This window comes from Kitasatospora sp. NPDC005856 (assembly GCF_040629945.1).
Taxonomy (GTDB): Bacteria; Actinomycetota; Actinomycetes; order Streptomycetales; family Streptomycetaceae; genus Kitasatospora.
Window position 1 is genome coordinate 111644 of sequence record NZ_JBEXWT010000002.1, and the last position, 57671, is coordinate 169314.

The window sequence follows — 57671 nt, forward strand, 5'->3', positions numbered from 1 at the left end:
GCTGCGGGCGATCGCCACGGCCCTGGTCGGCCGGCTGCTGGACCAGGTGCGCGGGGAAGCGGCGCAGGGCGAAGGGCTGGAGCTGCCCACCGAGCTGGTGGTGCGGGGGAGTTCGGGCCGGCCGGGCTAGCCGCGGAGGCGGCCCGGCTCAGGCCCCGGCCCCGGCTCAGGCCCCGGCCGCGGCTCAGGCCCCGGCGCAGGTTCAGGCCTTGTGGGCCTCCGGACGCTCGGGGGAGGCCTCCGCGAGTGCCCGGGTGACCCCCTCGACCCCGGCGCGCAGCCCGTACACCGGGGTCGCCGGCTGCTGGCGCCAGGACTCGTCGATCCCGCCGGCGTCCACGGTGTCGAAGCCCAGCTCGTCGACCAGCGCCCGCACCACCCGCTTGGCCGCCTCGTCGTCCGACGCGACCGGCACGGCGATCCGCTCCGGGTCGCCGGCCGGGCGCGGGCGCTCCAGCAGGTCCTGGGCGTAGGTGCCGTTGAACACCTTCACCACCCGGTGCCCGAGGTGCTGCTCCGTCCAGCGGCTCTCGGTGAGCCCGCCGTCCTCGATCGCGTCGATCCGGCCGTCGCGCTCCTTCGGGTAGTAGTTGCCGGTGTCGATCACCGCGACGCCCTCCGCGGCGCCGTCCAGCAACCCGGCGGGCAGGTCCGGAACGCTCTTCAGCGGCACCGTCACCACCACGACCCGGGCGCCCCGGGCGGCCTCGGAGACCGTCACCGCCTTCGCCCCGGTCTCCCCGACCAGTGCCTCGAGCGTCTCCGGGCCGCGGGAGTTGGCCACCGACACCTCGTGACCCAGCGTGGTCAGCCGTCGCGTCAGGTTGCCGCCGATGTTGCCCGCGCCGATGATGCCGATCCTCATGGGAAACCCCTCTTCGCGAGTGCCGTACCGGACCGCCGCCTTGGCCCAACCACGCTGCGATCGCCCCGATTCCCGGTCGTGAGGGTGGTTTTCCGGAACCCATGGTCCGAGCGGGCCTGGTACCGGTCCGGGCGGGTCGCGAGGGTGGACGGCATGAGCCACACTTCCCCCGACTTCGACTTCGACTCCGACTCCGACTCCGACTCCGAGTCCCGCTCCGACTCCACCGTCCTCGTCACCGGCGGTACCAGCGGCATGGGCCTCGCCGCTGCCCGCCACCTCCTCGACGCCGGGGCCCGGGTCGTCGTCACCGGCCGTGACGACGCCCGGCTCGCCCGCGCCGCACAGCGGCTCGACGCCGGGGACCGGCTGCTCACCGTCCGCGCCGACGCCTCCATCCCGGCCGACCTCGCCCGGCTGGCCGACACCGTGCGGGAACGGTACGGCCGGCTCGACGGGGTCTTCGCCAACGCCGGCGTGGCCGGGTTCCAGCCGGTCGGGGAGGTGACGGAGGCCGAGTTCGACCGGATCGTCGCCACCAACCTCAAGGGCGTGTTCTTCACCGTCCAGCACGCCCTGCCGCTGCTGGACGCCGCCGGCGGCGGATCGGTCGTCCTCAACGCCTCCTGGACCCCGCACCGCGGCCTGCCCGGCGCCGCCGTCTACGCCGCCACCAAGGCCGCCGTCCTCAGCCTCGCCCGCACCCTCGGCAGCGAACTGGCCGGGCGCGGCATCCGGGTCAACTCGGTCAGCCCCGGCTACATCGTCACCGAGATGTTCCACGCCGCCGTCCCGGACCCGGCCGACCACGAGCCGATCCGCGGCCACGTCCCGCTCGGCCGGCTGGGCACCGCCGAGGACGTCGCCCAGACGGTCGCCTTCCTGCTCTCCGACCGCTCCTCGTACATCACCGGGCAGGACATCGTGATCGACGGGGGCCTCGTCCCGGCCTTCCCGTCGCTGACCGGCTGAGCGCCCCCGCTGTGCCTGGTCCTGGCAGGGCCAGGCACAGCCGCACCCGTCCGGGTGAGAATCCATGACGTGAACCCGAGCAGCGCCCTGAGCGAATTCCTCCGCACCCGCCGTGCCGGCCTGCGGCCCGAGGACGTCGACCTCCCCGACTACGGCGGCCGCCGCCGCGTCGCCGGGCTGCGCCGCGAGGAACTCGCCCACCTCGCCGGGGTCAGCGTCGACTACTACACCCGTCTCGAACAGGGCCGCGTCGGCAACCCGTCCGACGCCGTCCTCGACGCCGTCGCCCGCGCCCTGCGCCTGGCCCCCGACGAGTCCGGCCACCTCCACCGCCTCGCCCGGCCCACGGCCCGCCCCCGCCGCCGTCCCGTCACCCGCCAGGAGGCGCGACCCTCGCTGCTGCACCTGCTGGACCAACTCGCCGACACCCCAGCCGTGGTGATGGGCCACCGGATGGACATCCTGGCCTGGAACCACGCCGCCGTCGCGCTCTTCGGCGACTACGGCGCCCTGCCCGTCGAGGACCGCAACATCGCCCGCATCACCTTCCTCGACCCGGCCTCCCGCGAGCTCTACGCCGACTGGGCCGCCTGCGCGAGGGAGAACGTCGCCTTCCTCCACCTGGAAGCCGGCCGCCGCCCCGACGACCCGCTGCTCGCCGAGCTGATCGGACAACTCTGCCTGGGCAGCGAGGAGTTCCACGGCATGTGGGCCGAACATCCGGTCGCCGACAAGACCTCGGGCCGCAAGTCCTTCCGCCACCCGCTCGCCGGGACGCTGGACCTCGCCTACGACACCCTCCGCCCGGCCGACGACCCCGGCCAGGCGCTGGTCACCTACACGGCCGACCCGGGCTCGGCCTCGGACGACGGGCTGCGGCTGCTGCTGTCCTGGGCGGCGTCCGGCTGACGCATCCGGTCCGCCTCCAGCATGTTCGCCCTGGCCAGGACCGTGTCCGGATGGTCCGGTCCGAGGATCCGCTCGAGGTCCGCGGCCGCCTGGCGGAACATCTCCACCGCGTGATCCCGGCGTCCGGCGTCCCAGTACGTGGCGGCGAGGTTGTTGCGGGACATGAGGGTTTCGGGGTGGTCGCCGCCGAGGAGGCGTAGGCGGTCGGCGACGACCTGTTCCTGGAGGGCGACGGCCTCCTCGATGCGCCCGGCGTCCGCGTAGCTGACGGCGAGGTTGTTGCGGGCCATGAGAGTACCGAGGTCGTCGCCGCCGAGGAGGCGTTGGCGGTCGGCGAGGACCTGTTCCTGGAGGACGATGGCGTCGTCGGTGCGCCCGGCGTCCGCGTACGTGGCGGCGAGGTTGTTGCGGGCGGTGAGGACGGCGGGGTGGTCGCCGTCGAAGATGCGTTGGCGGTCGGCGAGGACCTGTTCCTGGAGGGCGACGGCCTCGTCGGTGCGCCCGGCGCCCCAGTACGAGTGCGCGAGGTTGTTGCGCGCCGTGAGGACGTCGGGATGCCCGGTGCCCAGAAGCCGCTCACCGGTGGCGGTGAGACCGTCCCAGTAGTGGACGGTCGAGGTGGACAGGCCTGCCTCGACGAGGCTGAGTCCGCAACGGAACAGCAGGTCGTGGATTCCCAGCGACGGTCGGATCAGGTCGGCGGTACTGTGCGCGGCGAGCGCGTCGGTGTTGGCGCGAAGGGTCGCGGCCAACTCCATCGCGGTGAAGTCCGCACTCGGCCACAGCTCGACGAGGGCGTCGGCGGCCGCGAGGCCGGCTCGTGGCGTACCGGGCCCGATGTCGAGGGCGGCACGGGCGGTGAGCGCGTGCAGGGTGACCTCCCGATGGGGAGTCTCGGCCAGGGTGACGAGGCTGTAGTTGTGCAGCACGGCGAGTGCGTCCGTCACGTCGTCGGTGTCGACGGGCGTGCCGTGCACGGCACCGAGGTGGTCGAGCACCGACTCCGTGCCCCACAACTCCTGCGGATGCCCGGCCGGGTCGAGCAGCGCCGCCAGCCCGAGAACCGGCCCGGCGAGGCCGACCGGCTCCTCCTGCTGCGCCGCGTCGAGGGCCAGCAGCAGTGCCGCCGTGACCGGTCCCCGGTAGCCGTCGGCGCCGGCGCGGGCGGGCAGGACGGCGTCCAGGCTGCGGGAGCGGTCGCGGAAGAGTTCCAGGTAACGCCCGCAGCTGCGGCGGGTGTTGACCATGTAGGCGGCCGCGTGGGCCAGCGCGAGCGGCAGGTGGCCCAGCTCCTCGGCGAGCTCGGCCGCGTGCTCGTCCAGGAAGCGGGCGCACTTCGCCCGCTCCAGCCGCTCGCGCAGGTAGGCGGCGGACTCGGCGGGGGAGTAGGTGGTGACGTCGACGAGCATCCGGTCGCCGCCCGTACTGGCCGCTCCCCGGTGGCGGGTGGTCGCGATGACCCGCCCCCGGCCGGCCCGGCCGGTGACGGGCCAGAGCTCCTCGGGGGTGTGCTCGGTGGTGTTGTCGAGGACGACCAGCCAGTTCCGCTCGGTCGCGGCCAGCCAGGACAGGAAGCGCTCGGCGTCCTGCTCGGCCGCCTCCCCGTTCGCTCCGGGCACCCGGAGCTCCACGGCGGCCCGGGCGTACAGCTCCGTCACGGCGGAGGGCTCGGCGGCGTCGGCCCACAGCACCAGGTCGGTGCCCGCCTCGACGGCCGCCCGCGCGTAATGCGCCGCGAGCTGCGACTTCCCGACGCCCCCGCCGCCCGCCAGCACCTGGCTCAGCACGACCGTCCCGTACTCCCCACGGGCCTCGTCGATCTCCCGCCGCAGCTCCGCGCGGGGCTGGAAGGCCGTCGCCTTCGGCGGGATCCGCCCGATCACCACCGGCCACCGCACCTCGGCGGCAGCCGGCGCGGCGTACTGGTGGACGGTCATCTCTCCTGCCTGGAACGCATGGCCGTTGACGGTCCCGCCGTCGATCCCGTTCCGGACCTGCCACCCCTGCTGCACGTGCTCGCCCCCACCGCCCCGCGTTGTCGTGGCCTCCATTATGGGAGCCGGGAACGGCGCTGCCGTGCCGCCCGGGGATCGGGCGGCACGGCAGCGTTCGGAACGGTCCGGGACCGCCCGGGGGTCAGGCCGTGAAGTAGCCGTTCAGGTCGGCGACCACGTGGACGTCACCCCAGTTGTTGGAGAACGTCACCCGGCCGTCCACGACCGGGACGACGACCAGGTTGGCCCTGGTCTCCCCGGCCGTGTAGTTGATGTTCGACACGCCCGGGCGGGCGGTGCCGTGCGCGTAGACGGACAGGTTGCTGTCCGCGGTCGGCTCGGTGACCGCGACGTTCAGGACCACGGCGGTGACGCCGGTGGCCGGCACGCCCTCCAGACCGGTCACCGGCAGGCTGACGATGCCGCCGTGGCCGCTCAGCGCTCCGGCCCGGGCGCCGAGGCCACTGCGGGTGTCCAGCAGGCGGACCGGGGTGGCCGGGGAGTAGGTCGAACCGGAGTCGCCGTAGTAGCCGGTGACGTCGGCGACCAGGTCGACCTCGCCCGCGCTGTTGCGCAGGTCGACCTTGCCGTTGACGACGGGGACCGTCACCAGGTTGGCGACGACCTGGCCGGCTTCGTAGTTGAGGTTGGAGACGAACGGCAGCGGCCGGCCGTCGGGGTAGACGGTGACGTGGCCCGAGCCGGTCGGGCTGACGGCGATGACGTTCATGACGACGGCCGTGACGCCGGTCGCCGGGACGCCGTTGACGCCGGCCACCTGGAGGTTGACCACGCCGCCGGCGCCGACCCGCTGGGCGGGGGTGCCGGTGCCGGTGCCGTCCCGGGTGTCCAGGAAGCGGGCCGGGGTGATCAGGGAGAAGGCCGAGCCGGTGGCAGCGTCGGTGTAGTAGCCGGCGACGTCGGCGACCAGGTCCACCTCGCCCGCGCTGTTGCGCAGGTCGACCTTGCCGTTGACGACCGGGACCGTCACCAGGTTCGGGACGATCTTCCCCGCCTCGTAGTTGAGGTTGGAGACGTACGGCAGCGGTTGGCCGTCGGGGTAGACGGTGACGTGGCCCGAGCCGGTCGGGTTGACGGCGGTGACGTTCATGACGACGGCCGTGACGCCGGTCGCCGGGACGCCGTTGACGCCGGCCACCTGGAGGTTGACCACGCCGCCGGCGCCGACCCGCTGGGCGGGGGTGCCGGTGCCGGTGCCGTCCCGGGTGTCCAGGAAGCGGACCGCGTCGATCGGGACGAACCGGCTCTTGGGCGGGGTGGTGGCGGCGGTGACGGTGAAGGCGTCGGGGAGCGAGACTCCGTAGACGCCGTCGAGCTCGATGCCGTAACGGCCCGGCGCCACGCTCCTGGTGTCGAGCAGGACGTCGAGCGCGGTGCCGTCGGCGTTCACCGAGAGCGTCTCCAGGAACTGCGTTCCGGAGACGCCGCCGCCCACCAGCTTCGCCTTGCTGCCCAGGTGCAGCCCGGTGCCCCGGATCACGGCCTGGACCCGCGTCCCGGCGGCGCCGGCGGACGGGCTGACCGAGGTGAGGGCGGTCCGCGGCCGCGGTATCGGGCAGGAGGAGTCGCAGGTGCCCTGCATGCTGTACTCGACCGGCAGGTCCGAGGTGCCGGGGCCGACGACCAGGACGGCCTGGCCGGCGTCGCCGCTGTTCGTGGTCTGGCACCGGGCGCCGAACCCGCTGCCGCCCGTGCACTGGTGACCGAGGTAGCCGCGGTCCCAGTGGGCGCCGCTCAGCAGGCTGATGGTGGGCTGCTGGCTGTAGGGGGCGCTGCTGTTGCCGACGATGTTGAAGGACTGTGAGGGCTTCATGTCGACCACCGCGCAGTAGCCGGTCGAGTCCTCGGTGAACACCCCGCTGCGCTGCGGGAAGCCGTCGATCGAGACCGGGTGGGCGGTGCACTCCGGTGCCCAGCCGTCGGCGGTGCCGACCTTCCAGGTGTCCACGCTGGTGCGAATGGGCTTGTCCCGGTACCCGGCCGCGATCAGGACCATGGTGTACGAGGCCGAGCCGGTGACCAGGCAGCTGGTCCCCCACTGGGTGCAGACGTTCTTCCCGCCGGCATCGAGCACGGCGGTGAGCACGCCCGGACCGTACGGGTTCCTGCCGGGCCGCGAACCGAGCCAGATCCTGTCCGTGGCAGCGCCGTCGACCCGGACGCACCGGGCGTCCAGCGCCGAGGACAGGTCGAACCGGAGCGACGGGCCGCCGACCGTCGTGGAGGACGGCGTGAGGCACTGGGCGCTCGGCGAGACGTCACGCCGGGCGAGCTTGTAGCTGTCGGCCTCCCAGGTCCGGATCGGGATCAGCAGCGCGGTGTACGGGACGCCGGCGGTCAGGGTGCAGGACTTGGCCGAGTTGCCGTAGACGATGAACGAGCAGGCCTCGCCGCCCGCGCCGTCCACGATCTTCATCTCGGCGTTCAGCTGGTTCTTGAGATTGGTGTAGTCGATCACCTCGGACGTGGAGTGCCCGTCCGCCGGCAGGCTCAGGCACGCGGCCTGGTACGAGCCCTGGGGCATCGGGACCTCGATGCCCCAGCTGCCGTCCAACCCGCTCTGCGGCCAGGCGGTGCAGCCGGCGGTCTCCTCGGTCCGGTGGACCACCAGTCCGTAGGCCTTGGACGGGGAGCCGGTCAGCACCACGCGGAACGGGGCGGTGCCGGTCAGCCGGCAGACGGTGGTCGCGTCGCCGACGTCGCACTGCTTGGCGCCCGAGGCGTCGGCGACCTGGCCGACGGCCGCCGCGCCGTCGGCGGGCGGCCGGTTGAGCAGGTAGACGCCCTTGCCGCTGGCGGTCGGCAGGGTCAGACAGAGCTGCTGGCCGGGTCCGCCGAAGGTGCCCGTGGCCGGACCGGTCGTCAGGCCGGTGTCGTCGGCCGCGACGCAGCCCCGGGTCTCCTTGGCCGAGTGGAAGGCCATGCCGAACGCCCCGACGGAGGTCGCGTACGGGTCGACGGCCCAGGTGTAGTCACCCGGCGTCAGGTCGCAGGAGCCCTGGGGGCAGAGTCCCCCCTGCGGGCTGCCGTCGGCGGTGTTCAGCCCGCCGGCGACGGAGCCGCCGTTCTGGACGACCGGGCCGAAGTCGTACCGCGCGGGCTCCGGGACGCGCAGCGTGCGGCACCGGGTGACGGAGGTCATGTCCGGGGAGGCTCCGAACGCCTGGGGCTCGACCGGCGTGCAGCCCTCCGGGCGCGAGAGCCGCGCCGCGAAGAAGTCGTACGTCAGGGCCGTGCCGTTGTAGCGCTGGGCGGTGATCCGGAACGGGGCGGTGCCGGTGAGGCGGCAGTCGGGCGTGCTCCACTTGTTGCAGACCGGGGTTCCCGTGGCGTCGTAGACGACGGTGTTGGCGCCCCGGAGGGTGGCTCCGGTGCGGAGCATGTCGCCGGCGACGAGGCCGTTCACCTGGTAGCAGTCACCGGCCGAGCCGAGGGCCAGGGAGCCCTGGAACACGGTCGGGGCGCCGAGCGTGAGGTCGGCGGCGTCGATCCTCCGGCAGGCCGTGGTGGACTGCAGCGGCAGGTACGAGAGCGCGAGAGCGGTCGGCGAGCTGGTGACGGTGCCGACCTTCAGGGTGTACGTGCCGGCGAGGCTGGTGGCACACCGCAGGGCCTGGCTGCTGCCCCAGCTCGGGCCGACCGGATCGTCGCAGGTCACGGTGGTGCCGTCAGGGGCGACCACGGTCGGGATGAGGGATCCCTGGGCGGCGACGATCTGCACGAGCAGCAGGTCCTTCTTCTGCGGCAGGTCGATGCTGAAGGTGGCGGTCGCGCTCTGGTCGAGGGTGCAGGCCGCCACGGTGTCGGGCTGCAGGGCCGTCGGGCACGGGCCGCTCGGGTCGGCCTGCCGCAGTTCGCGGGCGAGGGCGTCCTGGTCGGCCTTCCGGTCCGGCTCGGCGGCCGTGGCACCGGCGGTCGGGTTCGGAGCCGGTGCCGGATTCGAGGTCAGGTCCGGGCCGGCGCCCGGGTCCGCCGAGGCGCCCGCCTGTGGCGAGGCAGCAGCCGCCGCCGGCGACGCCGTCGGCGCCGGTGCCGCGGCCCGGGCCGGCACGGCCTGCCCCACCAGCGAGGCCAGCACGGCCAGCAACAGGGCCCCGGAGGCGACAGTGCGCCCGCCGCCGCCTCCCCTTCGTCGTACTCGTCTGCCGATCGGCAGCACGCTCATCTACTTCCCCCACCTTGGACGGGATTCGCTCACGGAAACCACACATGTGATCGAGCTGGCGGAGTCTAGCGGGACGCACACGGACCGGGCCAAGCGAATACCGGGCCGCCGGACGGGCCCCGGCGGTACGCTCGCGCGCCTCGCGGCTGCCGTCGAGGCGGCTATCGGGCGCACCGGAGGCCGAGGAGTGGGGGCGCCGCTCTGGTGGGCCGTCAGGCGGTGGCGTACGGTCGGCCGGTATGGGGTTCGATCAGGCGCGGGTGAACCGGATCTTCCTGCCCGAGGCCTATGCCGAGGGCGTGCCGTACGACCTGTTCCGGGAGCTGCGGAGGGCGGCCCCGGTGTGCTGGGTCGAGGAGCCGGCGGTGGGGGAGTGGCCGGCCGGTCCCGGCTACTGGGCCGTGCTGCGGCACGCGGACGTCAAGTACGTGCTGCGCACGCCGGAGCTGTTCTCCTCCTACCTGGGCGCCACCCAGATCCGGGATCCGGACTCCCCGGTGGACCTGGAGTTCGCCCGGGCGATGATGCTCAACCAGGACCCGCCCGACCATTCGCGGCTTCGGCGCGCGGTCGCGGCGGCGTTCACCCCGTCCGTGTTGCACGGGCTCTCGGCCGCCATCGAGACCCGGGCCGCCGAACTCGTCGCCGCGGTCCGCCCGGTGGGTGAGGCCGACTTCGTGCCGATCGCCGCCGATCTGCCCGTGTGGACGCTGGCGCGGATCCTGGGCGTTCCGGAGCAGGACCGTCAGCTGCTGGTGGACTGGTCGAACCGTGTGATCGGCTACCAGGACCCGGACCACGCGCGGTCCAGCACCGTGGACCCGTCGGGGTTGACCGACCTGGGACGCGCCGCGGTGTCCCGCCGGCCCGCGGTTCTCGTGACCCCGGACGGCCACCCCGTGAACCCCCGCTCGCGGGCCGCCCTCGCAGACATGTTCGCCTACGCGCACGCCCTGGCCGAGCAGCCGCCGCCCGGCAGCATCGTGGCCCGGATGACGGAAGCCGGACTGAGCACCGCCGAGTTCGAGACGATGTTCTTCCTCTTCGGAGTCGCCGGCAACGAGACTCTGCGCAACGGTCTGCCCGGCGGCTTGTACTCCCTCCTCACTCATGCCGACCAGTACCGCCTGCTGAGCCGACGGCCCGACCTGGCGGCTTCGGCGGTGGACGAGCTGCTGCGGTTCTGGCCGCCCGTACTGGACTTCCGGCGCACCGCCACGCGGGACGTCGTGCTCGGCGGGCAGCGGATCCGCCGCGGCGACAAGGTGGTTGTGTACCACGCCTCTGCCAACCGCGATGAATCGGTCTTCTCCGACCCGGACCGCCTGGACATCACTCGCACACCGAACGACCACGTCAGCTTCGGCTTCGGCCCGCATTTCTGCATGGGCGCACAGCTTGCCAAGATCCAGATGTCAGCCCTGATCCGGCGTGTCATCGCCGAGCTGCCCGACCTGGAGCTTGCTCCGGGCGCTGCGCCGATGCGGCTGGTGTCCAACTTCCAGAACGGGCTGAAGAACCTGATCATCCGCTGGCGTTGAGGGGTGCCTTGAGGTAGTTCGATGTCTGCGCGTGCGGTGCGGGATCCGCCCTCGCGGCGGACCCGCCAGTGCCGGCGCCGGCCCCGCCCCCGCCCCCGAGGGCGATCCCCGGCATCCGGCCCGCCCCACGCCCGATCCCGCCTCGTGGTGCGGCAGTTGGGACTCCCTCACTCGCCCTCCCGGCTTGTCGGCGTCTCGTCGGACCACCGGCATCCCGGTCCCGCGCACCGGCCCGTCATCACCCGCGACGGCGAGTCGTGCACCGCATACGAAGCTGAACCCGTCCTGCGGACCGTCCCGTTCCAAGGGGAAAGGGCAGCGCCTGCGCGCTGCCTCCACTGCCGATTCCCTGGAGGACCGCAGTGCCCCACCTCTCCCGCCCTTCCCGTGCTCCCCGCCCGGCGGCCAAGGCACTCGGCGCGGCCGCCTCGTTGAGCCTGGCGCTGACACTCGTCCTGACCGCGTCCCCCGCCCTGGCCGCGCCGCCGGGCCCGACCGCGGATCCCGATCCCGTCCCCGGCCTGGTGGCGGGCGAGGACACCGCCACCCCGCAGCTGGTGACCGGGCTGTCCGAGGCGGCGCCCGGCGGTCCGGTCGAGGCGGCCCGCGCCCACCTCGCGGCCCACGTCGACCGGTACCGGATCGACCCGGGGCAGCTGACCGAACTCGCGGTCGAGAGCACGGCCGAGAGCCGGCACACCGTCAGGTTCCAGCAGTACCACGGCGGTGTACCGGTGCTCGGCGGGCAGTACCTGGTGCGCCTGGTCGGCGAGGGCGCCGATCAGCGGGTGGAGTCCGCCGGCGGCAAGTACTTCACCGGACTGACCGTGCCGACCACCTCCGCCGTACCGGCTGCGGCGCTGCGGGCAGCGGCGCTCGGCTCGCTCAAGGACCCGCGCACCCGGGCCGGGGCCACCGCGGAGGACCGCGGCCTGGTCGTCCTGCCGGGCGGTGCCGGGCGGCTCGCCCAGCACTTCACCGTGCGCACCACCGTCCCGGCGACCGGCGGTCCGCTGATCCGCGAGGTCTACGTGGATGCCGCACTCGGTGTGGTCGCCCTCGCCCACGACGCCCCGGCGCCGTACCAGGTCGGCGCCGGAGCTGCCGGCGTCGCCGGTACCGCGTCCGCTGCCACCGACGCCGCCCCTGGCGCAGCCGCTCCTGCCGCTGCTGATGCCGGGCCCTCGGGATCCGCCGCAGAGCCCGCCACCGGTACCGCCCCCAACCTCCGCGGCGGTACCGTCCCGGTGAACATCGCTCGTCAACCGGACGGGAGTTACCGGCTCGTCGACCTCACCCGGCCCACCACCATCAGCACGTACGACGCGGCCGGGCAGGAGTTCTACCAGTTCATGGGCGGGCTGCCCGAGGGCAGCCTGCCGGTCGCCTCCCCGGGCCCGGACTTCCCGGCCTCGACCGGCGCCGGCGGCGCCACCGACGCCCACGTCAACGCCGCCGCCGTCTACGACTTCTACCGCAACCGGCTCGGCCGGGACAGCCTGGACGGCAAGGGCGGCCCGATCGTTTCCGTGGCGAACGCGAGCCACGACGGCAAGCCCTTCCCGAACGCCGCCTGGGACGGGCAGAAGATGGTCTACGGCAACGGCGACGACAAGCACCTCCCGTTCTCCGCGGCGCTCGACGTGGCCGGTCACGAGATGACGCACGGCGTCATCCAGCACACCGCCAACCTGGTCAACGCCGGGCAGTCCGGCGCGATGAACGAGGGGCTCGCCGACTACTTCGGCAACGCCATCGACGTGACCACCCGCGGCATCGCGATGGACGACCCGCGGGCCCCGCTGATGGGCGAGGCGCTCTGCCGCACCGGCACCCCGGAGGCCTGCGCCAACCGCCGGCTGGACGACCGCCGCACCACCGCGGACGACTACCTCGGCACCGGGCCCGACCTGGACAACGGCGGCGTGCACCTCAACTCCACCATCTTCAGCGGCGCGCTGTGGGACATCCGGCGCACCCTCGACCCGCTCACCGCCGACAAGCTGGTCTACCGCGCGCTCACCGAGTACCTCACCCCGCTGGACGACTTCGTCGCCGGACGCAACGCGGTGCTCGCCGCCGGCCGGGCGCTCAAGCTCGGCAAGGCCGAACTGCGCAAGGTGGCAACGGTGTTCGACGCGCACGGGATCAAGGCCGGCTGGCAGAGCCGGATCGCGACGGACAGCCACCCGCTGCTGCGCGACGCCACCGTCCTGACCGGACCGGCCGCGGCCGGCGGCCACTGGGTGATGGGCAACACCGAGAACAAGAACGGCCAGAGCACGACTGCTCTGTACACCGGCTCCACCACCGCCCCCGGCACCCCGACCCGGCTCAGCCCGGATGACGGGCGGATGCACAGCTGGGCCGCCACCGACGGCAAGTCCGCCGCCTGGCTGGCCATCGGGCCCGACGCCACCGGCACATGGGGGACGGAGGTGCTGAGCAGCCCGCTGTCCGGCGGGCCGGTCCGCAGCGTGTTCCACTCGTCCAGCCAGTCGCCCACGAGCGTGCAGATATCCGGCGGGGACGTCGCCTTCCTGGTGCGCGACAGCAGGACCAACGTGGCCAGGGTCGTCCTCTCCCGCGACGGCGCCCCGCTGGTGGATCTCCCGCTGCCCGAGGGGCACTCCGCCGAGGGGCTCACGTTCAAGGACGGCCGGCTCGGCTGGATCGAGTCCTGGACGACCGGCGAGGCAGCCGTCCAGGCCCCGACGGTCTTCTCCCTCGCCACCGGTAAGGTCAGCGCGCAGTACCCGGTGAGCACCCCGAAGGGCGGCGCCGCGCCGTTCCTCGTGTCCCCGCGGCTCGCGGGCGGCCGGTTGCTCTGGCTGTCGCTCCCGGCCGACGGCACCCAGGCGGCCGGCATCCGCTCCGGCGCAGTGGACGGCTCCGGAGCGACCGACCTCCTGCCCGCGGGCTCGAAGTACACCCCGGCGGACGTGGAACTCACCGCCTCCGACCAGGCGGTCACCTTCCTGAACCGCAGCCCCAAGCCGAGCAGCGGCTGGTCGAACGCCGCGCTCCCCAAGCTGTACCAGCTGCCGGTCACCGGCGGCACTCCCGTACGGGTCTCCTGCAACCGGGGCAGCCAGCAGCAGGCCGCCGCCGACCAGGGCAAGGGCGTGGTCTGGCTGGACGCCACCCCCGGCCGCACCGACCTCGTGGCCCGCGACCGCCCGGCCGGCTCCTGCTGATCCGGCGGAGGCCGACGCCCGCGCCGTCGGCATCCGCCGCGAGTGCGGGCGTCGGCCACGCCCAGCGGTCACCCGCAACGGTGAACCGCGCACCGCGTCGCCGTCGGAACGACCGGAGATCCGCCCGGAGATCGTTTGACACTCCTTCGGATGCCGCCAACGATGGGCGCGGAAGCTCGACCGAAGTCCCCTGGAGGCCCTCGCGTGCCGTCCACGCACGGCCGGCGGCTTCCCGCGCATCCACGCACAGCAGGTCACGCGGATCGGTGTTGCGGACGACCTGGGACTTTCGGAGATGGAGATCGACTTCCTGCACGGCAGAACGGCCCCGCACGTTCGGTGGAACTGAGCCGGGCACGCGCGCCCCGTCGGTCGGGACGGCGTGCCCGGCCCGTCACTCGAAGCGCGCGGGGTCGCCGGCCCCGCGTCGGACGATCTCCGCCTCGCCGCCGGAGAAGTCGACGACCGTCGTCGGCACCGTGCCGCAGTCGCCGGAGTCCAGCACGGTGTCGAGCACGTGGTCGAGCCGTTCCTTGATCTCCCAGCCCTGGGTCATCGGCTCGTCCTCGCCGGGGAGGAGCAGGGTGCTGGAGACCAGCGGCTCACCGAGTTCGGCGAGCAGGGCCCTGGTGACGGCGTGGTCGGGGATCCGCACCCCGACCGTCTTCTTCTTCGGATGCATCAGGCGGCGCGGCACCTCCTTGGTGGCGGGCAGGATGAAGGTGTAGCTGCCCGGCGTCGCGGCCTTGACGGCGCGGAAGACGTTGTTGTCGATGTGGACGAACTGGCCCAGCTGGGCGAAGTCCATGCACATCAGCGTGAAGTGGTGGCGGTCGTCGAGACGCCGGATCGACCGGATCCGCTCGAGGCCGTCGCGGTTCTCCAGCCGGCAGCCCAGGGCGAAACAGGAGTCGGTCGGGTACGCGATCAGCTCCCCTGAACGGAGGCCGGCGGCCACGGTGCCGATGGTGCGCGGCTGGGGGGACTCTGGATGCACGTCGAAGTACTTCGCCATTCGGCCGACCCTACGGGATCACGGCCGTCGATCGGCGCAGCCCCCACGCGTCGATCGGCGCAGCCTCCGCGCATGGTGCAGCCCCGCGTCCCGCCCGCGGCGCGTCCGCCCTCACCGCCGCGCCGTCCACCGGAGGAACAGCAGCGCCACGGCCGCGATCCCCGCTCCGAGCCCGTACACCACGGCCGCCCCGGCCCCCAGGGCCGCGCCGCCGAGCACCGTCCCGAGCGGTGTAATCAGGACATCGGACATCCAGGTTCACCTCGGAAGTCGGCGAAGCGTCGGCCGGGGCACGCGGAGCGAGCCGCGCGGGCGGGAGGGAAGGAGTGGGCCCCACTCGACTCCCTCGCCCATGCGCATAACCAGGACACTGCACGTCCGGGTTTCGCCGCGAAAGGCCCACGGGGCTGACCGCCTGGGAGGTCAGCCCGCGCAGTTCGGGCACAGCCCCCGGTAGGTGACCTCCGCCTGCGACACGGCGAATCCGAACCGCTGCTCGGCCGGGAGGTCGGCCAGCGGATTGCCCTGGGGGTGGACGTCGCGGATGGCGCCGCAGCCCGTGCAGATCAGGTGCTGGTGCGGGCGGTGCGCGTTCGGGTCGTAGCGCTTGGCCCGCCCGTCGGTGGACACCTCGACGATCTCGCCCAGGGTGACCAGTTCGCCGAGCGTGTTGTAGACCGTCGCCCGGGAGATCTCCGGGAGGCGCTCCGCCGCCCGGGCGTGCACCTCGTCGGCGGTCAGGTGCACGTGCTCGCCGTCCAGGACCTCGGCCACGACACGCCGCTGGGAGGTGAGGCGCCAGCCGCGCCCGCGCAGCCGCTCCAGCAGGTCACTCATATCGGTTCACCTATTCAGGTCAAGGGGAGGACCGGAGTTTACCAATTCACCTCCGGTGCCTTCCGGTTCCCGATCGGATATGGCTTTGGTGTCTTTCTTGACTTGGATTCCGTCCATCGTAGGATCGGCTCCGGCGCTAGCCTGGGTAGCAGCAGCACGTGACTCCCGTCACTGCCGTGCGCGACGGCGAGCAGTGCCGGGCAGTGGCAACACGTGGCGCAGCAGGACCAGACAGCAGCAGTAGGTGCCGTAGGTAGCAGAGAAGACACCGTGATCCGCCTTGTGAGGGAAGGATTCCCATGTCTGACATCCACGATGCAGCCGGCGTAGAGGCGAAGGCGGAGGGTTGCCCGGTGAACCACGGGCGGGCGCCGCACCCCACCCAGGGCGGCGGGAACCGCCAGTGGTGGCCGGAACGGCTCAACCTGAAGATCCTCGCGAAGAACCCGCCGGTGGCCAATCCGCTCGGTGGTGAATTCGACTACGCCGCGGCCTTCAGGACCCTCGACCTCCCGGCCGTCAAGCGGGACATCCAGGAGGCCCTGTCGACCTCGAAGGAATGGTGGCCGGCCGACTTCGGCTACTACGGCCCCTTCATCATCCGGATGGCCTGGCACAGCGCCGGCACGTACCGGATCAGCGACGGCCGCGGCGGCGCCGGCGGCGGCCAGCAGCGCTTCGCCCCGCTGAACAGCTGGCCCGACAACGCCAGCCTGGACAAGGCCCGCCGCCTGCTGTGGCCGGTGAAGAAGAAGTACGGGCGCGCCCTGTCCTGGGCCGACCTGATCATCCTGTCCGGCAACGTGGCCCTGGAGGGCATGGGCTTCCGGACCTTCGGCTTCGGCGGCGGCCGCGTCGACGAGTGGGAGCCGGACGAGGACGTCTACTGGGGCCCGGAGACCACCTGGCTCGGCGACGAGCGCTACACCGGCGACCGCGAGCTGGAGAACCCGCTGGCCGCCGTCCAGATGGGCCTGATCTACGTCAACCCCGAGGGCCCCAACGGCAACCCGGACCCGATCGCCGCCGCCCGCGACATCCGCGAGACCTTCTACCGGATGGCGATGGACGACGAGGAGACCGTCGCGCTGATCGCCGGCGGCCACACCTTCGGCAAGACCCACGGCGCCGGCCCGGCCGACAACGTCGGCCCGGCCCCCGAGGACGCCCCGATCGAGCAGCAGGGCCTCGGCTGGAAGAGCGGCTTCGGCACCGGCGTCGGCGCCGACGCGATCACCAGCGGCCTGGAGGGCACCTGGACGCCCACCCCGATCACCTGGGACAACAGCTTCTTCGAGACGCTGTTCGGCTACGAGTGGGAGCTCACCAAGAGCCCGGCCGGCGCCCACCAGTGGAAGCCCAAGGACGGCGGCGGCGAGGGCACCGTCCCGGACGCGCACGACCCGGGCAAGCGGCACGTGCCGATCATGCTCACCACCGACCTGTCGCTGCGCTTCGACCCGGTCTACGAGCCGATCTCCCGGCGCTTCCTGGAGAACCCGGAGGAGTTCGCCGACGCCTTCGCCCGCGCCTGGTACAAGCTGACCCACCGCGACATGGGCCCGGTGGTCCGCTACCTCGGCCCGGAGGTCCCCGGCGAGCACCTGCTCTGGCAGGACCCGCTGCCGGGCGTCACGTACCAGCCGATCGGCGCGGCCGACGTCGCCGACCTCAAGCGGCGGATCGCCGCCACCGGCCTGTCGGTGTCCGAGCTGGTCTCCACCGCCTGGGCGGCGGCCTCCTCCTTCCGCTCCAGCGACAAGCGCGGCGGCGCCAACGGCGGCCGCATCCGGCTCCAGCCGCAGATCGGCTGGCAGGTCAACGAGCCCGACCGGCTCGCCAGGGTGCTGCGCGCCCTCGAAGGCGTGCAGCAGGAGTTCGACGCGCAGGCCGGCGACAAGCGGGTCTCGCTCGCGGACCTGGTGGTGCTGGCCGGCGGCGTCGGCGTCGAGCAGGCCGCCAAGGCGGCCGGGCTGGCCGTCGAGGTGCCGTTCGCGCCCGGCCGGGTGGACGCGCCGCAGGAGCTGACCGACACCGAGTCCTTCGCCGCGCTGGAGCCCAAGGCGGACGGCTTCCGCAACTGGGTCGGCAAGGGCAACCGGCTGCCGGCCGAGTACCTGCTGCTCGACAAGGCCAACCTGCTGGGCGTCAGCGCGCCCGAGCTGACCGTCCTGGTCGGTGGCCTGCGCGTGCTGGGCGCCAACCACGGCGGCTCCACCCACGGTGTGTTCACCGAGACCCCCGGCGTGCTGACGAACGACTACTTCGTCAACCTGCTGGACCTGGACACCAGTTGGAAGGCCACCTCGGAGGACGCCCACACGTTCGAGGGCCGGGACGCATCGGGCCGGGTGCGGTGGAGCGGCACCCGCGCCGACCTGGTGTTCGGCTCGAACGCCGAACTGCGGGCCGTCGCCGAGGTGTACGCGGCCGACGACGCCAAGGAGAAGTTCGTCGAGGACTTCGTCGCGGCCTGGGTCAAGGTCATGAACGCGGACCGCTTCGACCTGGTGTGATCCGGCTGAAGCCGTAGCGGACGGGAGCCCGGGGGTATCGCCGCCCCCGGGCTCCCGTCCGTCCGCTCGGGCCTCCGCGTCCCGGGCTTCCGCGTCCCGGGCTTCCGCGTCCCGGGCTTCCGCTCTCAGGTCTCCCCGTCCTGCGGCTTCCGCTCCTCGGCCTTCCGCTCCGCTGCCCGGACCTGTTCGGTGAAGGTGTGCTCGTCGATCCGCTCGACCGTCGCCCCGTGCCGGGCGGCCAGCTCGTCCGCCGGCGCGGGCGAGGCCTCCCGCACCTCCAGCGCGAGCAGCGCCCCGCCGTCCGGCACCCGGGGCGAGAGCACGATCAGCGCGGCGCCGGCCTCGCTCGCGTAGTGCTCCTCGGCCGCGTTGCCCAGTGCCGCGCCCGCCGCGAAGCCGAGGAACGCGCCGACCGGCCCGCCCAGCAGACCCACCAGGCCGCCCAGCAGCCCCGATCCGACGGTCGCCACCCCGGCGCCCCGCCCGAAGGTGTCCTTCGCCTCCAGCACGCCGTCCGCACCGCGCTCCAGGGTCGCCGCGAACCGCAGGCCCGGCAGGCGCTGCGCCTCCTGGAAGGCCGGGCGCCAGGCACCGGCGTCGGGGAAGGTCAGCAGGACGACGTTGTGCTGGTCGCTCATCGCACTCCGATCGGGCCGGGGCCGCTGGTGGCCGGGCTTCCATCGTGACCCCCGGCGCGGGCCGCTGCCACCGCGGCGCCGCTCAGCGCGGCCCGTCCTCAGGGTGGTTGAAGAGCGGCCCGAGGTCCGGGGGGAGGCGATCGACCAGCAGGGCGACGGCCTCCTCCGGGGTGGTGGCGGTGTCGGGTGCCCCGGGCTCGTGCCACCGGCCGACGAGGTAGCGGCCGTCCTCCCGCGTCCGGGCGTGCGGGAGGCCCTCGTGGACCCGGGGGGACGAGGCGGACAGGCTGAAGTGCGGGTCGTAGTGGCTGGTCCGGGGGAAGAGGCGGCGCAGCCGGGGTTCGGCGCGGGCGGCGGCGACGTCGGGCAGGACGGGCCGGGGCTGAGGGGACCTCTGATCGTCGGACCGCATGGTGAGCGGTCCGCCCCGGCGGCTCCCGGAATCGAGCGTGTCAGACGTCCCGGTGACCGATGGCCGCCAACCCGCCCTCCCCGGCGGGGCGGAGGAGCCCTGATGGGTACGGCCGTCAGGCCCTGGCGCGGGCCGCGGCGCGCAGCCTGCGCCAGGTACGGCTGACGGCGGCCGGCCCGGTGCGTCCGGCGGCGGGGGCGCCGGGTTCCCAGTCCCGGGCCGCGTCGGTGAGGCTTTCGTCGGCGGCTCCGGCGGCTCCGGCGGCCCTGGCTGCTCCGGCGGTCGGGGGCCGCGGCCGGGCGGCCCGGGCGGCGCGCAGCAGGTCCTCCGGCCCGAGCGCGTCGAGCCTCGCCCGGGCGTGGTCGAGCAGGGTGGCGCAGGCCTCGCGGATCGCGGCCTCGCCGAGCGGACGGGCCGGGAGGCCGAGGCCCTCGGTCAACTGCCCTTCCAGGGCGGTGCGCAGGTCCTGCACGGAGAGGTCGCGGACGGTCAGCGACAGGTGGGCGGACAGGCCCCCGGCGCCGACCGCCCGGTGCGCGAAGCCGCGCGGGACGTAGAGCACGTCGCCGGGTTCGAGGACGCCGTGCAGACGCAGCGGGGAGCGCTCGTCGTCCGGGAGTTCGCCGAGCCGCCAGTCCGCCGTCGTCGGAGCGTCGTGGACGTACCAGGTCTTGCGCCCGGCGGCCTGGAGGACGAAGACGTCGGCGTCGTCGCGGTGCACCGCGAGGCCCTGGCCGCCGGCCGGGGTGACGAAGAAGAAGGCCTCCACCCGACGGTCGAGTTCCTCGGACAGCCGGGCCACCAGTTCGCCGGTCGGGCCGTGCCACTGGTCGACGCGGCGCAGCAGCAGCGTCGCCCCGCCGCGCAGCAGGGCCAGGACCTTCGTGCGGTCGGCGAAGCCGGGGTGGCTGACGCCGTTGATCACGCGTGCGGTGGTGAAGGCCTCGGGCGGGACGGTGACCTTGTCGGAGCGGACCATCTCCAGGTAGGGGGTGCGCAGCAGTCCGCTGTCGAAGGCGGCGTCCAGTTCGTCGAGGTCGAACGGCGGGGCGGGGGCTGCCGGGGCCGCCGGGGCCTTTCGGGCGAAGAGCGCGGGCTCGCGCTGCCACTGGCGGCCGGCGAAGCTCCGGACGTCGCCGACCCAGTCGGCCAGTGTGGGCGATTCCATGGTGTGTCCCGTGGTGTCAGGAAGTGTTCCGGGGCGGCCTTGCGGGGCGTTCCCGGGGAGGGGGCGCCATGAGCCCGGGGTGTCGGGGTGTCGGGGCGTCAGGCGCCGAGGACCCGGGCCTCGAACCGCACGGAGAGCAGCGAGCGCAGGGGCACCTGCGCCTCCTGCTGCGGGCTGTGGACGACCAGCCGGTTGTCCAGGGCGACGGTCAGCAGGCGCTCGGCCAGCGGCACCACCAGGTGCTTGGCCCAGCAGCGGGCGCCGTCGAAGCCGAAGGGCATGAACGCGGGTTCCTTCTCCGGATCCGCGACGTCCTCCCACCGTTCGGGGCGGAACTCCAGCGGGTCGGACCAGTAGTCCGGGTGGCGGTGCATCAGCAGCGGGAAGAGCGCGACGTCGTCCTCGGGGCGGATCTCGGGGTGCAGCGCGGTGTACGCGGTGCCGCCGTTGCGGTACAGCATCCAGGCCGGCGGGAGCAGCCGCAGCGTCTCCCAGAGGACGGCGGTGAGGTCGGCGCGGTGCTCCGGGAGACGCTGCGGGCCCATCAGCCACAGGGCGTTGCCGGCCAGTGCGGCCACGCCGTCGCAGAGGGTGGCCGTCGCCCGCCGGTACATCGCGACGGCTTGCTTGCGCTCCAGCGTGTCGTCGGCGCCGCGGATCAGCCCGGCCAGTGCGGTGCCGCCGTCCTGCCGTCCGTCCTGGTCGGGGGAGCCGGGCCAGCGGGTGACGGCGCGGTCGACGAGCCGGGAGAGGGCGTCGGAGCGGGTGACGCCGCGCTTCGACAGCAGCGAGACCGGCAGCGGGTCGGCGGAGAACAGCCAACGGCGCAGGTAGGAGGTGCCGGCGTAGGGCCAGGAGCCGGCCATCCCGCGCACCGGGGGCGGCGGATTGCGGATGCCCGCCATGGCGTCCTGCCCCAGTGCCCGGATCGTCCGGGTCGCGCTGTCATGGGGGATTTCGGCGCCGGCGGCGGGTTTGTAGACCGAGCGTTCGGTGGAAAGCACCGGGCGGGCCGCGACGATTTCGGCCATCAGCCGGGAGTCCGATACGCCCACCTTGCCCGGGTCGATCCGGAACACCTTCTCGTCCCTGGCCAGCAGGTCCCGAATCGTCGGGGCGAACACGACGCTACGGCTGCGCGCGGTGGCCGTCGCCATTTCTTCCATGGAAATCCGGCCTCCAATACGAAATGCCCGAGAAATTCGTTCGGTGCGGCGCGCGGGGAATTCTGGACGCGCCGCGACGCCGGCGGGAGACGTGGCCGACCCTCGCTCCCGCCGACGGCTGACGACGTCAGATGACGTGCAGCACCCACGCGTGGTTCGCGAGGTCCTCGTTCTTCTTGAACTTCTTGACGAGCGTCTTGATCATCTTCATGACTATTCTCCAATCCGGGGATTGCGGGCGCGGCGAGAATGTCGCACCCGGGCCGTCCGAGTTGTTCGACATTCCGTTGCCGGGTGCCGAACGGGTTCTTCTGTTCATGGACACTAACCGAAAGTTCGCCGCTCGGACACCCCTTCGGCAGAGGATTATGCAATCGCTGCGCCTTGTTAGCGGTCTATTCGATGGTCGAATCGTTATAACCCGTGGAAATCAAGGTGGGGGCGCGGAGCGGGAACGCGAAAGGACCCCGCGAAGTCGCGGGGCCCTTCTGCGCGTACGACGGGTACGGCGCGGTCGGTCAGGTGCCGAGCACGGCGGTCAGTTGTAGGTCGTGGTGACGGTGACGCCGCCGAAGCCCTGCTGGGCGTAGAGGCTGAAGAAGACGTAACCGGCCGGCGGGTTGGTGATGGTCAGGGTCTCACCGTTGCCGCTGGTGGTGGACTTGGCCTGGTACGCGCCGGTGGTGGCCCAGGAGCCGCTGTTGTAGTACAGGTCGGCGTTGCCGGTGCCGCCGCTGGTGGTGATGGTCAGCTGCTTCACGCCGGCCGGCAGGTTCAGGTAGCCGTAGTTGTAGTTCCCGGTGGTGGCGGCGACGTTGTCGCGGCGGCAGTTCTTGTCGAACTGCCGGGTGTCGGCGGCGGTGCACAGGGGGGCCTGGGTGGTGGGCAGCGAGCCGCAGTTGTCGGCGCCGCACTGCTTGAGCCAGGCGGCGAAGTCGGCGTCGTACGAGGTGCCGATGGTGGTCTTCAGCAGGGTGCGGGCGCCGTTCCAGTCACCCGCGCGGTACTTGGCGAGCAGCGCGTCGACGTCCTGCGGGTGCGACTGCAGCATGTAACGGACGGCCAGGTAGCCCCAGTTGTAGGTCCGGGTGGAGTCCGAGTTGTCGTAGGTGGTGTCGAACAGGGTGCTCAGGGCGTAGGTGCCCTTGGCGGCCTGGGCTACCGCCGCGTCGTAGTGCTCGCCGCGGTAGCTGTAGGAGACGTACTCGGCGAGGCCCTCGACCCACCAGATGGTCGGGGTGGTCATGCCCGCCTCGAAGTCGCCGTACATGTCGTAGCGGCCGTCGAGGTAGTGGGTGTACTCGTGGTTGAGGTTCCAGATCTGGAACTGGGGGCGCAGCCAGGAGGCCTCGTGGGCGATGAAGCGGGCCTGGTTGCCGGCCACGGCCGGGTTGCCCTCCTCGTACATGCCGCCGTTGTCGACGTCGATCTTGTACATCTCCCAGGCGTACAGGCTGTAGTTGTAGTAGTCGTCGAAGGCGACGACCTCGAGGTTGGTGTTGTTGTCGTTGGCGACCGGGCCGTTGTCCTTCACGATCTTGTGGAAGAACGCGTCCTGGTTGATCAGGCTGGTGCAGGTGTCGGCGAGCTGCTGCGCGGTCATGTCCTGGGCACGGATGCGCAGGTTGGCGTTGCAGGTGTGGTCGACGGTGAGCACCAGCGGGACGAGCTTGGCCGGGACGTCACAGGTGCCGTAGAGGGAACAGTTGCCCTCGTCCTTCTTCTCCGTGAACCAGAGCAGGTTCATGGTGAGCGGACCGGTGTTGCCGACCAGCGGGTAGCGGTTGATCAGGTCCTTGAGGATCGGTCGGCCCTGGGGGCGCAGCTCCTCGTGGGCGACCAGGTTGCCCAGCTGGATGCCGATCTTGGTGACCACGTCGCCGCCGTTGATCAGGCTGCTGTTGCGGGTGACGAAGGAGGCCGTGGTGGTGGCGAACGTGGGGTCGGCCTGGAGGGCGGAGATGAACTCCGGCAGGTCGAAGCCGTTCACGATGACGGTCTCGGTGTTGGCCACGGCGGCGGTCATCGCGGCGGGCCAGCTGCCGGTGTAGTCGTTCAGCAGCCGCTTGACGACGCCGGTGTAGCGGGCGTTCTCCTGGGCGCTGTCGATCAGGGTGACGGCCTCGGCGAGGGTGTCGCCGTTGGCGTCGCTGATGTCCCTGGTGCGCGGGGCCGCGAAGAAGGAGTCCAGCGCGCCGCGGATGGCGGTCTTGAGGCTGTCGCCGTACGGGCCGACGGCGTCCTTGTTGTACCACTGGACGTAGTAGCCGGCCCGCAGGAAGAGCACCAGCTGCCCGGCCGAGGTGGAGTTGTCGCCGGGGTAGGTGGCGGCGGTGTCGCGCAGGGCGTTGGCGACGGTGACCATCTGGGCCTCGTTGAAGGCGCCCTTGGCGTCGTTGCCCTTGAGCTGGAACAGCGTGTTGACGCAGTCGAGCCCGGCCGACTTGACCTGCTGGACCAGCGCGGCACCGGACTTGCCGGTGAAGGCCGAGACGTCGCAGGCGGCCGCGGCGGAGAACTGCCGGGCCGCCTTGGCGGCGCCGACGGAGCTGCCCGCCGTCGGGGCGGTCGCCTTGGCCTGCTGGTCGGAGGCGAGCGGGCGGGCGTCCTTGGGGGTGTCCGGGGACTTGGGCACCGGGATGGTGCGCGGAGCGGCCTTCCCGGCCGAGGCGGAGGGGGCGGCCGAGGTGGCCGGGTTCCCGGCCGGTGCGGCGCCCGGGGTTCCGGCGGCCTGTGCGGCCGGCGCGAACAGGCCGAGCGAGAGGAGGAGCGCGGTGCCGAGCGCGGGGAGTCTGCGCGCGGCGTCCTTCGCCATCGAGGAGGGACGCATCTGTGGGGGCCTCCGGGGCCGTCGAGGGTGGGGGCTGCCGTGCTGCGTGGGGCGCACGGGCCTTGCGGTGTGACATGTAAAATGGCACAACGGGGAACGCGGAGGGAAGGCCCGGGAACGGATTGGCGGTCGGCGAGACCGAAACGTTGTCAGGTTCGCGTGGGCGTCGGGTCCGTGAGGGCGTCGAATGCTCGCGGATGCCCTGTCTGTCCCGATCTGCCTGGCCTACCTGGCCTACCTGGTCTGCCCGGTCTGCCCGGTCTGTCTGGTCTGCCGATCTGCCCGGGCGTCAGGTCCGCACGAGCGGCCGGGGGGTGAGCGCCGCGAACTCCAGCGGCGCCGACGGGTCCACCGACAGGTCCGCCGGGGCCGGCTCCGCACCCGCGCGGACCAGCAGGTCCCCGGCCGCCGCCACCATCGCGCCGTTGTCGGTGCACAGCCGCAGCGGCGGCACCCGCAGCGCGATCCCGGCCGCCGCGCACCGCTGCTCGGCCAGCGCCCGCACCCGGGAGTTGGCCGCCACCCCGCCGACCACCACCAGGGTGTCGATCCCGTGGTCCACGCAGGCCCGCACCGCCTTGCGGGTCAGCACGTCGGCGATCGCCTCCTGCAGCGCGGCCGCCGCGTCCGGCACTCGCGGCTCGTGCCGGGCCTCCACCCAGCGGGCGGCGGCGGTCTTCAGCCCGGAGAAGGAGAACGCGTACGGGTCGTCCCGCGGCCCGGTCAGCGGGCGCGGCAGCCGGACGGCCGTCGGGTCGCCCCCGCGTGCGGCGCGGTCGATCGCCGGGCCGCCCGGGTAGGGGAGCCCCAGGATCCGGGCGACCTTGTCGAAGCACTCGCCGGCCGCGTCGTCCAGGGTGTCGCCGAGGTGGACGATCGGGTCGCGGGCGAGGTCGCGCACCAGCAGGAGCGAGGTGTGGCCGCCGGAGACGATGAGCACCACGCAGGGGTCGGGCAGCGGCCCGCCGTCCAGGGTGGCCACGGCGACGTGCCCGGCGAGGTGGTGCACCCCGTACAGCGGAACGCCCAGCGAGAAGGCGTACCCCTTGGCGGCGGCCACGCCCACCTGCAGCGCCCCCGCCAGCCCCGGGCCGGTGGTCACCGCGACCGCTCCGACGTCCGCCAGGGTGAGCCCGGCCCGGTCCAGCGCCTCCCGGACCACCGGCGCCATCGCGTGGACGTGCGCCCGGGCGGCGATCTCGGGCACCACCCCGCCGTACCGGGCGTGCTCGTCCATCGAGGAGGCCACCGCCTGCCCGAGCAGCACGCCGTCGCGCACCAGGCCCGCGCCGGTCTCGTCGCAGGAGGACTCGATGCCCAGCACCACCGGCGACCCTGTCATAGCCACTCACCCTTGTCGGTCATTACATGGAACGGTGACCATTGTGCCCGACGGGGAGTGAGGAATAAGCAGGAGCCCATGCTTCGTTCTTGCAACTGATACGCAATAGTGTTGTCCCGGCACGATCACCACCGTTCAACCCGCCGAAAGGGGCCGTGTCCTGATGGGCACCTACACGCTTCCCGACCTGCCGTACGACTACTCCGCGCTGGAGCGGGCGATGTCGGCCGAGATCCTGGAGCTGCACCACTCCAAGCACCACGCCGCCTACGTCAAGGGCGCCAACGACACCCTCGACCAGCTGGCCGAGGCCCGCGACAAGGAGCAGTTCGGCGGCCTGGTCGGACTGCAGAAGACCTTCGCCTTCCACCTGTCGGGCCACGTGCTGCACTCGCTGTTCTGGCAGAACCTCTCGCCCGAGGGCGGCGACCGCCCCGAGGGCGAGCTGGCCGACGCCATCACCGAGCACTTCGGCAGCTTCGAGGCCTTCAAGAAGCAGCTCACCAACGCCACCACCGGCGTGCAGGGCTCCGGTTGGGGCATCCTGTCCTGGGAGCCGCTCGGGCAGCGCCTGATCGTCGAGCAGGTCTACGACCACCACGGCAACGTCGGCCAGAACACCACCCCGCTGCTGGCCTTCGACGCGTGGGAGCACGCCTACTACCTGCAGTACCGCAACGTCCGCCCGGACTACGTCACCCGCCTGTGGGACGTCGTCAACTGGCAGGACGTGTCGGACCGCTTCGCGGCCGTCAAGAGCGCCTGACCCGCATCGGGTGACCTCGGACGACCCGCGCCGGATGCCCCACATCGGGTGATCCGCATCGGGTGGCGGAAGGTTCCGGGCCGGTCGGGCGGTCCGGGGCCTTTCCCCTTCCTCCCACGGGAGTTGTCCGCGAAGGGAGCCGCATCCGGACACGGCCGGTGCACCCCGCCGCAGGCTGGACGCCACCCGTCGTTCGCCCGCCGGTCGCATGCGCTCCCTACGCTCGCTCGGACCACCGCCGGTGACCGGCCGGCAACGGCCTCCCGGCCCGTCCGCTGCCGTCGCCGCAGCTGTTGCTGCCGCCGCTGCTGAGCGAAAGGGCGCCCGATGGCCCCGCGTCTCTCCCTCGTCGTCCCGATCTACAACGTCGAGCGCTACCTCCGGGAGTGCCTGGACTCGATCGCGGCGCAGACCTTCGGGGACTTCGAGTGCGTCATGGTCGACGACGGCTCGACCGACGGCGGCCCGGTCATCGCCGAGCAGTACGCCGAACGGGACCCGCGCTTCCGACTGGTCCGCCAGGACAACCAGGGCCTGGGCGCCGCCCGCAACACCGGCTGGCGCCACCTCACCCCCGGCACCGAGTACCTGGCCTTCGTCGACAGCGACGACACCCTGCCACCGCACGCCTACCAGCTGATGACCGGCACCCTGGACGAGACCGGCTCCGACTTCGCCGCCGGCAACGCGCTGCGCCTGCGCACCACCGGCCTCAGCCCCTCGCACGGCCACCGCCGCCCGTTCCGCGAGACCCGGCTGCGCACCCACATCAGCGAACTGCCCGCCCTGGTCACCGACCGCACCGCCTGGAACAAGGTCTACCGGCGCTCCTTCTTCGACGGCGCCGGCCTGCTCTACCCCGAGGGCATCCTGTACGAGGACGCCCCGGTCAGCGTGCCCCACCACTTCCTCGCCGCACGCGTCGACGTGCTCGCCGACCCGGTCTACCACTGGCGGGTGCGCGAGGACGGCGACCTCTCCATCACCCAGAAGAAGACCGACCCGCGCGGCCTGGTCGACCGGGTCCGCTCGATGGAACTCGTCCGCGAGTGGCTGCTCGCCCGCCCCGAACCCGCCTTCGCCGACCACCTGGGCGCCTACGACCGCAACTGCCTGGTCGAGGAGATCCCGATGTTCTTCTGGACCGTCCCGGACGGCGACCGCGCCTACCGCGCCGCCTACCAGCAGCACGTCACCCGCCTCCTGCGGGCCATCGGCCCCGAGGCCCAGGCCGGCCTCAGCCCCCAGCTGCGCCTCAAGTACCGCCTCACCCAAGCCGACTCGATGCCCGCCTTCGTCGCCGTCCAGCGCGCCCACCGCCTCGCCCGCCGCACCCGCCAGGCCCTCCGCAAGGGCTGAGGTCGGCCACAGCGGTCTCCGCCCCGGCCGTGCTCGCGTTCCCGCGCGCCGGTCGCCGACACGCGTCACCCTCCACGGCTGCCGGCCGCGGCGGAGGTTCCCGCCGCGGCCGGGGAGCCCGACACGGTGGTCAGTGCGACCACGGCGAGGCCCAGGACTCCCGCCGTCTTCGCCGCCTTCAGGCGATCACTTCGCCCTCACCTTCTCCGGCCCCGACCGGCAGGCCGGAGCGTTGCCGGCAGGGGTGGCCCCCGCGGCTGCGAGACACCCGGGGGCGGTCATGGCCCTACTGGAAGTGAACGGTGCCGGGCGGCGGGGCCGGCAGGCAGTCCGGGCCCGATCCGTCCAGCAGACCTGCCGTGATCACGCCGTAGGCGTGGGAGGGGTCGGTCTTGGCGAGGGGGAAGCCCACCATGAGCAGCTTGCCGGCGGGGATCTTGCCGGGGCGGATGTGGAGAACGGTCTTGCCGTCCTCCCCACTGATGTCCCAGCCGTCGGCCGGCAGGCTGATGTCGCCGGGGGAGGGGTGCGCCGAGCCGGGCGGGGCCGAGCGCGGCGTTTCGCCGCGGGGCGGCTCCGGGTTCGGGGAGGTGGACGGGGACGAGGACGGGCTGGGGGACGCGGTCGGGTCGGGACTGCCCCACGGGGTGGCGCAGTCGGGGTCACCGGCCAGCACGCGGCTGTGCACGCCGATGCGGTCCAGGTCCTTCTGCAGCTTGCCCAGGTCGATCTTCCCGGCCGGGTTGACGATGGTGAGTTTGACGAGGTCGTTCCCGTCGTTCTGCAGGGTGTAGGCGGCCGCGGGCTGGCTCGGCAGCACGGTCAGGGCGACGCCTGCCACGGCGGCGGCCAGACCCGAGGCCAAACCGACCGGGATCCAGCGCACGCGGGCGCCACGGCGGGGTCGGGCCGTGGCCGAGTGGTCGGGGTGCGGGCTTTCCGCCCGCTGCTGGACATGGTTCTTGAGCTCGTGCATCAACCGCTCCTCGAAGCGTTCGGCGTTCATTCAGGCCTCCACAAGGGACGAGGGGGACGGAGCGGATCCGGGATTGGCGCCGGGCTGCTGGAGGGCCTTGCGAGCCCGGTGCAGCCGGACCCGGGCAGCCACGGTGCTGATACCGAGTGCCTTGGCGGCCTCGGAGACGCTCAGACCGTCGACCGCCACCAGTTCCAGCACCTCCCGCAGTCGGCGCGGCAGCAGAGCGATGCGTTCCAGCAAGTGCCGCGAGGCGCGCTCGGCGTCGATGCGCTCCTCCAGCCGTGCGATGTCATCGCCGTCCAGCAGCCGGTGGCCGGCTATGCGGCCCTCGGCCGCCCAGATCCGCGCCGCGCGCCGCTCCTGGGACGCGGCCACGTTGCGGGCGATGCCGTGCAGCCAGGCGATCGGAGTGCCCAGCTGCGGCCGGTACCCGCCGGCGGCGGAGATCGCCGCGAGGAAGACCTCGGTGACCAGGTCGGCCGCGGCGTGCGGGTCCCGGGTCCGCCGGGTCGCGTACCGCAGCACCGCTTGCACGTGCTCACGGTAGAAAGCCTCGAACGCTTCCGGATCCTCACCGATCCGCGCGACCATGCCGTGGTCCGGCGGTTTCCTCACATCGACTCCCTTGTCTGTCCGTCCCCCATCTCCTCTTGGTGGTGCACGGCAGGAGCGTTACATCCGAACCCGGATCGACTTCGAGGCCCGGTACGCAGAGGGCTGCGGTGGAGTTCGAGTACCCCGAGAACCGACGAAGCGCCGTGCCCCACGCAGGGTGGGGCACGGCGCTCGACGTGTGCGTTCCGGGTCAGCCGAAGAAGGCGTCCAGGATCTGTTGGGCGGCCGATCCGGCCGGGAGGGTGCCGGCGCGGACCTGGGTCTCCAACTCGGGGGTCAGGCGCCGTACTTCCGGGTTCTCGTGGAGGCGGGCGTAGAGCTGGTCGTGGACCATGGACCAGGTCCACTCCACCTGTTGGTCGCGGCGCTTCGCGGCCAGGGCGCCGGTGGCGTCGAGGACCTTGCGGTGCTGCTGGAGGCGGTCCCACAGCACGTCCAGCCCGGCGCCGTCGCGGCCGCTGCACGTCAGCACGGGGGGCGTCCACGCCGCGTCCGGGGGCTGCAACAGCCGCAGGGCGCCCGCGAGTTCGCGGGCCGCCGCCTTGGCGTCGGTCTCGTGCGGGCCGTCCGCCTTGTTGACGGCGATGACGTCCGCGAGCTCCAGGACGCCCTTCTTGATGCCCTGCAGCTGGTCGCCGGTCCGCGCCAGGCTGAGCAGCAGGAAGGTGTCGACCATCCCCGCCACCGCCGTCTCGGACTGGCCGACGCCCACCGTCTCGATCAGCACGACGTCGTACCCCGCCGCCTCCATCACCACCATGGACTCGCGGGTGGCCTTGGCGACCCCGCCCAGCGTCCCCGAGGTCGGGGACGGCCGGACGAATGCCGCGGGGTCGACGGCGAGGCGCTCCATCCGGGTCTTGTCGCCCAGGATCGAGCCGCCCGTCCGGCTGGACGTCGGGTCGACGGCGAGCACCGCGACCCGGTGCCCCTGGCCGGTCAGCATCGTCCCGAAGGAGTCGATGAAGGTCGACTTGCCGACGCCGGGCACCCCCGTGATGCCCACCCGGACCGCCCCGCCGGCGTGCGGCAGCAGCCGCTGGAGCAGCTGCTGCGCGAGCACGCGGTGGTCGGGCCGGGTGGATTCGACGAGGGTGACGGCGCGCGCGATCCAGGCGCGCGAGCCGTCCAGTACGCCCGTCACGTAGCTGTCGAGGTCGATCGTCCGCGGAGGCATGGGATCAGGCGATCACAGCTCGTGGCCGAGGTCGGCCGCCAGGGACTTCAGCAGGTCGTACGCCGCGTCCGGGATGACCGTCCCCGGCGGGAAGACCGCCGCCGCGCCCGCCTCGTACAGGGCGTCGAAGTCCTGCGGCGGGATCACGCCGCCGACCACGATGGTGATGTCCTCCCGGCCCGCCGCGGCGAGTTCGGCGCGCAGCGCGGGCACCAGCGTCAGGTGCCCGGCGGCCAGCGAGGACACGCCGACGATGTGGACGTCCGCCTCGACGGCCTGGCGGGCGACCTCGGCCGGGGTCTGGAACAGCGGGCCGACGTCCACCGTGAAGCCGAGGTCGGCGAAGGCGGTGGCGATCACCTTCTGGCCGCGGTCGTGGCCGTCCTGGCCCATCTTGGCGACCAGGATGCGCGGACGGCGGCCCTCGGCCTCCTCGAACCGCTCGACCAGGTCACGGGTGCGCTGGAGGGAGGCCGACGGGCCCGCTTCGTCTCGGTACACACCCGAGATGGTACGGATCTGGCCGGAGTGGCGGCCGTACACCTTCTCCAGGGCGTCGGAGATCTCGCCGACGGTGGCCTTGGCCCGGGCCGCGTTGACGGCCAGGTGCAGCAGGTTGCCGTCCAGCGAGCCGCCGCGCTGCGGACCGGCCTCGGCGGCCGCCGTCAGGGCGCGCAGGGCGTCCTGGCAGGCGGTCTCGTCGCGCTCCTCGCGCAGCCGGCGCAGCTTCTCGATCTGCCGTGCCCGCACCGAGGAGTTGTCGACCTTGAGCACGTCGATCTGCTCGTCGTTCTCCACCCGGTACTTGTTGACGCCGATCACCGGCTGGCGGCCGGAGTCGATCCGCGCCTGGGTGCGGGCGGCGGCCTCCTCGACGCGCAGCTTGGGGATGCCCGCGTCGATGGCCTTGGCCATGCCGCCGGCCGCCTCGACCTCCTGGATGTGCTCCCAGGCCCGCGCGGCGAGGTCGTGGGTGAGCTTCTCGACGTACGCGGAGCCGCCCCACGGGTCGATCACCCGGCAGGTGCCCGACTCCTGCTGGAGCAGCAGCTGGGTGTTGCGGGCGATGCGGGCGGAGAAGTCGGTGGGCAGGGCGAGCGCCTCGTCCAGGGCGTTGGTGTGCAGCGACTGGGTGTGGCCCTGGGTCGCGGCCATCGCCTCCACACACGTACGCGTCACGTTGTTGAACACGTCCTGGGCGGTGAGCGACCAGCCCGAGGTCTGCGAATGGGTGCGCAGCGACAGGGACTTGGGGTTCTTCGGGTCGAACTGCTTGACCAGCTTGGCCCAGAGCAGCCGAGCCGCGCGCAGCTTGGCGACCTCCATGAAGAAGTTCATGCCGATCGCCCAGAAGAACGACAGCCGCGGCGCGAAGGCGTCCACGTCCAGGCCCACGTCCAGGCCCGCGCGCAGGTACTCCACCCCGTCGGCCAGGGTGTAGGCCAGCTCCAGGTCGGCGGTCGCACCGGCCTCCTGGATGTGGTAGCCGGAGATGGAGATCGAGTTGTACCGGGGCATCTTCTGCGAGGTGTACGCGAAGATGTCCGAGATGATCCGCATCGACGGCTGCGGCGGGTAGATGTAGGTGTTGCGGACCATGAACTCCTTGAGGATGTCGTTCTGGATGGTCCCCGCCAGCTTCTCCGGCGGTACGCCCTGCTCCTCGGCCGCGACGATGTACAGCGCGAGCACCGGGAGCACGGCGCCGTTCATGGTCATCGACACCGACATCTTGTCCAGCGGGATGCCGTCGAACAGCTGGCGCATGTCGTAGATCGAGTCGATCGCCACACCCGCCATGCCGACGTCGCCGGTGACGCGCGGGTGGTCGCTGTCGTAGCCGCGGTGGGTCGGCAGGTCGAAGGCGACCGACAGGCCCTTCTGGCCGGCCGCGAGGTTGCGGCGGTAGAAGGCGTTGGACTCCTCGGCGGTGGAGAAGCCCGCGTACTGGCGGACGGTCCAGGGCTGGTTGACGTACATGGTCGGGTAGGGCCCGCGCAGGTACGGGGCGATGCCCGGGTAGGTCTCCAGGAAGTCCAGGCCGGCCAGGTCGGCCCCGGTGTACAGCGGCTTGACGCCGATGCCCTCGGGGGTGTCCCAGAGCAGCTCGTCGACGTCCTTGCCGGTGGACTGGCGCCAGGCCGCCTGCCACTGCTCGCCGGTGACGCCCGCGCCGTCCGGGACGACGGCGTCACCGTCCAGTCCGATTCCGGTGAAGTCGGGGATCATCGAGTGGCTCCGATCTGGTCCAGCAGGGAGGTCAGGACGGCAACCGCGTCGCCCCCCGCGAAGATGAACTCGTCCACTCCGGCCGGGAGTTCCCCGAGCCGTCCGGCCAGCAGCACCTTCGCGGCGCCGGCCGCCTTCAGGGCCTGGGCGACGGACGAGGCGTGCTCGGCGTACAGGGCGTCGCTGGAGCAGAGGCAGGCGGCGGTGGCGCCGGAGGCCCGGAAGGCCGCGGCGAAGGCCGCCGGGTCGACGGACTCGGCCGAGACCGTCGCGATGCCGCCCGCCTGGAACAGGTTGGCGGCGAAGGTGGTGCGCGCGGTGTGCGCGGAGGCGCTGCCGATCGAGGCGAGGAAGAGGGCCGGGCGGGCGCCGTCCGCGGCGAGCCGGGCGTCCGAGCGGTCCCGCAGCGCCTCGTAGGCCCCGGCGCGGCGCACCCGCGGCAGCCCGCCGCCGAGCGCGGCCGGGGCCGGCTCGCGGACCAGCGGCTGCTCGTCCAGGTGCGGGAACTCGCTGACGCCGGTGATCGGTTCGCGCCGCTTGGCGATCCGTACGGACCGCTCCGCCCAGGTCGCGGCGATCCGCTCGCCGACGAGGCCGGACTCCAGGGAGGCGCGCAGGCCGCCGGCCCGATCGATCTCCTGGAACCAGGCCCAGGCGGCCCGCGCCAGTTCGTCGGTCAGCTGCTCGACGTACCAGGAGCCGCCGGCCGGGTCGATCACCCGGGCCAGGTGGGACTCCTCCAGCAGGATCGCCTGGGTGTTGCGGGCGATCCGGCGGGCGAAGGCGTCCGGCAGGCCGAGCGCGCTGTCGAAGGGCAGCACGGTGACGGAGTCGGCGCCGCCGACCCCGGCGGCCAGGCAGGCGACCGTGGTGCGCAGCATGTTCACCCACGGGTCGCGGGCGGTCATCATCACCCGGGAGGTGACGGCGTGCTGGCGCTGCGCCGAGGCTGCCGCGCCGGCCCCCGAGACCTCGGCGACCCGGGCCCAGAGGCGGCGCGCGGCACGGAACTTGGCGATGCCGAGGAACTGGTCGCCGTCCGCGGCGTAGCGGAACTCCAGCTGGCCGAGCGCCTCGTCCACCGAGAGTCCGGCGGCGGTCAGCGCGCGCAGGTAGGCGACACCGGTGGCCAGCGAGCAGCCCAGCTCCTGGGCGGGGGAGGCGCCGGCCTCGTGGTACGGGAGGGCGTCCACGGTGAGCGCCCGCAGGCCGGGGTACCCGGCGGCGCAGCGGGCGGCCAGCGCGGTGGCCGCGGCGAGCAGCGCGTCGGTGCGGGCGCTCTGGCCGGTGCGGGCCTGGAGACCGAGCGGGTCGGCGCCGAGGTTGCCGGCGGCGGCGCCGGGGGAGACCTCGCGCTCCTCGTAGAGACGGAACAACTGCTCGGCGGCGTCGGCGAATTCGGGTCCGGCGTCGAGCGCCACGGCGGCCAGGTCCAGGTACACCCCGGACAGCGCCTCGGGCAGGGCGTCCACCGGGAGGCCCGCGCCGCCCAGTTCCAGCCAGAGCGAGCTCACCCCGTGCTCCAGGTCGGCCAGCACGGCCTCGTTGGTGCGCCGGCGGTCCGGGTCGGCGTGCCGCTGGCGGACGTCCCAGCCCGCCACGGCGGAGCCCTGCGGCCGGCTGCCGCGCACGAAGGGCGGGAAGCCCGGGTAGCCGGGGTCGGCGGCGGTGTCCTCGCCGGTGTACAGCGGGCGGGCGCTCAGCCCGTCCTGGAGCCGGGTGGTGAGCGCCTGCTCGGCGGCGGGGCCGTCCTCGGGCTCGGCACCGGACTTGCGCAGCACGCCCTGGACGAGCTGCTGCCACTGCTCACGGTGCGCGGCCGGGAACTCGGCTGCGAGGGGGAGCCCTTCGGGCGGGACCTTCATGTGCGCAGGTTAGCGCCCGTTCGCGGGGCCGCAGGAGGGGGATTCCGTGTGACCTTTCCCTCGATCCGGCTGATTTCGAGCACTCGCCGGGACGGGGCGTGCCACGGGGCGTCCGTGCAGGTGGCACCGGGGGTGGGAAGGGGTGTCGTGGGGTGGGAGTGGAGGGGTAGGAGGGGTGGGGGTGGCGGTCGTCGGTGGTCGGTGGTGGCGGTCGGTGGAGCGGCCGGTGGCCGAAGTCGGCGGGGCGGTCCGGAGCCGGCCGGTGGCGGCCGGTGGCGGCCGGCGGTGTCCGAGGTCAACGCCGATGGCACGGAACGCGATCGATGTCCCGTCGTGCGGTCAAAACGTCATGATCAGGGGGATTGCGGAACCGGCCCCCTCATCTATTAAGTTACTTCGAAGAAGGTGGGCGGGGCAGCACCCCCCCGTTGCTCGCCCTGCCCGCCTTCGTCCTCCCCGGCCCTGGCCGGGCCGTCTCCCGGCCCCGTCCGGTCCGTCCCCAGATTCCCCCGAAGGAGAACGACCGCCATGGGTAAGCGTCGCAAGCCCAGCCCCCCGAGCCGGGCCCGCATGGCGGTCCTCACCACGGCCATGGCGGCCGGCGGCGCGGTCCTCGCCTCCGGCACCGCCCACGCCGAGCCGGCCCCGAGCCTCGCCACCGTCAAGGAGCAGGTCGACCAGCTCAACGAAGAGGCCGAGCAGGCGATCGAGAAGCACAACGGCTTCCAGGCGAAGCAGCAGAAGCTCCAGGGCGAGGCCAACCTCATCCAGGAGAAGGTCGCCCGCGGCCAGGAGGCGATGAACGAGCTGCGGACCCGGCTCGGCGCCGTCGCCGCCGACCAGTACCGCACCAACGGCATAGACCCGTCGGTCCAGCTGATGCTCGACTCCGACCCGTCCGCCTACCTGGAGCGCGCCTCGGTGCAGAACCAGGTCTCCGACTCCCAGGCGAACCTGCTCAAGCAGGCCCAGGACGAGCAGCGCAAGCTCGACCAGGACCGCGCCGAGGCCACCGCCACCCTGGCCGCGCTCGACTCGGTGGGCACGCAGCTGGCGGAGCAGAAGAAGGACATCCAGACCAAGCTGGCCCAGGCGCAGGAGATGCTGAACAAGCTCAGCGCCGAGGACCGCGCCAAGATCAACGCCCAGCAGAGCGCCGAGAAGGCCAAGGCCGAGGCCCAGCAGGCGGCCGCCGCCGCGGCCAAGGACCGCGCCTCCCGCTCCGCCGAGCGCCCGGACATGAACGCCCCGGTGCCGTCGGCCAGCGGCCGGGCCGGCACCATCATCGCGTTCGCCCAGGCCCAGCTGGGCAAGCCGTACGGCTGGGGCAAGAGCGGCCCCGCCAGCTTCGACTGCTCCGGCCTCACCAGCCAGGCCTACCGCGCCGCGGGCGTCACGATCTCCCGGACCTCCGAGGAGCAGTGGAAGGACGGCCCGCACATCGACCGCGCCAACCTCCAGCCCGGTGACCTGGTGTTCTTCTATGACGACCTGCACCACGTCGGCCTGTACATCGGCGACGGCAAGATGATCCACGCCCCGCGCACGGGCAAGAACATCGAGGTCCTGCCGATCTCCGTGATGCCCTACAAGGGCGCCGTCCGCCCGGCCTGACCGCGCGCCTCACCAACCGGGCTGAGGCCTGACGGGCCGCCGCGGACCGGGGTCACCGGCCCACGGCGGCCCCTGTCCGCGGCGGCCCCGGTCCGCCGCGGGGTCAGCGCAGCGGGCGGCAGAGCAGGACGTCCGGGACGCCGTAGTGGAGCCACTTCCAGGTGTCGGCGACACCCGCGACGTACTCGTCGTCGGCGCACTGGCCCTTGTAGTAGCCCGGCGCCCAGTCGCTGGCGGTGGAGCCGCCGGTGGCCGGGCGGTTGTCGCCGTGGTCGAACCACACCGTCCGGCCCGTGGTGGGCAGCGGGGTGGCGGACGGGGCGCAGAGCAGCGCGGACATGGCGTTGCGGTTGACGCTGTAGCCGACGGCGAAGGTGTTGTCGGGGCACTGGAGCTTGTCGTAGCCGGTGGCCCAGTCGCCCCCGGTGACGTAGCGCTGGTCGGTGACGGTCACCCAGGCCCCGCCGCCGGTGACGGGCCGGCCGGCGTCGGTGCACAGGCCGCGGCTGTCGCTGCGGCCGAGGCCGACCAGCCGCTGGCCGTCGGGGCAGTTGCCCTTGCGGTTGCCGGGGCTCCAGTCGGGCAGCGCCAGCATCCGGGTGGAGACGTTCTGGTCGGCGTGGTCGAGGTCGAGCATGTTCCAGTGGCTCACCGGGGCGACCTGACCGGTGTACGAGGGCGCGTCGACCAGCTTGTGCCAGTCGGCGGCGCGCCAGTCGCCCGGGTCGTCGAGGCCGAGCTGACGGCCGTCGGCGTCGTAGGAGAGCAGGGCCCAGTTGTCGTTCGGGACGCCGCCGCTCTGCCAGCCGACCAGCGGCCAGACGGCGAAGTCGGTGTCGTTGGCGGCCAGGATGTCGGTGAAGCGGTCGAACCAGGCCTGTTCCTTGGTGTTCGTGGAACCGCGTCCGGCCGCGCCGAACTCGCTGATCCAGACGGGCGCGGTGAAGTGCTGGCCGGAGCGCGTGACGAACAGCGCCTCCTGGTCGACCACCTGGGCCAGCTGTTCGGGGGTGAAGTCCTGGTAGCGCGGGTCGCTGGTGGCGCCCAGGCCGCCGGCCGCGCCGGTGTTGGCCGGGCCGGTGTAGGCGTAGAAGTGCGCGGCGTAGACCAGCTTGTCGGACCGGACGAGGGTGTTCGACAGGGTGGCGACCGGGGTGAGCATCGGCCGGCCGTGGGAGAACCCGGCGGCGGGGATCCCGTACCAGTTGATGCCCTCCATGACGACCAGCATGTCCGGGTCGGCCTGGAGGATGCGGTTGCCGGCCTCCTCGAAGGCGGCGTACTCGTCGTGGGCGTCGCCCATGCCCCAGTTGGGGTCGTCCCAGGTGTCCCGGCGCACCTCGTTGCGCAGGTCGGCGCCGACGACGCGCTTGTCCGCCTTGTAGCGGTTCACCATGAACAGCCAGTCGTCCTCCCACTGCGCGGTCGACTGGCCGCTGTTCCACCGCTCGTTGCCGTCCAGTCCGCAGCAGAACCGGTAGCTGGTGGTGTGGTTGTTGAGGATCACCGCGAAGCCGTCGGCGGTCAGCGCGGCGACGACGGCGTCGTACACCTGGAGCGGGGTCTTGCCCCTGAGCTGCGGGTTGGCGGTGACGGCGGCGTCCGGCACCGGAGTGGTGTCGTGGATCATCGCGTTGGCGAACGGGAGCCGGACGCTGTTCAGGCCGAGGCCGTGCAGGCCGGTGAGGATCCGGCTGATCGGCGCCCGGTCCAGGCCCAGCGGGATGTTGTACGACACCTGGCCGGCCTGGTTGTTCGCCGGGTCCGTGGTCGAGCCGCTGCCCTCCCAAGTGCCCTGGGCACCGGCCCAGTTGCCGGCCTTCAGTTTGAACCGGTCGCCGTTCGCGTCGACGATGTAGCGGCCTCGGGTGCTCAGCGGGCCGGTCCAGGAGGCGGCGAGCGCCGGGCCGTTCGGGGTCGCCTGCGCCGCCGGGGCGGGGGTCGGGGAAGCGGGGGCCGGGGCCGCGACGGCGGCCGGCCCGGCGAGCAGGGACGCCGTCGCGACGGTGGCCACGAGGAACCGGCGGCGTATTCGTGGTGAGCGGGCTGGACTGCTGGGGTTCACATGGTCTCCACGGTGCGGGGGAGCGGGGGCAGGAGTGCTGACGGTATGTCGGAGTGCCGTCCGCGGAACAGGGCCTGGATGAACCGTTGGGAAAGGCCCTGTTCCGCGATCGTGAAGTCTCGGCGATCGCGATCCGAGAGTGCGCGACCCATTCAGAAACACCGTCTGCGAATGCTAAGTTACCCGGCGGTCAGGACCAGTGCGATGGCTCCGGGCCGCGTATCCCACCACAAGTCACCTCCGCTTCAGCACCGTTGACCCGAAGGGACCCTCCACGTGACCGTGCGCAAGCTGACGTCGTCAGCCGCCGCGACAACGACCGTGCTCCTCCTCTGCGGCGCCATCCTGAACGGAGCGGCGGCCTCGCCGGCCGCTGCGACCACGACCGGCACGACCACCGCGACCAGCACGACCTTCGCGACGGCCGATCCGGCCGCCGCGCCCGCCGGCTCCGGCACGCCGGCGACGCTGGCGCCCCCGGCGTCCGGTACGGCCGAGGCCGTCGTGGCGACACCGGCGCAGGGCAGCGCGCCGGCCACCGCCACCGCCGCCCCCGGCCTCGCGCTCTCCTCCTACGACGCGGCCACCGGCTCCGCCGTGCTCGCGCCGACCACCACCGGGGCGCAGTCGCCCTCCGCCAGGGCCGATGCCCCGGCCGCGGCCGACGACGCCGCGGCCGCCGTCCAGCCCGGCCAACTGATCGACAGCCCGCCCACCCCGGCGGCCCCGCAGGGCGCGCTGGTCGCCGTCACCGGCGTGCAGCCGGGCGCGGACGGGAAGGTCGTCGTCACCACCCGCCCGGCCACCCTCCCCGAGCTGCTCGGCGCGACCAGCACCAGCCTGCACAGCGCCGTCAGCCCGAGCGCGTTCCAGGTCCAGCCCCGGATCGGCGGCATCCAGGTCACCACCGACCTCGGAACGACCGAGGGCCACGGTTCCGTCTCCGGGAGCCTGGGGCTCACCGCCGACGCGACCGTCCCGCTGCCGAACGGGTCCTCGGCGAAGCTCTCCGGCTCGGTCTCGATCACCCCGGCCGTGGACTTCTCCTACCAGGGCGGCCTCGGTCTGATCGACCCCCAGCAGGCCCGGATCGGCTTCAGCCTGGGTGCGCACGCCGACTGGCACGTCAGTGCGGACCTCAGCGCGAGCACCGGGGCGGTCCGGATACCGCTGGCCACGTACAGCGCCAGCCCGGTGGTGATGGTCGGCCCGCTGCCCGTCGTCATCAACCTGAACTTCACCCTCTCCGCCGACATCGCCGCCGACGGCACCGTCACCCTCGACGCCGAGCAGGCGTACGACGGCCAGTGGGGCGTCCACTCCGACTACGTCAAGGGCCCGGGCTGGACCACCACCACCGACCCCGGGACCTCCACCGTCACCCCGCTGCGCCTCAACCTCAGGGGCTCGGCCTCGGCGAAGGCCGGCCTGCTCGCCGAAGGATCGATCGCCCTGTACGACACCGTCGGCGTCAAGGCGTCGATCGAGCCGTACCTGCGGGCCGCCGTCAACGGCTCGATCGTCCTCGACGGCGCCGGCGGCACCCCGGACATCAACGGCACGGCCGCGCTCTACGGCGGACTCGACATCAACGGGGCGCTGATGGCACGGCTCGCCATCCTCGGCACCCCGATCCTCTCGGCCGACCTGCCCTTCCTCGCGTTCCACCGCGAGTGGCTGCTGGCCTCGGTGAGCACCGGCCCGAACCCGCCGCGTCTGGTGGACTGGACCTCGCTCAGCTCCGGCCTGTCCGACGACGCCCACTCCGCCTACCTGAAGACCCGGGCGGACTGGGACCCGTACGCCCTCAAGGCGTCCTGCCCGGACGGCAGCCGGCTGATCGGTCTCAGCCACGGCGGTGACGACGGCCTGTGCACGGACGTCACGAAGGCGGACCTGTGGGACGCCGGCCACGCGTACCTCGTCGACCACGGCGGCACCTACGTGAACACCGACTGGGCGCCGGGCTACAGCAAGGCCCAGTGCCCCGCCGGCTCCTACGTGTCCGGCTACAGCCGCAACGGCCGGACGATGGGTGTGCTCTGCGCCAAGTCGACTGCTCCGCTGGGTACTTCGACCCGCACGCTCTGGTTCGACAAGGGCGACAACCGGCCCGCGGTGGCCTCGGGCGGCGACTTCGCGTACGGCTTCGCCAAGGGCCAGTGCGCGAACGACGAGTTCGTCGCCGGCGTGGCCTACAGCCAGCCCTGGTGGCAGCTGTGGGCGGCGCGGCCGTACGCCCTGCTCTGCCAGAAGCTCGCCTGACGCTCTCCTGGTCCTCGCTCGACCTCTCCTGACCCTCTCCTGACCCGCGCGCGGGCAGACCCGGCCGGGCGTCACTCCTCATCGGGTGGTGACGTCCGGCCGGGGCGCGGCCCGCGTCGCACGCCGCGTGTCAACGAGCCGCGTGGCTCGCGGCGTTCTGCGACGAAGCGGTCAGAAGGCGGCGAGCCGCCGCAGCAGGTGCGCCGGGTCGGTGAGGCCGCAGGCCCGGCGGACGGCGGCGTCGTGGGCGGCGGCGAGGGCGTCGAGGCGGGTGAGCCGGGTGCGGCCCTGGCGGGAGAGGTGGGCGGTGATCCGGCGGCGGTCCTGGTCGCCCTGGCGCCGGTAGGCCCAGCCGGAGTCGCACAGCGAGTCCACCAGCCGGCTCAGGCTCGCCTGCGGGATCAGCAGGGCCTGGGCCAGCTCGCCCATCGCGTGCCCATGGCCGTCCGCGAGGGCGCGCAGCAGCCGCCACTGGTCGACGGTGCAGTCCTCCTCGGCCAGGGCGGCGGCGAGGCCGCCGGAGAGCCGGCGGTGCGCCAGTGTGACCAGCTCGACCAGCAGCGGCTCCGGGACGGCGGGTCGGTCCGTCGAGCGGCCGGCGGCCTGATCCGTCGCCGCGCCCGTCGACTCGCCGGCGGCCGGGCCCGTCGACTCGCCCGTGGCCGGGCCCGCGGGATCGCCGGGGCGGTCGTCGACCCCCGGCGCGGCACCAGCTGCGGTCATCGGACGCTCCCTTCCGGCCTTCCCCGATATCGGCGGTACGACGATACTCGCACTGTGAGCGTCGAGGTGAGCTTGATCGATCCGCTCGATGCGCTGCACTCGGTCCGCGAGGGGGCGGCGTTCCGGGTGGGCCTCGTCGTGCCGCAGTCCGGCCCGCTCGGGCTCACCGGACCGTCCGCGCTGGACGGTGCGCTGCTCGCCGCGCACGAGGTCAACGCGGCCGGCGGTGTCCTCGGCCGCCCGCTGGAGCTGGTGCTGGTGGACGGCGGCGGCGCGCCGGACCGGGTCGCCGGCGAGGTGCGGCGACTACTGGACGCCGGGGCGCTGGACGCGCTCGCCGGGTGCCACACCAGCGATGTGCACCGGGCGGTGGAGGCCGTCGCCGCGCGCCGGATCGCGTACGTCTTCACCCCGCCGCACGAGGGCGGTTCCCGGCTGCCCGGCGTGCTCTGCACCGGCCTCGACCCGTACCGTCAACTCGGCTCCGCCGTCCAGCAGCTGACGGAACGCCACCGGATCCGTCGCTGGGCGCTGATCGGCAACGACTACATCTGGCCGCGCTCCGTCCACCGGGCCGCCGAGCGGCTCGCGGCACGGGCCGGTGCCCGGGTGGTGCTGGAGCGGCGGGTCCCGTTCGGGGCGGTCGAGGCGATGCTGGAGCCGCTGCTGGACGCGGTGCGCGCCGCCCGTGCGGACGCCCTGCTGCTCAGTCTGATCGGGCGCGACCTGGTGCACTTCAACCGGGCGTTGCGGCGCAGCGGGCTGGACCGCACGCTGGTGCGGCTCTCCGGCGCCCTGGAGGAGAACGGCCTGCTCGCGCTCGGCGGCGACGACACCGGGACGCTGTACGCCGCGATGCCCTCCTTCGCGACACTGGCGGAGGAGCGCCGGCAGAGCCTCGCCGAGCGGCACCGGGCGCTGTGCGGCCCGTGGGCGCCGGTCCTGGACGCCTACGCGGTGGGCCTGTACGAGGGCCTGCACCTGCTCGCCGGCCTGGCGGCCCGCGGGGCCCTGGCCCCGGACGGCCTGCCGGCGGCCGCCGGGCGGTTGCTGCACCGCGAGGGTGCGGGTCGGGCGCCGATCCATCTGGCCCGGGCCGAGGGCCTCGGCTTCGCCGTTCTGCCGCGGTAGCCCCGGACGCCTCCTTCTCGCCAGGTGGAATGTCGGAACAGAACCCTTCCATCTGGAAATAGTTGCCCCTACAGTCTCTCCACACACCCGCAGGGTCGTCACGGAGAGAGAGCACCATGGCCGACACACCCGCGCCCCAGGGCATCGAGAGCTACGGCTACCAGCAGGAACTGCGCCGTTCGCTCGGCTTCACCGACCTGCTCGTCTACGGGCTGGTGTTCATGGTGCCGATCGCACCGTTCGGCATCTTCGGCGGTGTCTTCCAGGGCTCCGGCGGCATGGTCGCCCTGGCCTACCTCCTCGGCATGGTGGCGATGATGTTCACCGCCCTGTCGTACGCCCAGATGTCCCGGGCCTTCCCGATGGCCGGCTCGGTCTACACCTACGCGGGCCGCGGCATCGCCGCCCCGGTCGGCTTCCTGTCCGGCTGGATGATCCTGCTCGACTACGTGCTGGTGCCCGGGCTGCTCTACCTGATCGCCGGCGTGGCGATGAACTCGCTGGTGCCGTCCGTCCCGGTCTGGCTCTGGCTGATCGGCTTCGTGCTGCTCAACACCGTCGTCAACTACCTCGGCATCGAGACCACCAACCGGGTCAACAAGGCGATGCTGATCGGCGAACTCGTCGTGCTGGCCCTGTTCGTGGTGGTCGGCGTCATCGCCCTGGCCGACGGCAAGGGCCGGGGCTTCGACTTCACCCCGCTGTACAACGCGCACACCTTCTCGTGGAGCCTGGCCTTCGGGGCGGTCTCGATCGCGGTGCTCAGCTTCCTGGGCTTCGACGGCATCTCCACCCTCTCGGAGGAGAACCGCGACTCCACCAAGGCCATCGGCCGCTCCATGGTCGCCGCGCTGCTGCTCGCGGGCACACTGTTCGTCGTGCAGACCTGGGTCGCCTCGCTGCTGGTCGCCGACCCGGACGCGCTGATCCGGGACGGCGACCCGAACGGCACCGCCTTCTACGACGCGGCCCGCACCGCCGCCGGCGGCTGGCTCGCCACGCTCACCGCCGCCTCCACCGCCGTGGCCTGGGGCTTCGCCAACTCGCTGGTCGCCCAGGCGGCCACCTCCCGGCTGCTGTACGCGATGGCCCGCGACCGCCAGCTGCCCGCCTTCCTGGCCCGGATCCACCCCACCCGCCGGGTGCCCGTCAACGCGACCCTGCTGACCGCCGGGGTCTCGCTGGTGCTCGGCCTCTACACGGCCTCGCGCGAGGACGGCATCACCCTGCTCAGCACCCTGGTCAACTTCGGGGCGCTGACCACCTTCCTGGTCCTGCACGTCGCCGTGGTCGTCCACTACCTGATCCGCAAGCGCAGCAAGGACTACTGGCGGCACCTGATCGCCCCGGCGCTCGGTTTCGCGATCCTCGCGTACGTGGTGGTCAACGCCGACATCGCGGCCCAGCGGCTCGGCTTCGTCTGGCTGCTCGTCGGCGTGATCGTGCTCGCCGGGCTGATGGCGACCGGGCGCAAGCCCCGGCTGGCCGTCACCGAGGCCGAACCCGCCACCGTCACCGTCACCGACGCCGTCGCCGACGCCACCACCTCCGATGCAGCCGTCGCCCCGGAGGGCACCGCAACCCCGGAGGCCACCGCCGCCCCGGACGTCACCGCCACCACGAACGCCACCACCACGAACGCCACCACCGCCGAGGAGAAGCAGTGAGCCTGCCCGAGATCGTCCGGCTGACCCCGACCCCGGAGGACTACGCCTACACCTTCGGCGGCCGCGCCCCGCTGGTCACCGTCCAGCCCGGCACCGTCATCGAGCTGACCACCGAGGACTGCTTCGGCGGCAAGGTGCGCGGCACTGGCGACCTGCCCAGCCAGGTGTGCGTCTTCCCCTACCTCAACCCGGTCACCGGCCCGGTCGCGGTGGCGGGCGCCGAGCCCGGGGACGTCCTCGCGGTGCACTTCGTGGAGATCACCCCGGCCCGGGAGTACGGCGTCTCCAGCACCTTCCCGCACTTCGGCGCGCTGACCGCGACCCACAGCACCGCGATGCTCCACCCGGCCCTGGAGGAACGGGTCTGGGTCTACGACCTGGACGTCAAGGCGGGCGTCTGCCGGTTCCGGGCCCGCAGCAGCGAGTTCACGGTGGAGCTGCCGCTCGACCCGATGCACGGCACGGTCGGGGTGGCCCCGGCGGGCGGCGAGGTGCTGGCCTCCATCACCCCGGGCGCGCACGGCGGCAACCTGGACACGCCCGAGATGAGGGCCGGCACCACCGCCTACTTCGGGGTCAACGTCGAGGGCGGCCTGCTCGCCATCGGCGACGGCCACGCCCGCCAGGGCGAGGGCGAGGTGTGCGGTACGGCGGTGGAGGCGGCGATGCGCACCACCGTGATCGTCGACCTGATCAAGGGCGGCGGTCCGGCCTGGCCCCGGCTGGAGAACGACGACTTCCTGATCAGCACCGGCTCGGCCCGTCCGCTCGAGGACGCGTTCCGGATCAGCCAGCACGACCTGGTCGGCTGGACGGGCGACCTGCTCGGCCTGGACCAGCTCGACGCCTACCAGTTGGTCAGCCAGGCCGGGCTGGCTCCGGCGGCGAACGTCTGCGACACCAACTACACGATGGTCGCCAAGCTGCCGAAGAACCTGCTCGGCCGGGCCCGCGCCTACGACGGGCTGCACGACCGCCTGCGCGAGACCGCCGGGGCGTACCTGCGGCACCGGTAGCGGCCCGGCGGCGCGGCCAGGTCAGGCCAGGTCGGGCCGGGCCGGGCGCCGGTTCGGGCGTGGGTTCAGGCGCCCGGGTCAAGGTCCCGGCAAATCCCCAGACCCCCACCCCACCCCCACCCGGGGCCCGTCGGCACCCCCACGCCGACGGGCCCGCGGGGGCACCCCTGGGCTTCAGGGGTGCGGTGCGCAGACCAGCAGGTACGGGAGCAGCGGCAGCACCGACACCCCGAACCGCCAGACCGTCCGGCGCCGTCCGGCCCCCGGACGGCCCAGCCGCCGGACGCGGGCGAGCACCCCGGTGGAGGCCACCGCCAGCGCCTCGCCGCCCCCGCCCGGATCCGCTGACCCCGACCCCGGCCCGCTGGTCGCCAACACGCAGAGGGCGGCGGCCAGTTCACTGCGCGACACCTGCTCCAGCGCCGCGTCGTCCGCCGCCATCTCCAGCAGCAGCGCCACCTCGGAGCGCCCCAGTCGGGCCAGCGGCAGTGGCCCGAACAGCAGCGCGAAGGTGTCGGCCGGCAGCCGGAACAGGTGGTGACGGCCGTGGATGTGCCCGTGTTCGTGCGCGACGGCCGCGGCGAGCTGCCGCTCGTCCAGCAGTCGCAGCGCCCCGCGCGACAGCACCACCCGGGGCCGGCGCCCGGGCAGGCAGTAGACGGCCGGACGGGCGTGCTCCAGCACCAGCACGCCCCGGCGCCGATCCGGTACGCCGACCACGTCCAGCACCGCCCGGTGCCGTCGCCGGGCCCGTCCGGTGCGCAGACCGACGGCCGTCACCAGGGCGGCGAACAGGGCCCCGCCGACGGCGAGCAGCCACCAGTCGTGGGTGTGCGGCAGCCCCGGCCCGGCCGGTTCGGCGGGCAGGGGCCGGCCGAACGGGCCGAACAGGCCGAGCAGCCCGGCCGGCCGGTGGGCGAAGGGCTCCAGCGCGTGGTGCGCGGTGAGCAGCAGGGCCACCGCGAACGAGGCCATCAGGGCGAGCCAGAGCACCGCGCCCGCCGCCGGACGGGCCTGGAGCCGGGCCGAGCCGGCCAGCCGTCGGGGGAGCAGGACGCCGGTCACCAGCAGATGGAGGCAGAGCACCGCGAGGGTCACTCAGGGCCCCGGGACTTCACCTGTTCGAGGGCGGCGAGCAGGGCCGAGGCCTCGTCCCCGCTGATCCGGTCGACGAAGTGGAGCAGCGCGCCCGCCCGGTCGGGGGTGGTCTCCAGCGCCTGGTGCATCAGCCGGGCGGTGTACTCCTCGCGGGTGCAGGTGGGCTCGTACACCCAGGCGCGGCCGACCTTGTCGCGGCGCAGCCAGCCCTTGGTGTGGAGGATGTCCGCGACCGTGGTGACGGTGGTGTACGCGACGGCCCGTTCCCGCTGGAGGTCGTCCACCACCTCGCGCACCGTGGCGGGCCGGCCCCAGGACCAGAAGCGGTCCATGATCTCGGCCTCCAGATCGCCGAACCCCCGTAGCACCGCCCTCTTCTCCCTCGTCGAGCCGACCGTCGGCGCCCTTCGCCCGCCGGAACGCGGCCCATGCTACGGCGAGCGCCGGGCGCCCGCCCCCGGGTGAAGGGGACGGGCGCCCGGCGTGGCGCGGGTGGTGCCCAGGTGGTGGTCGGCCGGTGTTCAAGGCGTGTCCGAGGCCGGTCACCGTAGGCGGCCGCCGGTGCTCAGGACAGCCGCCGCCCGAGCGGGATGCGGGAGCGGGTGAACAGCGCCGCGAGCAGCCCCGCCAGCACCGGCAGCGCCAGCACGATCAGCAGCAGCTCGCCCCAGGGCGCGGTGATCAGCGCCGGCGGGGCCCCGAACCCGCTGGCCCGGGACTTCAGCAGCCCCACCGCCGGCACGAACCCGTTGACCGCCCCGAGCAGGGCGCCCAGCAGCGCGATCAGCGTGCACTGGAGGCCCGCCATGCTCCGCCGGATCCGCGGCGGAGCGCCGACGGCGGCCAGGGTGGCCTGGTCCTGCCGGGAGTCGGCGGCCGCCAGCCCGGTGGCGATCCCGGCCGCGCCGAGCACGACCAGCCCGGCGAAGCCGGTGAGCGCCAGGGTGAGCGCGTCGCTCTTCGGCTGGTAGCCGCGCTCCACGGTCAGCTGGGCGAAGCGGTCGAGCCGGACGGCGGCCGCCTCGGCCCGCTGCTGCGCCTTGCGGTCGGGCGGGGTGGCGGGCAGCCAGACCGACCCGGTCGGCCGGGCGGAGAGGCCGAGCCGGGGCAGCGCGGAGGGCAGCACCAGGCCCTGGGCGAAGCCGGCGGCGGCCGGACTGTCGACCAGCACCGCCTCGACCGGCACCTCCTGGAGGTCGGGCTTGGGCACCTCGCCCGGCTGCAGCGGGGCGCCGCCCCCGCCGCGCAGCATCAGCACGGCCCGGCCGTCGGCGCCCACCAGGGACCGGTCGAAGACCAGCAACTTGCCGGCGGCCAGGGACTGTTCGGCGCCCTGGTCGTGGATGTCGAAGAGGTTGTGCAGCACGGTGGCGTCCCCGGCGGCCAGGTGCGGCGGGGCGTAGGCGGTGCGCCGGATCCCCTCCGGGCCCTTGAGCTGGACGGTGCTGGAGCAGTTGTCGCAGAAGCGGTACAGCACCTCGCCGAGATCGCCGCGCGGGCCGAGCCCGGACAGCTGCCGTTCCAACTCGGCGCGCTCCTCGGCGAGTCGGGGCCCCTCGGTGTGACTGATCAGCTGGACGGCGCCGTACGGGGCCTGCGGCCGGTAGTCGCGCCGGTTCTCGGCGTCGGTGCTGGTGGTGTAGACGCCGATGGCGACGGCGCCGGCCACCGCGGCCATCACCGCGGCCACCGCCGGAGCGGTGCGCGAGCGGTGCCGGGCGGAGTCGCGCAGCGCGAGCCGGGGCCCGAGGGGAAGCCGGCCGGCGGTCCGGCCGATCAGCGCGATCAGCATCGGGGTGCAGAGCAGCAGGCCGAGTTCGGCGGTCACCGAGCCGCCGAGCACGGTCAGGGTACGGAGGTCGTAGCCGCCGACGCCCGGCTGGTCGCGCTCGACCGCGGCCGCGCCGTACATCGCGAGCACGGCGCCGAGGGCGAGCAGTACGACGCCGCACACGGTGACCAGCCGGCTGGGCCCACGGACGGTGTCCCGGCCGGTCAGCCCGGCGGTGACGCTGCGGCGGGCGGCCTGCAGCGCGGGCAGCGCGGCCGCGAGCAGCGCGGTGACCAGGCCGATCCCGGCGATCGCCAGCAGGTCCAGCGGCGGTACGGCGAAGTGGCCGAAGCGCGCCCCGCCGATCCGCTCGATCCACGGCCGCAGCACGGCGACCACGGCGGTGCCGAGCACCACGCCGACCACCGCACCGGCCGCGCCGAGGACCACGCCGCCGCCCAGCACCACCGCGCCGACGTGGGCACGGCTGCCGCCCGCCGCGCCGAGCAGGGCGAGTTGGCGGCGCGAGCGGCGGGCGCCGACCGCGAAGGCGGGCCCGGCGAGCAGGGCGACCTCCAGCAGTGCCATGCCGGTGACGGTGGCGACGACGATCCTGGTGTTGCCGGCGGCCGTCCGGTCGCCGGAGCGGTACGCGTCGCGGTAGTAGGGGACGGCCTGCTCCGGCGGCGGGGCGAGTGCCACCGAGCGCGCGGTCAGGGTGTATCCGTGGGCGTTGAACCGCTGGACCTCGGCCCAGCCCAGGCTCGCCCCGGACGGCAGCCGGACCAGCCAGGCGGACCGGGTGGCCGAGGGCTGCTCCGCGGTGGGCCGGCCGGCGGCCGGTGCGCTGCTCAGCGCGGTGTTCAGCGGTTCGACCAACTCGCCGGGCCTGGCCACGAGTTCGACCCGGCCCAGCTCGCCCGGGTGCTCCACGACGCCGGTGATGGTGTAGCCGGTGCCCTCCAGGCCCTGGACGGTGGTGGTGGCGCCGGGTTCGAGCCCGGAACGGTCCAGGAAGGCCCGGGTGACGGCCACTTCGTGCGGGGCGCTCGGGGCGCGGCCCTCGACCAGGTCGAGCCGTCCGCGCCAGACCGGGTCGCCGAGGTCGGCCTCGGTGGTGAGGGTGCGGACCAGGCCCTCGGGCGAGGTCGCGCCGGCCTCCGGGCCGGGCCGGGCCGGGGTGAGCACGGTGCCGGGCGGCAGCAGCGAGGCGACCAGGGCGGCCGGGTCGGTGCTCGCGCCCTTCTGCTGTTCGGCCGTCGGCTGCTCCCCGGGGCGGGGCTGGACGGAGAAGGCGCCGTCCTCGGCGATCGGGGCCTGCTCGACCGGCTGACCGGGGGCGAGCGAGGTGACCAGGGCGTCCGCGCCGCCCACCACCCGCTCGACCCGTTCGGCCGGCGTCAGCTGCCCGCTGCGGTGGACCACGTCGGCGCCGGTGACGCCGAGCACGGGCAGCGCGATCATGGCGGCGATCAGCGCGCTGCGGCCCTTGGCCCGCAGTGCGTCGCGGCGGGCGATGCGCAGGGCGACCCGCCAGGCTCCGAGCCTCACCGCGTCACCTCACCGAGCGTGCCGGCCGGGTGCGCCGCGGCGAGCCGGGCGGAGGAGCGGCGGCCGGGGGTCTCCGAGGCGACCGCACCGTCCCGAAGGTGGACCACCCGGTCCGCCCAACTGGCGTGGGCCGCTTCGTGGGTGACCATCATCGCGGCCGCGCCGGCGTCGCAGCGGGCGCGCAGGACGGCGAGCACCGCCTCGCCGGTGGCCGAGTCCAGGGCGCCGGTCGGCTCGTCGGCGAGCACCAGCCGGCGCTCGCCGATCAGTGCCCGGGCGATCGCGACGCGCTGCTGCTGGCCGCCGGACATGTCGTCCGGGAAGCGATCGGCGAGTTCCCCGATGCCCAGCTCCTCCAGCGCGGCGAGCGCCTCCCGGCGGGCCCGGCGCCCCGGGACGCCGTCGAGTTCGCGCGGCAGGGCGATGTTCTCGGCGGCGGTCAGGGCCGGGATCAGGTTGTAGTCCTGGAAGACGTACCCGATCGAGCGCCGCCGCAGGTCGGCGAGCTTGCCGCGGCCGAGGCCGCCGAGCGCGACCCCCTCCACCAGCACCTCGCCGTCGCTGGGCTGGTCCAGCCCGCCGGCCAGGGTCAGCAGGGTCGACTTCCCGGAGCCGGACGGGCCCATGACGGCGACGAACTCGCCCGGGTGGACGGCCAGGTCGATGCCGCGCAGGGCGTGCACCTCGGCGGCGCCCCGCCCGTGCACCCGGGTGACGTCGGCCAGGCGCAGGACGGGTGCGGGCCGGGTCGGATCGGTGTGGGACACACTTCCCCCTCGTGAGCTGCTCAACTGCATATGTCGGTGAACTATATATGCCGGAGGACGTGAGGCAAGGCGGGATGGTTCCCGGATGGGGGCGGTGAGGTTCGGTCAAACTTCTACAAAGCTGTCGAGGATGTGGGCGGAACCCGGCGCGGATCGTTCGGGGCCGGTCTATGCTCGGGACGGCTCGCGGGTTCGGGGGCCGGGGTTCACGGCTTCGGGGTCCGGGGGGCGTGACTCCGCTGGTCCGGGGCCGTGTCGGGCCGTGCCGAGTCGCGTCGCGGAGCTCGTCGCCCGACGCGCGGTCAGGTCCGGGCGCGGCGGCCCGTGGAGGTCGGCGCGGCCGCCCTGCGCGCCTACCCGCCGGCCGCGCGGGCGATGGCCATCATCGAGGTCGTCGAGGCCGCGCGCCGAACCGTCGGCCGTGCCGGCCGCACGTCACCGCCCGCCCACGCGGACGGTCGGTGGGCGCAGGCCCGCCACCCGTCCGTACCCTCCTCCCGTGAAGGAGGTGCCGTCGTGCACACCCTGACCACCGCCGACTTCCTGATCCGGCTCGCCACGGGCGTCGCCTGCGGTGCGCTGATCGGCGTCGAACGCCAGTGGCGGGCCCGGATGGCCGGCCTGCGCACCAATGCCCTGGTCGCCGCCGGCGCCACCCTGTTCGTGCTGTACAGCGAGGCCGTCGGCGACTCCGGCAGCCCCACCAGGGTCGCCTCGTACGTCGTCTCCGGCATCGGCTTCCTCGGCGGTGGCGTCATCCTGCGCGACGGCGCCGGCGTGCGCGGCCTCAACACCGCGGCCACGCTGTGGTGTTCGGCCGCCGTCGGGGTGCTGGCCGCCGCCGGCCAACTGCAGTTCGCCGTCCTCGGCACGCTCGCCGTGCTCGCCGTCCACCTGGTGCTGCGCCCGGCCGGCCGGCTGCTCGACCGGGCCCCGCAGTCCGGCAGCGACCCGGACTCCACCAGCCGCGCCACCGTCCACCTGGAGTGCGACCGCAAGTCCGAGACCCACATCCGGGCCCTGCTGCTCCAGGCCCTCGCCGCCTCCGGGCTCGCCCCGACCGGTCTGCGCGCCCGCCGCACCGACAGCGGGGACGCCACCAGCCTGCGGGCCACCGTCGCGATCGCCGGATCGGTGACGCCGGCGCTCGAACACGTCGTCACCCGGCTGTCGTTGGAGCCGGGCGTGCGCGATCTGCACTGGCACCTGGAGGACGAACCGGAGGACCCCGGCAGCCCGGCGCTCGCCTGAGCCCGTGGAGCCGAAGGCCCGCCACGGCCCCGATCCACCCGATTCCCGCCCGGACCGACTGGAGGACCGATGCCGACCCCCGATCCCGAACACGGGCCGCTGGTGCCGATGCTGCTGGTGCTCACCGTGGTCACCGGAGTGGTCGACGCGGTCAGCTACCTCGAACTCGGCCACGTCTTCGTCGCCAACATGACCGGCAACGTGGTCTTCCTCGGCTTCGCCCTGGCCGGCGCGGCCAACCTGTCCGCCACCGCCTCGCTGGCCGCCCTCGCCGCCTTCCTGCTCGGTGCCCTGGCCGGCGGGCACCTCGCCCGGCGCCTGCCCGGCCACCGCGGACACCTGCTGACCACCGCCGTCACCGTCCAGTCGGCGCTGGTCGCGGTGGCCACCGTGCTGGCGGCGGTGGCCGGCCACACCGCCGACCCGGCCCGCTACACCCTGATCGGGCTGCTCGGCTTCGCCATGGGCGGCCAGAACGCGGTGGTCCGCGCACTGAAGGTCCCCGACCTCACCACCACCGTGCTCACCATGACCATCACCGCCCTGGCCGCCGACCGCACCGGCCCCCGCCGTCTCGCCTCCGCCGTCTGGATGTTCGCCGGCGCCCTGGTCGGCGCCCTCCTGGTCCTCCACGCGAGCGTCCCCGTCGCCCTCGCCCTGCCTCTCGCCCTCCTCCTCGCCGTCGCCGCCCTCACCCACCGCGCCGCCGGATCCACCCCGGCCCCCGCCTGGACGAGCCCCCGCTGACCGGGCGGCGAAGGAGCGGCTGTCCCGCCGGTGCGCTAGGGTCCCGGCGGGTCCGTGGTCTGCGGACCGTCGGGAAGGACGGGGGAGTCGGATGGGTGCGAGCGCCTGGTCGTACGCGATTCCGTACCGGGAGGACCTCCAGGCTGCCCTGGAGGTCCTGCGGGAGAGGGTCTTCACGGAGGACGAGTACTACCGGCAGGAGGGGTTCGCCTCGCTCGCGGAGCTCATGGACTCCGGGTGTCTCGACGAGGAGGGCGGCGCGCACTCCGTGCTCGACGTGGTCACCGTGGTCCACCGCGCCGTCGACGAGGAGGACCACGGCGACGTCCGGGTGGTGGAGGGGGCCGAGGTCGTGGAGCTGTTCGGCACCGAGCGGCCGTCGCTCGACACCGTCCGCGCCGCCGAGGAGAAGGGCGCGGGCGACATCGACTTCCCGCCCTCCTTCCGGGGCTCGGGCTGCTGCACGGTCACCTACGGGCCGGACGGCGCTCCTGACGGCCTCTACTTCTGGGGCGTCACCGGCGACTGACGGGCCGGGGCACGGGCCGGGGCGCGGCCCGAGGCCGGTCGGCCAGTCCTCGTCAGCCCCCGTCAGTCCTCGCGGCAGTGGCCGGCGCGGCCGCTCCAGCCGGGTTCGAGGCGGGCCCAGTCGGTGCTCCAGGCGGTCTCGGCGCGGCGGTCGAGGGTGTGGAGGCGCAGGCGGAGGGCGAGCGCCAGCAGGGCCAGGACGGCGAGGAGGGCCCCGGTGCCGGTGCAGCCGGCGGAGACCGCGAGGGCCACGCGGTCGGCCGGGGGGCCGGAGACGGCGCCGGCCGGGTCGACCCAGACGGGGACGTGGCTGCCGGTGACGGCGGAGTGCGGGGCCTGGACGGTGCCGGCGCGCTGGGTGCCGTCGGGGGCGGTCCAGGCGGCGGCGACGTCGATCCGGTTGCCGTAGCCGCCGGAGAAGCGGCTGCGCGCGGAGGTGGCGGCGGCGCGGTCCGGGAGGTCGCGGACCACGGCGTCGACCCGCTGCAGCCGTCCGCGGTCGGCCGCGGCCTGGTGTTCGGTGGAGCGGTAGAGGAGCAGGGAGCCGCCCGCGGACAGGGCGAGGGCGAGCACCGCGCCGAGCGCGGCGGACAGCCAGGCGCGGGCCCGGGAGCGGTCGAGGGGGCGGACGAGCGGCTCCTGCCGGGCACCGAGGGCCCGCCGCAGCTGTCGGCCGACGCGTCGGGGGAGCGACGCGGGCCGGGCCCGACGGGGAGTGCTGGACACGGTGAGGGCTCCTCAGGGGCGCGGTGACGCACGGCCTTTCCGCCCCAATGTCCACCCGACGACCCCTCGCGCACAAGACTCGTGCGCGTCCGGAGGAACGCCAGAGCCTCTCGGCCCCGCAGCCGGGACGTTCGACCCTCGGCGTCCGGCGGGCGGCGCGGGCAAGCTGGAGAGCGGCGGCGCCCTCCCGGTGCTTGGGCGCGGCCGTGGGCCCGGTTCGGCCGTGGGGGCGCCGGGTCGAGGTACGGGGCAGGGGGTGGTCGTGGGGTCACCCCCTGCCGCGCCGTGTCCGGAGCCTGCCCGTGCTCCGCCCGTTCCCCGGAGGCGAGCTGACGAGGTCCCGGCTCAGGGCCGGAGCTGACGAGGTCCCGGCTCAGGGCCGCCTGTTGCCCGGACGTCGGGCCCGCCGGGCGCGTCCTCAGCGGGCGACGGGGTAGCCGTGCGTCCCGTCGGCCCGGACCACGTCCAGCCCCGGCAGCCAGCTGCCGAGGACCAGCGCGGACGGGTAGAACATCGGCTCCGGCAGCGCGTCCACCGGGAAGCGCTCCCAGCCGGCGCAGGCGTGCGGCTCGGTGACCACGGCCTCGGCCAGGCTGGGCGGCGCCAGCACGGCGGCGGTCAGCCGGGGTCGGCCGAGTTCGTGGTCGAGGTGGACGGCGAGCACCCGCATCTCCTCGGCGGGCAGCACGATGCCGGTCTCCTCGGCGAGTTCGCGGGCCGCGGTCCGCTCGAAGGACTCGCCGAGGTCGACCTTGCCGCCGGGCAGGCTCCAGGTGGGCGGCTCACCGGCGGTGATCCGGCGGCCGATCAGCACCCGGCCGTCCCCGGTGGGCACGATGATCCCGGCGCCGAGCAGCGGTGCGATCGGTGCTGTGCTCAACTCGCCATCTCCTTCGGCTGGTTACCAGTTGGCGCGCTCGTAGTCCTTGAGGAAGCAGCCGTACAGGTCCTCGCCGGCCTCGCCGCGCACGATCGGGTCGTACACCCGCGCCGCGCCGTCGACCAGGTCGAGCGGGGCGTGGAAGCCCTCGTCGGCGAGCCGCATCTTGTCCGGGTGCGGCCGCTCGTCGGTGATCCAGCCGGTGTCGACGGCGGTCATCAGGATGCCGTCGGACTGGTACATCTCCTGCGCGCTGGTGCGGGTGAGCATGTTGAGCGCGGCCTTGGCCATGTTGGTGTGCGGATGGCCGGCGCCCTTGTAGCCGCGCGAGAACACGCCCTCCATCGCGGAGACGTTGACCACGTACTTGCGGCGGGACTTCGAGGCGGCCATCGCCGGGCGCAGCCGGCTGATCAGGATGAACGGTGCGGTGGAGTTGCAGAGCTGGACCTCCAGCAGCTCGACCGGGCCCACCTCCGAGACGGTCTGCACCCAGCTGTTGGTGTCCGCGAGGTCGGGCACCAGGCCGCCGGCGTCGATCGCGGTGCCGGCCGCGATCCGGGCGGGCGTGGCGGAGCCGGTGACCAGGGCCAGCGAGGTGACGTCCTCGGCGGCGATCCGCTGATCCCCGCCGCCCGCCTGGTGGGGGAGCTCGGGCAGGGCGACGCCGCCGCTGCCGAAGCGGCCGATCGTGGTGGCCTGCGGCAGCTCGCCGGCCGGCAGCGGCGCGGACTCGGCGTTCACCAGCTCGCGGTAGGACTCCGGCGGGCGGCGCACGGTCTGCGCGGCGTTGTTGATCAGGATGTCGAGCGGGCCGTCGGCGGCGACCTCGTCGGCCAGCGCCATCACCTGGGCCGGGTCGCGCAGGTCGATGCCGACGATCTTGAGGCGGTGGATCCACTCGGCGCTGTCCGGCATCGCCTTGAAGCGGCGGATCGCGTCGTTGGGGAAGCGGGTGGTGATGGTGGTGTGGGCGCCGTCGCGCAGCAGCATCAGCGCGATGTACATCCCGATCTTGGCGCGGCCGCCGGTGAGCAGGGCGCGCTTGCCGGTGAGGTCGGCGCGGGCGTCCCGGTGGGCGCGGTTCTTGACCGCGCAGTTCTGGCAGAGATTGTGGTAGAACGCGTCGACCTCGACGTACCGCTGCTTGCAGGTGTAGCAGGAGCGCGGGCGCTCCAGGATGCCGGCGATCTCGGTGGTGGTGACGGTGGTCAGGCCGAAGGCGCCGGCCGTCTCGTCGTCGATCCGGCTCGGCGCACCGGTGGCGGTGCGGGCGGTGACCGCGCGGTCGTTGGCGGTCTTGCGGGCCCGGGTCTCCTGACGGCGGCGCTGCTTGAGGGTGCGGAACACGCCGCCGACGGCCTGGCGGACGGTGATCGCGTCCGGGTGGTCCACGTGCAGCTCGTCGAGCTCGGCGAGCACCTCCAGGCAGAGCTTCAGCCGCTCGGGGTCGAGGCCGGGACCGTAGTCGACCTCCTCCTCGGTCTCCCCGGTGACCGGCTCCCGCGCGGTGTCCGTCCGCCCGGAGTCCGCCTGCTCTATGTCCGTCTGCCCGATGCTCACGCCTGCTGCCGCTTTCCCGTTCGCCACGCCCACACGCGTGAAGCCATGCCCGTTACCGCGTGAATGCTACGGGAGCGGTCCGGACCGGGGCGAAAACCGGACGTCGGAGGGGGTCTTTGGATGATCCTCCATGTCTACGCGCGGAGTATTGATCACGCTTTGTGCACAGCCCCAGCAATGCTCTTCGAACTGGCTTTTGCCCCCGGCCTCACGGAGAATCGAATGCTGGGTGCCGGGCGCCCGAGTGCGCTCCGGCGGCATGGCCGCAACCGCACCCGAGGTGTATCCCCCCAGCCAGAGAGCCCTTCTTCATGCGCTTCCTGAACGACCTCAAGCCCTCGTACGACCTGACGTACGACGACGTCTTCATGGTCCCCAGCCGTTCCGCCGTGGGCTCCCGGCAGGGTGTCGACCTCTCCTCGAACGACGGCACCGGCACCACCATCCCGCTGGTCGTGGCCAACATGACCGCCATCGCCGGCCGCCGGATGGCCGAGACCGTCGCCCGCCGCGGCGGCCTGGTCGCCATCCCGCAGGACATCCCCACCGAGGTCATCGCCGAGGTCGTCTCCTGGGTCAAGCAGCGCCACCTGGTCTTCGACACCCCGATCACCCTCGCCCCGGGCGCCACGGTGGCCGAGGCGATCTCGCTGCTGCCCAAGCGCGCCCACGGCGCCGTCGTGGTGGTCGAGGACGGCAGGCCGGTCGGCGTGGTCACCGACTCCGACTGCCAGGGCGTGGACCGCTTCACCAGCCTGGCCGACGTCATGTCCCGCGAGCTGCTGGTGCTGGACGAGGGCATCGACCCGCGGACCGCCTTCGACAAGCTCACCGAGGCGCACCGCAAGCTCGCCCCGGTCGTGGACGGCGAGGGCCGGCTGGTCGGCATCCTCACCCGCAAGGGCGCGCTGCGCGCCACCCTGTACACCCCGGCCGTGGACGCGGCGGGCCGGCTGCGGATCGCCGCCACCGTCGGCATCAACGGCGACGTCGCCGGCAAGGCCGCGGCGCTCCTCGAGGCCGGCGCCGACGTGCTGGTCGTCGACACGGCGCACGGCCACCAGGAGTCCATGATCAGCGCGCTGCGCGCGGTGCGCGGCCTGGACCCGAAGGTCCCGATCGTGGCCGGCAACGTGGTCTCCGCCGTCGGTGTCCGCGACCTGGTCGAGGCGGGCGCCGACATCCTCAAGGTCGGCGTCGGCCCCGGCGCCATGTGCACCACCCGGATGATGACCGGCGTCGGCCGGCCGCAGTTCTCCGCCGTCCTGGAGTGCGCCGCCGAGGCGCGCCGGCTCGGCAAGCACGTCTGGGCGGACGGCGGCGTGCGCCACCCGCGCGACGTCGCGATGGCGCTGGCCGCCGGTGCCTCCAACGTGATGATCGGCTCCTGGTTCGCCGGGACCTACGAGTCCCCGGGCGACCTCCAGACCGCCGCCGACGGCCGCCAGTACAAGGAGAGCTTCGGCATGGCCTCGGCCCGTGCGGTGAGCAACCGCACCGCCCAGGACTCCTCGTACGACCGGGCCCGCAAGGCGCTGTTCGAGGAGGGCATCTCGCACTCCCGGATGTTCCTCGACCCGGCCCGCCCGGGCGTCGAGGACCTGATCGACTCGATCATCGCGGGCGTCCGCAGCTCCTGCACCTACGCGGGCGCCGCCAGCCTGGAGGAGTTCCACGAGAAGGCGATCGTGGGCATCCAGAGCGCCGCCGGCTACGCCGAGGGCAAGCCG

At 73.5% G+C, this 57671-nt stretch carries 45 protein-coding genes (3 of these 45 only partly in view); 17 read left to right on the forward strand and 28 right to left on the reverse strand.

What is annotated here, in order from left to right:
• Positions 1-130, forward strand: partial view of a LacI family DNA-binding transcriptional regulator gene (locus ABZ449_RS02990; RefSeq protein WP_360339147.1) — the 3' portion only. 974 nt of this gene lie to the left of the window's left edge; the window shows 130 of its 1104 coding nt (coding positions 975-1104); its start codon lies off the left edge, out of view; it ends in the stop codon at positions 128-130.
• Between the two features lie 72 nt (positions 131-202).
• Here ABZ449_RS02990 and ABZ449_RS02995 read toward each other — a convergent pair whose 3' ends face one another.
• Positions 203-865 carry an NAD(P)-binding domain-containing protein gene (locus tag ABZ449_RS02995; protein WP_360339150.1) on the reverse strand — a complete coding sequence of 221 codons (663 nt, stop codon included), beginning with the start codon at positions 863-865 and terminating at the stop codon, positions 203-205.
• A gap of 153 nt (positions 866-1018) precedes the next feature.
• Between ABZ449_RS02995 and ABZ449_RS03000 the strand changes: the two genes are divergently transcribed.
• Positions 1019-1837: a glucose 1-dehydrogenase gene (locus tag ABZ449_RS03000; protein WP_360339153.1), complete on the forward strand. Its 819-nt coding sequence runs from the start codon at positions 1019-1021 to the stop codon at positions 1835-1837.
• A 69-nt stretch (positions 1838-1906) separates the two neighbouring features.
• The gene (locus tag ABZ449_RS03005; RefSeq protein ID WP_360339156.1) at positions 1907-2746 is read left to right on the forward strand and encodes a helix-turn-helix transcriptional regulator; all 840 of its coding nucleotides are present in this window, start codon (positions 1907-1909) and stop codon (positions 2744-2746) included.
• Here ABZ449_RS03005 and ABZ449_RS03010 read toward each other — a convergent pair.
• Both ABZ449_RS03010 and ABZ449_RS03015 read right to left on the reverse strand, forming a co-directional pair.
• A complete protein-coding gene (locus tag ABZ449_RS03010; RefSeq protein ID WP_360339159.1) occupies positions 2674-4683 on the reverse strand; it encodes a tetratricopeptide repeat protein in 2010 nt (669 codons plus the stop codon). The genes ABZ449_RS03005 and ABZ449_RS03010 overlap by 73 nt on opposite strands.
• 199 nt (positions 4684-4882) lie before the next feature.
• Positions 4883-8926 carry a hypothetical protein gene (locus ABZ449_RS03015; protein WP_360339162.1) on the reverse strand — a complete coding sequence of 1348 codons (4044 nt, stop codon included), beginning with the start codon at positions 8924-8926 and terminating at the stop codon, positions 4883-4885.
• 239 nt (positions 8927-9165) lie between these two features.
• Between ABZ449_RS03015 and ABZ449_RS03020 the strand changes: the two genes are divergently transcribed.
• Together ABZ449_RS03020 and ABZ449_RS03025 are read left to right on the forward strand one after the other, a co-directional pair.
• Entirely contained in the window at positions 9166-10467 is a 1302-nt protein-coding gene (locus tag ABZ449_RS03020; protein WP_360339165.1) for a cytochrome P450, read from the forward strand.
• 362 nt (positions 10468-10829) lie between these two features.
• Positions 10830-13664, forward strand: a complete 2835-nt coding sequence (locus tag ABZ449_RS03025) for a M4 family metallopeptidase (RefSeq protein WP_360339168.1) — start codon at positions 10830-10832, stop codon at positions 13662-13664.
• Positions 13665-14058: 394 nt separating this feature from the next.
• Here the strand turns inward: ABZ449_RS03025 and ABZ449_RS03030 are convergent, their stop codons facing one another.
• The 3 genes from ABZ449_RS03030 to ABZ449_RS03040 form a co-directional block, all read right to left on the reverse strand.
• The gene (locus ABZ449_RS03030) at positions 14059-14679 is read right to left on the reverse strand and encodes an L-threonylcarbamoyladenylate synthase (protein WP_360339171.1); all 621 of its coding nucleotides are present in this window, start codon (positions 14677-14679) and stop codon (positions 14059-14061) included.
• A gap of 111 nt (positions 14680-14790) precedes the next feature.
• Positions 14791-14931: a hypothetical protein gene (locus tag ABZ449_RS03035; protein ID WP_360339174.1), complete on the reverse strand. Its 141-nt coding sequence runs from the start codon at positions 14929-14931 to the stop codon at positions 14791-14793.
• A 171-nt stretch (positions 14932-15102) separates the two neighbouring features.
• Positions 15103-15516, reverse strand: coding sequence for a Fur family transcriptional regulator (locus ABZ449_RS03040; RefSeq protein WP_360339177.1), 414 nt, complete (start codon positions 15514-15516; stop codon positions 15103-15105).
• Between the two features lie 299 nt (positions 15517-15815).
• On the opposite strand from ABZ449_RS03040, the gene katG reads away from it, so the two are divergent.
• Complete coding sequence (gene katG / locus ABZ449_RS03045; RefSeq protein ID WP_360339180.1) at positions 15816-18032, forward strand: catalase/peroxidase HPI; 2217 nt, start codon at positions 15816-15818, stop codon at positions 18030-18032.
• Positions 18033-18157: 125 nt separating this feature from the next.
• Here katG and ABZ449_RS03050 read toward each other — a convergent pair whose 3' ends face one another.
• The 7 genes from ABZ449_RS03050 to tsaD form a co-directional block, all read right to left on the reverse strand.
• The gene (locus tag ABZ449_RS03050) at positions 18158-18670 is read right to left on the reverse strand and encodes a histidine kinase (RefSeq protein WP_360339183.1); all 513 of its coding nucleotides are present in this window, start codon (positions 18668-18670) and stop codon (positions 18158-18160) included.
• A gap of 82 nt (positions 18671-18752) precedes the next feature.
• Positions 18753-19082, reverse strand: a complete 330-nt coding sequence (locus tag ABZ449_RS03055; protein ID WP_360339186.1) for a DUF6193 family natural product biosynthesis protein — start codon at positions 19080-19082, stop codon at positions 18753-18755.
• A gap of 115 nt (positions 19083-19197) precedes the next feature.
• Positions 19198-20250 carry a cupin domain-containing protein gene (locus ABZ449_RS03060; protein WP_360339189.1) on the reverse strand — a complete coding sequence of 351 codons (1053 nt, stop codon included), beginning with the start codon at positions 20248-20250 and terminating at the stop codon, positions 19198-19200.
• Between the two features lie 98 nt (positions 20251-20348).
• The gene (locus ABZ449_RS03065; protein WP_360339192.1) at positions 20349-21407 is read right to left on the reverse strand and encodes a cytochrome P450; all 1059 of its coding nucleotides are present in this window, start codon (positions 21405-21407) and stop codon (positions 20349-20351) included.
• A 136-nt stretch (positions 21408-21543) separates the two neighbouring features.
• A complete protein-coding gene (locus tag ABZ449_RS03070; protein WP_360339195.1) occupies positions 21544-21741 on the reverse strand; it encodes a hypothetical protein in 198 nt (65 codons plus the stop codon).
• Between the two features lie 213 nt (positions 21742-21954).
• Positions 21955-24246, reverse strand: coding sequence for a M9 family metallopeptidase (locus tag ABZ449_RS03075; RefSeq protein WP_360339198.1), 2292 nt, complete (start codon positions 24244-24246; stop codon positions 21955-21957).
• A gap of 289 nt (positions 24247-24535) precedes the next feature.
• On the reverse strand, positions 24536-25588 hold the full coding sequence (gene tsaD / locus ABZ449_RS03080; RefSeq protein WP_360339201.1) for a tRNA (adenosine(37)-N6)-threonylcarbamoyltransferase complex transferase subunit TsaD: 1053 nt from the start codon (positions 25586-25588) through the stop codon (positions 24536-24538).
• Positions 25589-25751: 163 nt separating this feature from the next.
• Between tsaD and ABZ449_RS03085 the strand changes: the two genes are divergently transcribed.
• A complete protein-coding gene (locus ABZ449_RS03085) occupies positions 25752-26354 on the forward strand; it encodes a superoxide dismutase (RefSeq protein WP_224280740.1) in 603 nt (200 codons plus the stop codon).
• A gap of 327 nt (positions 26355-26681) precedes the next feature.
• Complete coding sequence (locus ABZ449_RS03090) at positions 26682-27713, forward strand: glycosyltransferase family 2 protein (protein ID WP_360339204.1); 1032 nt, start codon at positions 26682-26684, stop codon at positions 27711-27713.
• Positions 27714-27999: 286 nt separating this feature from the next.
• On the opposite strand, the gene ABZ449_RS03095 is transcribed toward ABZ449_RS03090, so the two are convergent.
• From ABZ449_RS03095 to ABZ449_RS03115, 5 genes are all read right to left on the reverse strand, one after another.
• Entirely contained in the window at positions 28000-28719 is a 720-nt protein-coding gene (locus ABZ449_RS03095; RefSeq protein WP_360339207.1) for a hypothetical protein, read from the reverse strand.
• A complete protein-coding gene (locus tag ABZ449_RS03100; protein WP_360339210.1) occupies positions 28720-29307 on the reverse strand; it encodes an RNA polymerase sigma factor in 588 nt (195 codons plus the stop codon). It abuts the gene before it with no gap.
• Between the two features lie 190 nt (positions 29308-29497).
• A complete protein-coding gene (meaB, locus tag ABZ449_RS03105) occupies positions 29498-30484 on the reverse strand; it encodes a methylmalonyl Co-A mutase-associated GTPase MeaB (protein ID WP_360339213.1) in 987 nt (328 codons plus the stop codon).
• 12 nt (positions 30485-30496) lie between these two features.
• The gene (scpA, locus tag ABZ449_RS03110) at positions 30497-32713 is read right to left on the reverse strand and encodes a methylmalonyl-CoA mutase (RefSeq protein ID WP_360339216.1); all 2217 of its coding nucleotides are present in this window, start codon (positions 32711-32713) and stop codon (positions 30497-30499) included.
• Positions 32710-34578, reverse strand: coding sequence for a methylmalonyl-CoA mutase family protein (locus ABZ449_RS03115; protein WP_360339219.1), 1869 nt, complete (start codon positions 34576-34578; stop codon positions 32710-32712). The genes scpA and ABZ449_RS03115 overlap by 4 nt, the downstream gene beginning before the upstream one ends.
• A 528-nt stretch (positions 34579-35106) precedes the next feature.
• Between ABZ449_RS03115 and ABZ449_RS03120 the strand changes: the two genes are divergently transcribed.
• The gene (locus ABZ449_RS03120) at positions 35107-36192 is read left to right on the forward strand and encodes an NlpC/P60 family protein (protein ID WP_360339222.1); all 1086 of its coding nucleotides are present in this window, start codon (positions 35107-35109) and stop codon (positions 36190-36192) included.
• A gap of 103 nt (positions 36193-36295) precedes the next feature.
• Here the strand turns inward: ABZ449_RS03120 and ABZ449_RS03125 are convergent, their stop codons facing one another.
• Positions 36296-38257, reverse strand: a complete 1962-nt coding sequence (locus tag ABZ449_RS03125) for a cellulase family glycosylhydrolase (RefSeq protein WP_360339225.1) — start codon at positions 38255-38257, stop codon at positions 36296-36298.
• 276 nt (positions 38258-38533) lie between these two features.
• Between ABZ449_RS03125 and ABZ449_RS03130 the strand changes: the two genes are divergently transcribed.
• The gene (locus ABZ449_RS03130; protein WP_360339228.1) at positions 38534-40522 is read left to right on the forward strand and encodes a hypothetical protein; all 1989 of its coding nucleotides are present in this window, start codon (positions 38534-38536) and stop codon (positions 40520-40522) included.
• Between the two features lie 171 nt (positions 40523-40693).
• Here ABZ449_RS03130 and ABZ449_RS03135 read toward each other — a convergent pair whose 3' ends face one another.
• Positions 40694-41245, reverse strand: a complete 552-nt coding sequence (locus tag ABZ449_RS03135; protein ID WP_360339231.1) for a MarR family winged helix-turn-helix transcriptional regulator — start codon at positions 41243-41245, stop codon at positions 40694-40696.
• 54 nt (positions 41246-41299) lie between these two features.
• Here ABZ449_RS03135 and ABZ449_RS03140 point away from each other — a divergent pair, with 54 nt between their 5' ends.
• From ABZ449_RS03140 to ABZ449_RS03150, 3 genes are all read left to right on the forward strand, one after another.
• Positions 41300-42376, forward strand: a complete 1077-nt coding sequence (locus ABZ449_RS03140) for an ABC transporter substrate-binding protein (RefSeq protein ID WP_360339234.1) — start codon at positions 41300-41302, stop codon at positions 42374-42376.
• 116 nt (positions 42377-42492) lie between these two features.
• Entirely contained in the window at positions 42493-44043 is a 1551-nt protein-coding gene (locus ABZ449_RS03145) for an APC family permease (protein ID WP_360339237.1), read from the forward strand.
• The gene (locus ABZ449_RS03150) at positions 44040-45059 is read left to right on the forward strand and encodes an acetamidase/formamidase family protein (protein ID WP_360339240.1); all 1020 of its coding nucleotides are present in this window, start codon (positions 44040-44042) and stop codon (positions 45057-45059) included. Before ABZ449_RS03145 ends, ABZ449_RS03150 begins: the two co-directional genes overlap by 4 nt.
• A gap of 174 nt (positions 45060-45233) precedes the next feature.
• Here ABZ449_RS03150 and ABZ449_RS03155 read toward each other — a convergent pair whose 3' ends face one another.
• The 4 genes from ABZ449_RS03155 to ABZ449_RS03170 all read right to left on the reverse strand — a co-directional run bounded on the left by ABZ449_RS03155 (position 45234) and on the right by ABZ449_RS03170 (position 50246).
• Positions 45234-46157 (reverse strand): M56 family metallopeptidase, encoded by a 924-nt coding sequence (locus ABZ449_RS03155; protein WP_360339243.1) that lies wholly within the window; start codon positions 46155-46157, stop codon positions 45234-45236.
• On the reverse strand, positions 46154-46525 hold the full coding sequence (locus tag ABZ449_RS03160; RefSeq protein ID WP_359898734.1) for a BlaI/MecI/CopY family transcriptional regulator: 372 nt from the start codon (positions 46523-46525) through the stop codon (positions 46154-46156). The genes ABZ449_RS03155 and ABZ449_RS03160 overlap by 4 nt, the downstream gene beginning before the upstream one ends.
• Positions 46526-46722: 197 nt before the next feature.
• Positions 46723-49479, reverse strand: a complete 2757-nt coding sequence (locus tag ABZ449_RS03165; protein ID WP_360339246.1) for an FtsX-like permease family protein — start codon at positions 49477-49479, stop codon at positions 46723-46725.
• The gene (locus ABZ449_RS03170; RefSeq protein WP_360339249.1) at positions 49476-50246 is read right to left on the reverse strand and encodes an ABC transporter ATP-binding protein; all 771 of its coding nucleotides are present in this window, start codon (positions 50244-50246) and stop codon (positions 49476-49478) included. The genes ABZ449_RS03165 and ABZ449_RS03170 overlap by 4 nt, the downstream gene beginning before the upstream one ends.
• A gap of 324 nt (positions 50247-50570) precedes the next feature.
• Between ABZ449_RS03170 and ABZ449_RS03175 the strand changes: the two genes are divergently transcribed.
• The 3 genes from ABZ449_RS03175 (at position 50571) to ABZ449_RS03185 (ending at position 52773) form a co-directional block, all read left to right on the forward strand.
• A complete protein-coding gene (locus ABZ449_RS03175) occupies positions 50571-51497 on the forward strand; it encodes an MgtC/SapB family protein (RefSeq protein ID WP_360339252.1) in 927 nt (308 codons plus the stop codon).
• A 69-nt stretch (positions 51498-51566) separates the two neighbouring features.
• Positions 51567-52244, forward strand: coding sequence for a YoaK family protein (locus ABZ449_RS03180; RefSeq protein WP_360339255.1), 678 nt, complete (start codon positions 51567-51569; stop codon positions 52242-52244).
• A gap of 91 nt (positions 52245-52335) precedes the next feature.
• Entirely contained in the window at positions 52336-52773 is a 438-nt protein-coding gene (locus ABZ449_RS03185) for a hypothetical protein (RefSeq protein ID WP_360339258.1), read from the forward strand.
• Between the two features lie 62 nt (positions 52774-52835).
• On the opposite strand, the gene ABZ449_RS03190 is transcribed toward ABZ449_RS03185, so the two are convergent.
• From ABZ449_RS03190 to ABZ449_RS03200, 3 genes are all read right to left on the reverse strand, one after another.
• Positions 52836-53498 (reverse strand): hypothetical protein, encoded by a 663-nt coding sequence (locus ABZ449_RS03190; RefSeq protein ID WP_360339261.1) that lies wholly within the window; start codon positions 53496-53498, stop codon positions 52836-52838.
• Between the two features lie 418 nt (positions 53499-53916).
• The gene (locus ABZ449_RS03195; RefSeq protein ID WP_360339264.1) at positions 53917-54378 is read right to left on the reverse strand and encodes an NUDIX domain-containing protein; all 462 of its coding nucleotides are present in this window, start codon (positions 54376-54378) and stop codon (positions 53917-53919) included.
• A gap of 21 nt (positions 54379-54399) precedes the next feature.
• Positions 54400-55818 carry an SDR family NAD(P)-dependent oxidoreductase gene (locus ABZ449_RS03200; RefSeq protein WP_360339474.1) on the reverse strand — a complete coding sequence of 473 codons (1419 nt, stop codon included), beginning with the start codon at positions 55816-55818 and terminating at the stop codon, positions 54400-54402.
• A gap of 434 nt (positions 55819-56252) precedes the next feature.
• Between ABZ449_RS03200 and ABZ449_RS03205 the strand changes: the two genes are divergently transcribed.
• A protein-coding gene (locus ABZ449_RS03205; protein ID WP_360339267.1) for a GuaB1 family IMP dehydrogenase-related protein crosses the window boundary here: on the forward strand, positions 56253-57671 show its 5' portion. 21 nt of this gene lie beyond the right edge of the window; the window shows 1419 of its 1440 coding nt (coding positions 1-1419); the start codon lies at positions 56253-56255; its stop codon lies beyond the right edge, outside the window.
• On the reverse strand, positions 57653-57671 hold the final stretch of the coding sequence (locus ABZ449_RS03210; protein ID WP_360339270.1) for a DUF5995 family protein. The gene runs 980 nt beyond the window's last position; 19 of the gene's 999 nt are visible here — the last part of the coding sequence; its start codon lies beyond the right edge, outside the window; the stop codon is at positions 57653-57655. The two genes, ABZ449_RS03205 and ABZ449_RS03210, sit on opposite strands and share 40 nt — an antisense overlap.

What these genes read in the sequence shown, in the direction of transcription:
- ABZ449_RS02995 (WP_360339150.1), bottom strand. Translation starts at nt 865, where the DNA reads ATGAGGATCGGCATCATCGGCGCGGGCAACATCGGCGGCAACCTGACG.
- ABZ449_RS03000 (WP_360339153.1), top strand. Translation starts at nt 1,019, where the DNA reads ATGAGCCACACTTCCCCCGACTTCGACTTCGACTCCGACTCCGACTCC.
- ABZ449_RS03010 (WP_360339159.1), bottom strand. Translation starts at nt 4,683, where the DNA reads ATGACCGTCCACCAGTACGCCGCGCCGGCTGCCGCCGAGGTGCGGTGG.
- ABZ449_RS03015 (WP_360339162.1), bottom strand. Translation starts at nt 8,926, where the DNA reads ATGAGCGTGCTGCCGATCGGCAGACGAGTACGACGAAGGGGAGGCGGC.
- ABZ449_RS03020 (WP_360339165.1), top strand. Translation starts at nt 9,166, where the DNA reads ATGGGGTTCGATCAGGCGCGGGTGAACCGGATCTTCCTGCCCGAGGCC.
- ABZ449_RS03030 (WP_360339171.1), bottom strand. Translation starts at nt 14,679, where the DNA reads ATGGCGAAGTACTTCGACGTGCATCCAGAGTCCCCCCAGCCGCGCACC.
- ABZ449_RS03035 (WP_360339174.1), bottom strand. Translation starts at nt 14,931, where the DNA reads ATGTCCGATGTCCTGATTACACCGCTCGGGACGGTGCTCGGCGGCGCG.
- ABZ449_RS03040 (WP_360339177.1), bottom strand. Translation starts at nt 15,516, where the DNA reads ATGAGTGACCTGCTGGAGCGGCTGCGCGGGCGCGGCTGGCGCCTCACC.
- katG (WP_360339180.1), top strand. Translation starts at nt 15,816, where the DNA reads ATGTCTGACATCCACGATGCAGCCGGCGTAGAGGCGAAGGCGGAGGGT.
- ABZ449_RS03050 (WP_360339183.1), bottom strand. Translation starts at nt 18,670, where the DNA reads ATGAGCGACCAGCACAACGTCGTCCTGCTGACCTTCCCCGACGCCGGT.
- ABZ449_RS03055 (WP_360339186.1), bottom strand. Translation starts at nt 19,082, where the DNA reads ATGCGGTCCGACGATCAGAGGTCCCCTCAGCCCCGGCCCGTCCTGCCC.
- ABZ449_RS03060 (WP_360339189.1), bottom strand. Translation starts at nt 20,250, where the DNA reads ATGGAATCGCCCACACTGGCCGACTGGGTCGGCGACGTCCGGAGCTTC.
- ABZ449_RS03065 (WP_360339192.1), bottom strand. Translation starts at nt 21,407, where the DNA reads ATGGCGACGGCCACCGCGCGCAGCCGTAGCGTCGTGTTCGCCCCGACG.
- ABZ449_RS03075 (WP_360339198.1), bottom strand. Translation starts at nt 24,246, where the DNA reads ATGCGTCCCTCCTCGATGGCGAAGGACGCCGCGCGCAGACTCCCCGCG.
- tsaD (WP_360339201.1), bottom strand. Translation starts at nt 25,588, where the DNA reads ATGACAGGGTCGCCGGTGGTGCTGGGCATCGAGTCCTCCTGCGACGAG.
- ABZ449_RS03085 (WP_224280740.1), top strand. Translation starts at nt 25,752, where the DNA reads ATGGGCACCTACACGCTTCCCGACCTGCCGTACGACTACTCCGCGCTG.
- ABZ449_RS03090 (WP_360339204.1), top strand. Translation starts at nt 26,682, where the DNA reads ATGGCCCCGCGTCTCTCCCTCGTCGTCCCGATCTACAACGTCGAGCGC.
- ABZ449_RS03095 (WP_360339207.1), bottom strand. Translation starts at nt 28,719, where the DNA reads ATGAACGCCGAACGCTTCGAGGAGCGGTTGATGCACGAGCTCAAGAAC.
- meaB (WP_360339213.1), bottom strand. Translation starts at nt 30,484, where the DNA reads ATGCCTCCGCGGACGATCGACCTCGACAGCTACGTGACGGGCGTACTG.
- scpA (WP_360339216.1), bottom strand. Translation starts at nt 32,713, where the DNA reads ATGATCCCCGACTTCACCGGAATCGGACTGGACGGTGACGCCGTCGTC.
- ABZ449_RS03115 (WP_360339219.1), bottom strand. Translation starts at nt 34,578, where the DNA reads ATGAAGGTCCCGCCCGAAGGGCTCCCCCTCGCAGCCGAGTTCCCGGCC.
- ABZ449_RS03120 (WP_360339222.1), top strand. Translation starts at nt 35,107, where the DNA reads ATGGGTAAGCGTCGCAAGCCCAGCCCCCCGAGCCGGGCCCGCATGGCG.
- ABZ449_RS03135 (WP_360339231.1), bottom strand. Translation starts at nt 41,245, where the DNA reads ATGACCGCAGCTGGTGCCGCGCCGGGGGTCGACGACCGCCCCGGCGAT.
- ABZ449_RS03145 (WP_360339237.1), top strand. Translation starts at nt 42,493, where the DNA reads ATGGCCGACACACCCGCGCCCCAGGGCATCGAGAGCTACGGCTACCAG.
- ABZ449_RS03180 (WP_360339255.1), top strand. Translation starts at nt 51,567, where the DNA reads ATGCCGACCCCCGATCCCGAACACGGGCCGCTGGTGCCGATGCTGCTG.
- ABZ449_RS03185 (WP_360339258.1), top strand. Translation starts at nt 52,336, where the DNA reads ATGGGTGCGAGCGCCTGGTCGTACGCGATTCCGTACCGGGAGGACCTC.